At 69.7% G+C, this 56,863-nt stretch carries 53 protein-coding genes and 5 tRNA genes (1 of these 58 cut by a window edge); 21 read left to right on the forward strand and 37 right to left on the reverse strand.

Translation table 11 applies throughout. From position 1 onward, the window contains the following. Positions 1-446 precede the first annotated feature (446 nt). The 6 genes from C503_RS0116730 to C503_RS47310 all read right to left on the reverse strand — a co-directional run bounded on the left by C503_RS0116730 (position 447) and on the right by C503_RS47310 (position 4,681). Positions 447-647: a helix-turn-helix domain-containing protein gene (locus C503_RS0116730; protein WP_018683367.1), complete on the reverse strand. Its 201-nt coding sequence runs from the start codon at positions 645-647 to the stop codon at positions 447-449. Positions 648-1,327: 680 nt separating this feature from the next. Further along, positions 1,328-2,590 carry a DUF3987 domain-containing protein gene (locus C503_RS0116735; protein ID WP_245572501.1) on the reverse strand — a complete coding sequence of 421 codons (1,263 nt, stop codon included), beginning with the start codon at positions 2,588-2,590 and terminating at the stop codon, positions 1,328-1,330. A gap of 221 nt (positions 2,591-2,811) precedes the next feature. Then, the gene (locus C503_RS0116740; protein WP_018683369.1) at positions 2,812-3,096 is read right to left on the reverse strand and encodes a hypothetical protein; all 285 of its coding nucleotides are present in this window, start codon (positions 3,094-3,096) and stop codon (positions 2,812-2,814) included. Between the two features lie 258 nt (positions 3,097-3,354). Further along, positions 3,355-3,726, reverse strand: a complete 372-nt coding sequence (locus C503_RS0116745; protein WP_156893273.1) for a hypothetical protein — start codon at positions 3,724-3,726, stop codon at positions 3,355-3,357. After that, the gene (locus C503_RS0116750) at positions 3,723-4,049 is read right to left on the reverse strand and encodes a hypothetical protein (RefSeq protein WP_018683371.1); all 327 of its coding nucleotides are present in this window, start codon (positions 4,047-4,049) and stop codon (positions 3,723-3,725) included. Before C503_RS0116750 ends, C503_RS0116745 begins: the two co-directional genes overlap by 4 nt. Before the next feature lie 122 nt (positions 4,050-4,171). Continuing rightward, positions 4,172-4,681 carry a helix-turn-helix domain-containing protein gene (locus C503_RS47310; protein WP_018683372.1) on the reverse strand — a complete coding sequence of 170 codons (510 nt, stop codon included), beginning with the start codon at positions 4,679-4,681 and terminating at the stop codon, positions 4,172-4,174. Between the two features lie 165 nt (positions 4,682-4,846). On the opposite strand from C503_RS47310, the gene C503_RS44610 reads away from it, so the two are divergent. From C503_RS44610 to C503_RS45980, 3 genes are all read left to right on the forward strand, one after another. Further along, positions 4,847-5,617 carry a GntR family transcriptional regulator gene (locus tag C503_RS44610; RefSeq protein WP_084477164.1) on the forward strand — a complete coding sequence of 257 codons (771 nt, stop codon included), beginning with the start codon at positions 4,847-4,849 and terminating at the stop codon, positions 5,615-5,617. Positions 5,618-5,658: 41 nt separating this feature from the next. Beyond that, complete coding sequence (locus C503_RS44615; RefSeq protein WP_245572502.1) at positions 5,659-6,420, forward strand: protein phosphatase 2C domain-containing protein; 762 nt, start codon at positions 5,659-5,661, stop codon at positions 6,418-6,420. Between the two features lie 191 nt (positions 6,421-6,611). Further along, positions 6,612-6,680: transfer RNA gene (locus C503_RS45980), tRNA-OTHER, on the forward strand. 66 nt (positions 6,681-6,746) lie between these two features. Here C503_RS45980 and C503_RS39645 read toward each other — a convergent pair. From C503_RS39645 to C503_RS0116790, 8 genes are all read right to left on the reverse strand, one after another. After that, a complete protein-coding gene (locus C503_RS39645) occupies positions 6,747-7,847 on the reverse strand; it encodes a DUF2786 domain-containing protein (RefSeq protein WP_033400702.1) in 1,101 nt (366 codons plus the stop codon). A 165-nt stretch (positions 7,848-8,012) separates the two neighbouring features. Then, positions 8,013-8,150 carry a hypothetical protein gene (locus C503_RS45985; RefSeq protein ID WP_018683374.1) on the reverse strand — a complete coding sequence of 46 codons (138 nt, stop codon included), beginning with the start codon at positions 8,148-8,150 and terminating at the stop codon, positions 8,013-8,015. 41 nt (positions 8,151-8,191) lie between these two features. Next, positions 8,192-9,607, reverse strand: a complete 1,416-nt coding sequence (locus C503_RS0116770) for an aminopeptidase P family protein (protein ID WP_018683375.1) — start codon at positions 9,605-9,607, stop codon at positions 8,192-8,194. Positions 9,608-9,719: 112 nt separating this feature from the next. Continuing rightward, positions 9,720-9,881: a DUF397 domain-containing protein gene (locus C503_RS44620; RefSeq protein ID WP_156893274.1), complete on the reverse strand. Its 162-nt coding sequence runs from the start codon at positions 9,879-9,881 to the stop codon at positions 9,720-9,722. An 87-nt stretch (positions 9,882-9,968) separates the two neighbouring features. Continuing rightward, positions 9,969-10,058, reverse strand: a tRNA-Ser gene (locus C503_RS0116775). Positions 10,059-10,176: 118 nt separating this feature from the next. Then, entirely contained in the window at positions 10,177-10,389 is a 213-nt protein-coding gene (locus C503_RS0116780; protein ID WP_018683376.1) for a CsbD family protein, read from the reverse strand. Positions 10,390-10,465: 76 nt separating this feature from the next. After that, entirely contained in the window at positions 10,466-10,909 is a 444-nt protein-coding gene (locus C503_RS0116785; protein WP_084477174.1) for a nucleoside deaminase, read from the reverse strand. A gap of 11 nt (positions 10,910-10,920) precedes the next feature. After that, complete coding sequence (locus tag C503_RS0116790) at positions 10,921-11,406, reverse strand: tRNA adenosine deaminase-associated protein (RefSeq protein WP_018683378.1); 486 nt, start codon at positions 11,404-11,406, stop codon at positions 10,921-10,923. Between the two features lie 77 nt (positions 11,407-11,483). Between C503_RS0116790 and C503_RS0116795 the strand changes: the two genes are divergently transcribed. The 3 genes from C503_RS0116795 to C503_RS0116805 all read left to right on the forward strand — a co-directional run bounded on the left by C503_RS0116795 (position 11,484) and on the right by C503_RS0116805 (position 15,822). Continuing rightward, positions 11,484-12,719: a M20 metallopeptidase family protein gene (locus C503_RS0116795; protein WP_018683379.1), complete on the forward strand. Its 1,236-nt coding sequence runs from the start codon at positions 11,484-11,486 to the stop codon at positions 12,717-12,719. A gap of 30 nt (positions 12,720-12,749) precedes the next feature. Then, a complete protein-coding gene (locus tag C503_RS0116800; protein ID WP_018683380.1) occupies positions 12,750-13,727 on the forward strand; it encodes a prephenate dehydrogenase in 978 nt (325 codons plus the stop codon). 88 nt (positions 13,728-13,815) lie between these two features. Further along, the gene (locus C503_RS0116805) at positions 13,816-15,822 is read left to right on the forward strand and encodes a hypothetical protein (protein ID WP_018683381.1); all 2,007 of its coding nucleotides are present in this window, start codon (positions 13,816-13,818) and stop codon (positions 15,820-15,822) included. Between the two features lie 24 nt (positions 15,823-15,846). On the opposite strand, the gene C503_RS0116810 is transcribed toward C503_RS0116805, so the two are convergent. The 4 genes from C503_RS0116810 to C503_RS0116825 form a co-directional block, all read right to left on the reverse strand. Next, the gene (locus C503_RS0116810) at positions 15,847-16,479 is read right to left on the reverse strand and encodes a putative glycolipid-binding domain-containing protein (RefSeq protein ID WP_018683382.1); all 633 of its coding nucleotides are present in this window, start codon (positions 16,477-16,479) and stop codon (positions 15,847-15,849) included. Beyond that, positions 16,469-16,723, reverse strand: a complete 255-nt coding sequence (locus C503_RS0116815; RefSeq protein ID WP_018683383.1) for an antitoxin — start codon at positions 16,721-16,723, stop codon at positions 16,469-16,471. The genes C503_RS0116810 and C503_RS0116815 overlap by 11 nt, the downstream gene beginning before the upstream one ends. Positions 16,724-16,827: 104 nt before the next feature. After that, complete coding sequence (locus tag C503_RS39650; RefSeq protein WP_063710806.1) at positions 16,828-18,753, reverse strand: FUSC family protein; 1,926 nt, start codon at positions 18,751-18,753, stop codon at positions 16,828-16,830. 91 nt (positions 18,754-18,844) lie between these two features. Then, positions 18,845-20,089, reverse strand: coding sequence for a thioester domain-containing protein (locus C503_RS0116825; protein ID WP_018683385.1), 1,245 nt, complete (start codon positions 20,087-20,089; stop codon positions 18,845-18,847). Positions 20,090-20,383: 294 nt separating this feature from the next. On the opposite strand from C503_RS0116825, the gene C503_RS0116830 reads away from it, so the two are divergent. Beyond that, on the forward strand, positions 20,384-21,166 hold the full coding sequence (locus C503_RS0116830; protein WP_156893275.1) for a DUF8017 domain-containing protein: 783 nt from the start codon (positions 20,384-20,386) through the stop codon (positions 21,164-21,166). A gap of 25 nt (positions 21,167-21,191) precedes the next feature. On the opposite strand, the gene C503_RS0116835 is transcribed toward C503_RS0116830, so the two are convergent. After that, complete coding sequence (locus C503_RS0116835) at positions 21,192-22,862, reverse strand: DUF885 domain-containing protein (RefSeq protein WP_018683387.1); 1,671 nt, start codon at positions 22,860-22,862, stop codon at positions 21,192-21,194. A gap of 103 nt (positions 22,863-22,965) precedes the next feature. Between C503_RS0116835 and C503_RS0116840 the strand changes: the two genes are divergently transcribed. After that, a complete protein-coding gene (locus tag C503_RS0116840) occupies positions 22,966-23,418 on the forward strand; it encodes an SRPBCC family protein (protein WP_018683388.1) in 453 nt (150 codons plus the stop codon). Here C503_RS0116840 and C503_RS0116845 read toward each other — a convergent pair. Next, a complete protein-coding gene (locus C503_RS0116845; protein WP_018683389.1) occupies positions 23,412-23,906 on the reverse strand; it encodes a GbsR/MarR family transcriptional regulator in 495 nt (164 codons plus the stop codon). The two genes, C503_RS0116840 and C503_RS0116845, sit on opposite strands and share 7 nt — an antisense overlap. Before the next feature lie 82 nt (positions 23,907-23,988). Here C503_RS0116845 and C503_RS0116850 point away from each other — a divergent pair, with 82 nt between their 5' ends. Continuing rightward, the gene (locus tag C503_RS0116850; protein WP_018683390.1) at positions 23,989-24,882 is read left to right on the forward strand and encodes an ABC transporter ATP-binding protein; all 894 of its coding nucleotides are present in this window, start codon (positions 23,989-23,991) and stop codon (positions 24,880-24,882) included. Continuing rightward, a complete protein-coding gene (locus tag C503_RS0116855) occupies positions 24,882-26,483 on the forward strand; it encodes an ABC transporter permease (protein ID WP_018683391.1) in 1,602 nt (533 codons plus the stop codon). The genes C503_RS0116850 and C503_RS0116855 overlap by 1 nt, the downstream gene beginning before the upstream one ends. Positions 26,484-26,544: 61 nt before the next feature. Here C503_RS0116855 and C503_RS0116860 read toward each other — a convergent pair whose 3' ends face one another. Further along, positions 26,545-26,736 (reverse strand): hypothetical protein, encoded by a 192-nt coding sequence (locus C503_RS0116860; protein WP_018683392.1) that lies wholly within the window; start codon positions 26,734-26,736, stop codon positions 26,545-26,547. A 143-nt stretch (positions 26,737-26,879) separates the two neighbouring features. Here C503_RS0116860 and C503_RS0116865 point away from each other — a divergent pair, with 143 nt between their 5' ends. From C503_RS0116865 to C503_RS39660, 4 genes are all read left to right on the forward strand, one after another. Then, positions 26,880-28,121 carry an MFS transporter gene (locus C503_RS0116865; RefSeq protein WP_018683393.1) on the forward strand — a complete coding sequence of 414 codons (1,242 nt, stop codon included), beginning with the start codon at positions 26,880-26,882 and terminating at the stop codon, positions 28,119-28,121. A gap of 172 nt (positions 28,122-28,293) precedes the next feature. After that, entirely contained in the window at positions 28,294-28,515 is a 222-nt protein-coding gene (locus tag C503_RS0116870) for a hypothetical protein (protein WP_156893276.1), read from the forward strand. 87 nt (positions 28,516-28,602) lie between these two features. Next, positions 28,603-29,085: a hypothetical protein gene (locus C503_RS39655; RefSeq protein ID WP_156893277.1), complete on the forward strand. Its 483-nt coding sequence runs from the start codon at positions 28,603-28,605 to the stop codon at positions 29,083-29,085. 282 nt (positions 29,086-29,367) lie between these two features. Next, a complete protein-coding gene (locus C503_RS39660) occupies positions 29,368-31,308 on the forward strand; it encodes a beta-N-acetylhexosaminidase (RefSeq protein ID WP_018683396.1) in 1,941 nt (646 codons plus the stop codon). A 43-nt stretch (positions 31,309-31,351) separates the two neighbouring features. On the opposite strand, the gene C503_RS39665 is transcribed toward C503_RS39660, so the two are convergent. After that, positions 31,352-33,472, reverse strand: a complete 2,121-nt coding sequence (locus C503_RS39665; RefSeq protein ID WP_018683397.1) for a tetratricopeptide repeat protein — start codon at positions 33,470-33,472, stop codon at positions 31,352-31,354. A gap of 24 nt (positions 33,473-33,496) precedes the next feature. On the opposite strand from C503_RS39665, the gene C503_RS0116890 reads away from it, so the two are divergent. After that, positions 33,497-34,495: an isopenicillin N synthase family dioxygenase gene (locus C503_RS0116890; protein ID WP_245572503.1), complete on the forward strand. Its 999-nt coding sequence runs from the start codon at positions 33,497-33,499 to the stop codon at positions 34,493-34,495. A gap of 116 nt (positions 34,496-34,611) precedes the next feature. Here the strand turns inward: C503_RS0116890 and C503_RS0116895 are convergent. The 3 genes from C503_RS0116895 to C503_RS0116905 form a co-directional block, all read right to left on the reverse strand. Continuing rightward, positions 34,612-34,684: transfer RNA gene (locus C503_RS0116895), tRNA-Arg, on the reverse strand. A 35-nt stretch (positions 34,685-34,719) separates the two neighbouring features. Continuing rightward, positions 34,720-34,809, reverse strand: a tRNA-Ser gene (locus tag C503_RS0116900). 68 nt (positions 34,810-34,877) lie between these two features. Beyond that, complete coding sequence (locus tag C503_RS0116905; RefSeq protein ID WP_018683399.1) at positions 34,878-36,596, reverse strand: phosphatidylglycerol lysyltransferase domain-containing protein; 1,719 nt, start codon at positions 36,594-36,596, stop codon at positions 34,878-34,880. A 113-nt stretch (positions 36,597-36,709) separates the two neighbouring features. On the opposite strand from C503_RS0116905, the gene C503_RS0116910 reads away from it, so the two are divergent. Beyond that, a complete protein-coding gene (locus C503_RS0116910; RefSeq protein WP_018683400.1) occupies positions 36,710-37,474 on the forward strand; it encodes a CoA transferase subunit A in 765 nt (254 codons plus the stop codon). Position 37,475: 1 nt separating this feature from the next. Next, a complete protein-coding gene (locus tag C503_RS0116915; RefSeq protein ID WP_018683401.1) occupies positions 37,476-38,138 on the forward strand; it encodes a 3-oxoacid CoA-transferase subunit B in 663 nt (220 codons plus the stop codon). Positions 38,139-38,373: 235 nt separating this feature from the next. On the opposite strand, the gene C503_RS39670 is transcribed toward C503_RS0116915, so the two are convergent. Both C503_RS39670 and C503_RS0116925 read right to left on the reverse strand, forming a co-directional pair. Next, positions 38,374-39,138: an ESX secretion-associated protein EspG gene (locus C503_RS39670; protein ID WP_018683402.1), complete on the reverse strand. Its 765-nt coding sequence runs from the start codon at positions 39,136-39,138 to the stop codon at positions 38,374-38,376. Continuing rightward, positions 39,135-39,809: a dienelactone hydrolase family protein gene (locus tag C503_RS0116925; RefSeq protein ID WP_018683403.1), complete on the reverse strand. Its 675-nt coding sequence runs from the start codon at positions 39,807-39,809 to the stop codon at positions 39,135-39,137. The genes C503_RS39670 and C503_RS0116925 overlap by 4 nt, the downstream gene beginning before the upstream one ends. A 159-nt stretch (positions 39,810-39,968) precedes the next feature. On the opposite strand from C503_RS0116925, the gene hisC reads away from it, so the two are divergent. Next, positions 39,969-41,036, forward strand: coding sequence for a histidinol-phosphate transaminase (gene hisC / locus C503_RS0116930; RefSeq protein WP_018683404.1), 1,068 nt, complete (start codon positions 39,969-39,971; stop codon positions 41,034-41,036). Here hisC and C503_RS0116935 read toward each other — a convergent pair whose 3' ends face one another. Together C503_RS0116935 and C503_RS0116940 are read right to left on the reverse strand one after the other, a co-directional pair. Then, complete coding sequence (locus C503_RS0116935) at positions 41,037-41,792, reverse strand: sulfite exporter TauE/SafE family protein (protein ID WP_026316390.1); 756 nt, start codon at positions 41,790-41,792, stop codon at positions 41,037-41,039. A gap of 66 nt (positions 41,793-41,858) precedes the next feature. Then, a complete protein-coding gene (locus tag C503_RS0116940; RefSeq protein ID WP_018683406.1) occupies positions 41,859-42,545 on the reverse strand; it encodes a GntR family transcriptional regulator in 687 nt (228 codons plus the stop codon). Positions 42,546-42,676: 131 nt separating this feature from the next. Between C503_RS0116940 and C503_RS0116945 the strand changes: the two genes are divergently transcribed. Together C503_RS0116945 and C503_RS45990 are read left to right on the forward strand one after the other, a co-directional pair. Continuing rightward, positions 42,677-43,924, forward strand: a complete 1,248-nt coding sequence (locus C503_RS0116945) for an MFS transporter (protein WP_018683407.1) — start codon at positions 42,677-42,679, stop codon at positions 43,922-43,924. Between the two features lie 37 nt (positions 43,925-43,961). Beyond that, positions 43,962-44,117 (forward strand): hypothetical protein, encoded by a 156-nt coding sequence (locus C503_RS45990; RefSeq protein ID WP_018683408.1) that lies wholly within the window; start codon positions 43,962-43,964, stop codon positions 44,115-44,117. A gap of 60 nt (positions 44,118-44,177) precedes the next feature. On the opposite strand, the gene C503_RS0116955 is transcribed toward C503_RS45990, so the two are convergent. From C503_RS0116955 to C503_RS0116965, 3 genes are all read right to left on the reverse strand, one after another. Beyond that, positions 44,178-45,413, reverse strand: a complete 1,236-nt coding sequence (locus tag C503_RS0116955; RefSeq protein WP_156893279.1) for an SdrD B-like domain-containing protein — start codon at positions 45,411-45,413, stop codon at positions 44,178-44,180. Positions 45,414-45,645: 232 nt separating this feature from the next. Beyond that, positions 45,646-46,554: a KPN_02809 family neutral zinc metallopeptidase gene (gene ypfJ, locus C503_RS0116960; RefSeq protein WP_026316393.1), complete on the reverse strand. Its 909-nt coding sequence runs from the start codon at positions 46,552-46,554 to the stop codon at positions 45,646-45,648. Positions 46,555-47,180: 626 nt separating this feature from the next. Then, a complete protein-coding gene (locus C503_RS0116965; protein WP_026316394.1) occupies positions 47,181-48,881 on the reverse strand; it encodes a bifunctional metallophosphatase/5'-nucleotidase in 1,701 nt (566 codons plus the stop codon). Between the two features lie 113 nt (positions 48,882-48,994). On the opposite strand from C503_RS0116965, the gene C503_RS0116970 reads away from it, so the two are divergent. Then, the gene (locus C503_RS0116970) at positions 48,995-49,465 is read left to right on the forward strand and encodes a MarR family transcriptional regulator (protein WP_018683412.1); all 471 of its coding nucleotides are present in this window, start codon (positions 48,995-48,997) and stop codon (positions 49,463-49,465) included. Positions 49,466-49,594: 129 nt separating this feature from the next. On the opposite strand, the gene C503_RS45995 is transcribed toward C503_RS0116970, so the two are convergent. From C503_RS45995 to C503_RS0116990, 5 genes are all read right to left on the reverse strand, one after another. After that, positions 49,595-49,681 (reverse strand) — tRNA-Ser (locus tag C503_RS45995). Between the two features lie 141 nt (positions 49,682-49,822). Then, positions 49,823-52,570: an ATP-binding protein gene (locus C503_RS0116975; protein WP_018683413.1), complete on the reverse strand. Its 2,748-nt coding sequence runs from the start codon at positions 52,568-52,570 to the stop codon at positions 49,823-49,825. A gap of 256 nt (positions 52,571-52,826) precedes the next feature. Continuing rightward, positions 52,827-54,272, reverse strand: a complete 1,446-nt coding sequence (gene wsfD / locus C503_RS39675) for a glycan biosynthesis hexose transferase WsfD (protein ID WP_018683414.1) — start codon at positions 54,270-54,272, stop codon at positions 52,827-52,829. 132 nt (positions 54,273-54,404) lie between these two features. Beyond that, positions 54,405-55,934 carry a M28 family metallopeptidase gene (locus tag C503_RS0116985; protein WP_084477176.1) on the reverse strand — a complete coding sequence of 510 codons (1,530 nt, stop codon included), beginning with the start codon at positions 55,932-55,934 and terminating at the stop codon, positions 54,405-54,407. 241 nt (positions 55,935-56,175) lie between these two features. Further along, on the reverse strand, positions 56,176-56,863 hold the 3' end of the coding sequence (locus tag C503_RS0116990) for a M28 family metallopeptidase (RefSeq protein WP_018683416.1). Its footprint extends 860 nt past the window's final position; only the last 688 of its 1,548 coding nucleotides appear in the window; the start codon falls outside the window, past its right edge; it ends in the stop codon at positions 56,176-56,178.

Consider the following 56,863-nt stretch of genomic DNA (forward strand, 5'->3'; position numbering starts at 1 on the left):
GGCGGGGAGGGACGCGGCAGTGGGGATGGGGGCGTGTTTCCGGGCTGGTGGGCTGTGTGGCCGGGGGGCGCTGTCTGCCTCCCTGGCCTCCCTGTCGGGGGTGTTTGTGCTGTTGAGGGTGGGGAGGCAGGGGCAGGGAGGCGGGTAGGGAGTTCTCCCTGTCTGCCTGGTGGCTCCCTGCTGGTCTCCCTGTCACGTCCCTGGGGGGTGCGGGGCGTTCGGCGGGCCGGTTGCGGTGGCGTGGGGAGGGAGCGGGCGGGGGAGCAAACCCCGGTTTTCGGGGGTTCGGCCAGCGGCGGGGGAGATGGTGTTGATCTTCCCCGGGTGGTGTTGTGCCTGGTGAGGGCGGGGAAGGTGGGTGGGGAAGCAGGAGGGGATTTTCCCCCCGGTTCGGGTGCTTCCCCACCTGCTTCCCCGTGTTCTTCCCCGCTGTGTGCGGGGTGGTGTCAGGCGGCTGGCTGGCGGCTGAGCCGTTGGGTGAAGGTGGTGAGGGCGTCGTGAGGGACGCGGCGGAGGCGTCCGATGCGGACGGTGTGGATGTCGCCGGTCTTGATGAGCGCGTACATGCGGGTGCGGCTGATGGACAGTTGCGCGGCGGCCGCTTCGACGGTGTGCAGGACGCGGGCGGCGGGGGTAGTGGTGTCCACTGTGGAGATTCCTTCCGGTCGGTGCGGGCGGGGGTGTCGAGCGGTCCGGCGGGTGGTGCGGCCCGGGGAACGCGGCGGGGTGCCGCTAGGTGCTAGGGCGCTGGTGGTGGCGGGTGCGGGCCGCTAGTGGGGGTGCTAGGTCTAGCGGGGCGGGCCGCTAGGTCTAGCGGCTCCTGCGCGCTCTCCCCGGCCCGGCACGCGGGGGGCGGGGTAGGGGTGGAGAGTGACAGGTCAGGGGCGGTGTCACGAGTCGTGACAGGTGCGTGACACCGGTCGTGACAGGGGACGTGACACTCGCGTGAGGGGTGCCGTGACAGTCGCGTGACAAGATCATCCGGGGTTCTCCTGGTTCTCTACGCGCAGCCGCGCGCGGGAAGCGGTCGGGCGGGGTGCCCAGGGCTTGTTCGGGGCGGTTTTCGCGGGCCGGCGGGAGGGGGTCCCGTGGGTCCCGTTGGCGGTGTTCGTGCTGGTCGGGGCGCGGGAGTCCGGTACGGGACCGGGGCGGGACTAGTCCCGTACCGGGGGCGGGGGTCCCGTGCGGGGTCCCGCGTGTCCGGTGGCGGGGCTGACGAACTTGACGAACTAACGAACTATGGGTGTGACCTGGGGTTTTGTCGGGGGGTTAGTTCGTCGTGACGAACTAAGGTGTTCGGGTTTGTGCTGGTGGCGGGCATAGTTCGTTAGTTCGTCAGGTTCGTCGTGGCGGTGTAGATCTCGGTTGGTCGTCCGGTGGTGCGTCGGGTGGTGCGGGTGACGCGACCGGCGTCGACCAGGCGGGCGAGAAGGGCGTCGGGGTCGATGCCGCGTCGTTTGGCGTTGCCCTGGTAGTGGTCGGTGGTCACGTCCCTCTTCGTGCGGCCCTGCGGCCCGGCGGCGGTGATGTAGGCGAGCAGGGCGGTCAGCGCGGTGTCGGGGCGCAGGATCGCTTGGGCGGAGGCGATGCTGTAGCGCACGAGTGCGGCGGCGGCGTGCAGGTGGTGGGTGGTGATGTGGGGGGTGCGGTCGAGTGCGGCGTAGGTGGCGGCGATGCGCAGGCAGTTGGGCACGGCCCGGGAAGTGAACTGGGCAAGCACGGGGTCACCGTCCCCGTCGGATCCGGGGCCGCCGAACTCCAGGTAGAACCGTTGCCAGGTCTGGATGGCGTCGGGGGCGATCTGGATGCGGTCCAGGCGTGAGCCTGCGGTGAGTCGGTCGGCCAGGGCGGCGCCGAACTGGAGCAGGAGGGTGTGGTCGACGGGTTCGGGGATGGGCAGGAACTTGGATTGGGCGACGGCGACGGGCAGGAAGCGGTTGTAGGTGCCGCCTGCCATGTCGGTGGCGGAGACTTTGGCGGAGAACTCCTGGGGGGTGATGTGGGCGACGATGCCGATGTGGGTGTCGCGGGCGGTGCGGGCGTCGACGTTCAGGGTGGACAGGTCCCCGCCTTCCCAGGCGGCGCGCAGGGTGGCGGACAGCGTGTTGCCCTCACGCTTCATGCGCGCCATGACCGACGCCCATTCGGATTCGAAGGCCAGTAGCCGTGTGTCGCCTGCCGGGAGCAGCCCGCCGGGCTTCCCCTTGCCTTTGGCCTTGGCTGTCGGTCGGTCGTCGTCGGTGGCGAACACGGCGGCCAGTCCCTCGCCGGAGGACAGCCCGGATTTGATGTTCTCGTTGACGAAGGCGGGGATGGCGTGGGCGAGCACGGCGCGGGCGACGTTGAACCCGGTGCCTTTTCGCCCGGTGCTGGTGTGGCCGATGACGATGGGCCAGGTGAGCAGGGGGTGGCGTTCGAACCCGCCGACGACCACGTGCGGTCCGGATCCCATCGCCGTGCCCGAGGCGGCCAGCAGGGTGGCCAGGACGTTGACGGGGTCGGCCTCGGTGAACGGGTCCAGGTGGGTGGCCACCTGGCCGAGGAAGGTGGTGAACACCGCCGGATCGGCCTGCGGGAGCCACTGCCGCATCTGTGCCACCTGACCGGCCATATCCATGGGGTCGGTGACGGAAGCGCTGAGCTCGCGCTCTGCGGTTGCGTCACCGGTGACGCAAGCGTCCTGGTCGCTTCCGTCACCACCGTGGACAGGGGCCGGGACGGGGTAGAGCCTGCGACCCGGCCCGGCCGGGGTGGTGGGGTCGGGTGGGTTCGGTCGGGGCGTGCTCACGGTTCCTCCGGGACGGGCGGGGGTCAGGCGGTGGCCGCGAGCACGCGGCGGGCAGTCAGGCGGGCATCGTTCAGCAGCTGCGGGAGCGCGAGGGTGCCCGCCTGTTCGGCCGCCAGCACCAGGGCGGTGACCTCCGGGACGCGGAACAGCGGGTCCGCGATGACCCCGGCGACGACGCGGGCGAGCCCGGCGGGCCCCAACCGGTGCCACTGGGCCTGGGTGTAGGGCAGCAGGTAGAGCACGGCCGCCACCGTGTCCACGGTGGGTGACCCGCCGTCCAGGGCGGTTCGGGGGCTGTTCGTACGCACGGCGGAAGTCCTTTCGCGGGCGCCCGCGAACCCGGGTTCGCGGGCGGGATGAACTGGGGAATGAGGTGTCACGTCCCCGCTCGTCCCCGCCGGGCGGGAGGCGGCTGGAACAGTGGGGGGGCGAGAAGGGCGCGTGCCCCCACTGCTACAGCCGCTTTTGTGCTCTCCGAGCCCGGCTGTAGTCGACGACGAGGCGGGTGTGCCCCCTCGGTTCCAGCCGGGCGGGAGACGGCTGGAACCGGAAGGGGCGGGGTGGGTTCAGCGGCGGAGGCGGTCTCGGGCGCGGGTGCCGTGCCACAGGTCGACCGCCAGTACCGCGCACATCGGGTCGCGGGTGTCACGGCCGCGTACGGCGTCGATACCGAGTCGGTCCACCGCGTCCAGCACCAACGCCGCGATCGCGGGCACGTCCGCGCCCGGATCGACCGGGACACCGGACAACTCCAGCGCGATGGCCGCCTCGCGACAGGACAGCACCACCGGAGCCTGTCCCTCACCGGCCAGCACGACCCGATCCCGGCCCAGACAAGACACCACGACCTGCCCCCGGTCCCGGGCGGACGGACGCCCCACTAGCCCCCTGGCCGCTAGTGGGGCGGCAGCGGCCGGACGGTCCAGGGTGCGGGTCATCGCGCACCCACCAGGTGCAACCGGGCCGCACGCGCGGGCTGAGGGGCGGGGTCGCCGTAGAGGCGGTCCACCAGGGCGAACAGGCGTTCGGCGATGTCGGCTGGCGGGGCGCCGTGTCCGCCGTTGACGATCGCGCACCGGGCATCGGCGATCTCGGTACCCGCGACCGCGACCAGGCACTCGCACACGATCCGATGGGTGTACCCGGGATCGGTCTCGAACGGCTCCAGACCCCGGTCCCAGTCCCCTCCGTCCCGGATGGTCTCCCACAACAACGCCACCACATCCAACCTCGACAACGACACCGTCAAGGCCACCGTCACCGTCGCCGGATCCCGCGCACCCTCCCGAGGTCCCGAGATGAACTCCACCGGCCCGGAAACACTGCCCCGACCGGTACGGATCTCTCCCCGGGCCATCGCACCCGAAGCGTGCGGGTAACGGATCATCGGGTCACCCCCGTGGTGGTCGTGGCGGTGTAGGCGTCGCTGAGTTCCCGCGTCGCGGGGTGACGGCGGCAGGCGTACATCTCGCTGCCGTCCGGGGACTGGCCCACCGCGAAGTGCTCGACGTCGAACCCGCCGGACTGCACGTAGCTCAGGCCGCACAGCACGCACGCCTGCCCGTGCACCTGCGACTCGGTCAGCCCCTCGAACACCAGCGGCCCCCCGGCGGCTTGTGGGGCGGTAGTGGCCGGGCGGCCCGGAATGCGGGTCACGTCCCCCTCGTCAACAGCGGAAACCGACTCGCCCGCCACCACAAACGCCTGGTAGGCGTCCTCACCACACGCGTCGAGAAACACCGCCAGCGCTTCGGCCGTGATGCGTACCACCCTGCCGATCCGGACGGCATCTAGACGACCGTCACCGATAGCGCGGTAGATCGTGTGCGGCGACACGTCGAGCATCTCGGCCACTGCCTTGACCCGGTACAACGCGTTACGCTGGTACTGCATCGTGACTCCCAAGGTTCGATGCGTCGCCCCGCCCGGTGTTGCACCACCGGGCGGGGTTTGCCACTTCACGGCTCCAGTACTTCAGTACTGAGGTACTGGAGTAGACGCTAGCGCACGCGAGAGACGAGCGCAATACCTCAGTACTGAGGTGAGTAGAGTGGGCGCATGAGCATCAACCCTGCCGACCCGCGCACCCCAGCGGAGCAGATTGCAGATCAACTGCGTGACCAGATCGGCACGGGGGCATTGCCGCCAGGGGCGCGCCTTCCCTCCGAGCGTCAGCTGGCAGAGCGCTATGGCGTGAGCACCACTACAGCGGTCCGAGCGATCGAGCGCCTTAGAGACGAGGGCCTGGTGGTAAGCCGCCCGGGGGCAGGGAGGTTCGTGAGAGTGCCCCGGCAGCTGGTCCGTGTGGGATCAGACAGGTATGCACGTTGGCGTCGTGACGCCGGGAAGGCGCCGTTTCAAGCCGAGATGGAAGACGCGGGAATCGAGTGGCGGCAGGAGATCTTGGAGCTTGCCGAGGTACCAGCCGATGACGTGGTCGCGCATTGGCTGAATGTTGAGCCAGGAACCCCCGTTTGGGTACGTCGGCGACGAACCTGGGCCGAGGGAGAACCGACCCAGTTGGCCGATTCATTCTATCGTCTGGAAGTCGTTTCCGGGACCGCGATCCAACAGGAGAACACCGGGCCAGGCGGGGGGCATGCGCGGTTGGAAGAACAAGGCTACCGGATTTCGCGTTTTCGCGAGGAAATCAGAGTTCGGATGCCTTCGGCGCAGGAGTCACATGATCTTCACCTTGCTGGCGGCACGCCAGTTGCGGAGCTACACAGGATCACCTATAGCGAATCGGGAGAGGTAGTAGAGTTCTTTCGATCTGTTATGGCTGGCGACAGACACATTTTCGGATACGAATTCGAGGCACCCGAATGACCTTTTTTGTATCATTCGCGACAGTCCCAACACCTGGCGGGTTGAACGAGGACTACGTTGCCGTCGGCCCTGACTGGGCACTGGTGCTCGACGGCGCCACGGCGCCGACCGGGATCGAAAGTGGCTGCATTCATAATGTGCCATGGCTGGTGGGCAATCTTGCAAGCTGCCTGGCTTCACGGTTGTGTACTGAGTCTTCCGACTTGGCCGATATCCTCGCATCCGCGATAGAGGAGACCACGTCACGCCATGCCGACACCTGCGATACCCGAAATCCCGCCAGCCCCTCGTCAACCGTGGCAATGGCGCGATACGATGGCTCCACGATTGAGTATCTGACTTTGGCGGATAGCCCCATCGTTGTAGGCGCACACAATGGGCGGGCTCATGCGATCGTAGATGACCGAACGGCACACTTGCCTAGCTACAAGCCCGAGGATGTACGTGCAGCGCGAAATAGTCCGGGCGGATTCTGGGTTGCCAGCACAGTTCCGGACGCCGCATACCAGGCGGTTGTTGGCACATTGCGAACAGCGGACGTGTCCAGGCTGGCAATCCTAAGTGATGGCAGCGCACGTTATGTTGACCGGTTTGGATTGTCCGACTGGTCCGGACTCTTGAATGTAATGGAAATGTCCGGCCCCGGCGAGTTGATTGAACGCGTGCGTGCAGCCGAGATGCTCGAAACCGAGGATGACCGGCGGACGCGCAAGCTACGCGGGAAAGTGCATGACGATGCCACCGCAGTGCTGTTGCTGCCAGTGGCGAAGGGCGCAGGCACGGCCCAACGTGTTCACGGCTAGGCCTGAGTCCCGAGGGGACGTGACCAGTTGCGGTGACACCGTCTACGCCAGAGGACACCACGCACTGTCGCGCGTTAGCACTCGGCTCCAAGGGCTCAATCGGGGGCTCAGTCCCGACCGGTTCAGCCTGTCTCACTTGTTGCTGGGGTAGCCCTGATCAGCCTGTTCGGCGATACAGGACAGCGTGGAACGTGGGATTCCAGAATTGGAAATCGTGTTGGGTGTTAAAACCCTCGCGGGTTCAAATCCCGCATCCTCCGCAAGGTGGCCAAACGCCTGTCGCTCGGTATTTCCGGCGGCGGGCGTTTCGCCTTTTCCAGAGGGTGTCAGCCAGCGACGCGGCGGTGTGGGTGCAGGTCGGCCAGGTCGGCGGCGGCGATGCCCGCGCCCCAGCCTGCCGGGTCGGTGGCGGTGGTGCGGCGGGTGCGGACGCCGGGGAAGAGAGTGGTGAAGGTGCTGTCGACTGCCTGTTGTCGGGCGGCGAGCACCGGGACTAACTCGGTCGACCGGGGGCGGACCTGGTCGCCTGCCTCGGTCAGGCGTTGGCGGACACGGTGGGCGTACGCGACCAGGAACGCGTGGCGGTAGGCACGGCCGGAGCCTGCGGCGTGGGTGAGTGCGCGGGTGGACTGGACCAGCAGCGAGGTGGCCAGCAGGTCGGTGATCTCCAGGTCGGTCTCGTGGCCGACCAGACCGACGCAGCCCAGGCGCGGGTAGAAGACCGTGCGGCAGCGGTTGGCGCTCGCGACGGCGTCGACCAGTTGGGCCTTGGGGGTCAGGTACGGGCCGCGCAGCCAGAGCCGCCGAGCCGCCGCCTCCTGCGGCTCGGCGGCCGTGACCACGGCCTGTTCGAAGGCGTAGCGGGACATCAGCTCCTGCGCCTTGGCCGACAGTGCCTCCGCCTCGGCCGGGAACGCGGTCGACTCCGCCTTTGCCAGCAGCCCGCGCACGCGGGCCAGCACCCGGCGGTCGACGCCCGCGGTGGCGGTGGCGGCCGCGGGGTCCGTCGGGCCGGGGACGAGCATGGGCAGCTGCGGCAGCGCCATCAGTTCGGCGATCAACGCCACGACCTGGTGCAGAGACTTCTCGATCGACCCCATGAGCAGCGGGCCTGCGGCCAACTCGGTCAGCTGGGTCCGCCACACGGGATGCAGCCGGGGCTCCGGATAACGGGCACACTGCGCGGCCACCGCCCGGGTAGCCAGCGCGGTCAGCGGGCGGGACACCGCGGTCACGACCTCGCCGGGCTGCCACCCGCGTTGCCACAGCAGCTCCACCGCCCGCCCCAACGCGGACTCGGCGGCAGCTGACGCGATCTCCGGCCCCAGCGCGGCGACCGAACGCGCTCGATCGAGGGCCGCGGCCATGTCGCCGAGTGCGGCGGCCTCGGTCAGCCGGGCGGCCAGCAGGGCCACGGAGTCAACCATGCGCGACAACCCCTCATCGATCATATGTTCGCATGGGGTCATAGTGCACGGCCGCGTCGGCAGCCGCGCGGCAACCCTGGTAGCAAACGTTTGCGGCCCCGGTCGGGTCCACAACGAGTCGAGCGGGTGGTGCACTCGGCACCACCCGCTCGACTCGTGACGACCTTAGTCCTCTTCGGCGGCCGCGTGATCGGGCCTACCCGGGTTCGGGTCGCGCGACAGGTCGATCAGCGGGTGCCGCTCCGCACCCTCCGGTGCCGCGTGCCTTCCGGTCCCCTCCGGACGCTCATCGGGCTCGGTCACGACGTTTCTCCTTCACTCCCCTGTGTACAGCGCGTCCGAGATTACCCCCGGTGCGCACGCACCCATGCGGCAATACCGTCCGCGGTGATCGGAAGCGCATCGGAGATGACCTCCGCGCCACTCTCGGTGACCACCAGATCGTCCTCGATGCGCACCCCGATACCGCGCAGCTCCGGCGGCACGGTCAGGTCGTTCGGGTGGAAGTACAGGCCGGGCTCGACGGTCAACGCCATGCCGACCTCCAGCGTGCCCTCGTGGTACGCCTCGGCACTCGCCCGCGCGCAGTCGTGCACATCCATGCCGAGGAAGTGCCCCACTCCGCAGACGATGTAACGCCGATGGTGCTGTCCGTCCATTTCGAGTGCTTTGTCGACGGAGCCGGGCAGCATCCCCCAGTCGTGCAGCCCCTCGGCGAGCACGCGCATGGCGGCGTTGTGGAAGGCGCTGTAGTCGCGGCCGGGCCGGATCTCGGCCATACCGGCGAGGTGCGCGTCGTAGACGAGGTCGTAGACGCGACGCTGCGCGGCGCTGAACTCGCCGGAGACGGGGAACGTGCGGGTGACGTCGGCGGTGTAGAGGGTGCTCACCTCGACGCCTGCGTCCAGGAGAAGAACACCGTCCTCCGGCACCTGGCCATCGCACCGAGTCCAATGCAGAACGGGCGCGTGCTCCCCAGCGGCGACAATCGAGGCATAGCCGGGACCGTTGCCGAGCGTGCGGGCGCGCCGGTCGAACGTGCCCTGGAGCCAACGCTCACCGCCGCCGCGCACGGCCTCGCCCAGTTCTCGCGCCACATCGGCAAACCCGAGCACGGTGGCATCGACAGCTGCACGGAGCTGTCCGATCTCCCAGTCGTCTTTGATCCGACGCAACTCGGCGAGCGTGCGCCGCAACTCGGAACTATGCGCACCGACGAGTGAGTCGAGGTAAGGGTCGACGCCCTTGGCGGCATGCACCTCGGGAAGCTGCCCGCGCAGCAGCCGAGGCAGGTCTTCGAGTGGACGACACTCGATGCCCAACGCCTCGGACCACTCGTCGAGACCGGGCGCGGCACCGATCCACAGCTCACCATCGCGCGCGTTCGCGAAGAAGTCGGCCTCGCCGGGACCCGCGGGCTTGCGGAGATGCAGGACGGCGTCGTGGCTGTGGCCGTCGGGGGTCATGACGAGGACGGCACCTTCGGCGTAACAGCCGGTCAACCAGGCGAAGTCACTGTCGGCACGGAACTCGTAGTCGGTGTCGTTGGACCGCACCGGCGCCCAACCCGCCGCCAACGCCAACCGCCGCCCCGGAAACGCCGCCGACAACCTGGCCCGGTGCGCGGCAGCCGCGTCGGCCGCCCCCTGCACGGCCCGCACCCGCCGATCCGCGGGCCCCCAGTCGTCACGCACGAACTCACGGAACCCTTCGGCTTCCACCAACTTCGACGGATCACGCCGAGCCGGGCGGTCGCTCATCCTGGACACCCTCTTTCACCTGGTAGGCACGTGCACCTGCCTACCGAGGGTATAGCCGGGAGAACGAAGAACGCCCCCGACGACAGGCCAGGGGCGTTCACTGTGTGTGGGATCAACCGCGCGCGAGCCGCTCACCCTTCACGGCAAGCACCAGCCGCCGCGCATCCACGGCGAGTTCGGGTCCATCCACATTCTTGGAGTCACGCACGGCGTCCAGCGTGCGGAACAGCTCTACACAATGGTCGGGACGAACACGCATGTGACCTGTCGTCATGGCTGGGCGAGATAGACGCGCGGGCCGCCCGGGAGGAAGCATCCCGGAAACAGAACACCCCTGGATGAGTTCATCCAGGGGTGTGCATGGCGGTGGCGGTGGGATTTGAACCCACGGACGGGGTGAACCGTCACGCGCTTTCGAGGCGCGCTCCTTCGGCCGCTCGGACACGCCACCGCGAGAGAGAGTACAGAGGTGGGGTGGGTGGGCCAAAACGGACCCCCTGATCATGGGCGAGCCCGCCTCCCAGGGGATAGGAGGCGGGCTCGGTGACAAGGAGCGGGTGCTCGCGAAGTCAGTGGTCGCCGCGGAGGCGGTCCTTTGCGTCGTGAACGGCGCCCGCGGCCTTGTCGCGGAGGTCGTGACCGGCTTCCTTGGCTTCGCCGTGGAGCTGGTCGGCCTTGCCGGAGTTCTCCAGGTCCTCGTTGCCGGTGGCGCGGCCGAGCTTCTCCTTGGCCTCGCCCGCGAGCTGTTCGGCCTTGTCCTTGACCTTGTCGAAGACGCTCATCGGCACTCCTCCCTCTCGTGTGCTCGAAGCAGGAGTGACCGGTGCGGCCCGACAATCAACGTGAATGTGACGCGCGTCACAAAGACCGGCGGTGGGTGAAGAACTCGTCCAGCAGGGCCGCGCATTCGGGTTCCAGGATGCCGCCGTAGACCTCGGGGCGGTGGGTCAGGCGGCGGTCCCGGACCACGTCCCACAATGAGCCAACAGCGCCGGTCTTCGGCTCCCACGCACCGAACACGATGCGGGCGACTCGGGACAAAACCGCTGCTCCGGCGCACATCGTGCACGGTTCGACGGTCACCGCGAGGGTGCAGCCGACCAGCCGCCAACCGTCACCCAGACGGGCGGCGGCGGCGCGCAGGGCCAGGATTTCCGCGTGTGCGGTGGGGTCGCCGAGGGCCTCGCGGGAGTTGTGCGCGGAGGCCAGTTCCGCACCGTCCGGACCGAACACGACGGCGCCGATCGGGACGTCCCCGGACTCCTCCGCGCGACGGGCCGCCGCCAGTGCGGCGCGGACCATCCCGTCCGGGTTCACTGCAGGATCGTGTCCAGGTGCTTGGTGAACTCGGCCGCGAAGCCGAGCCGCTGGGCGATCATCTGCAGCTGCTCGTCCGGGTACAGGTCGGTCTCGTCGATGATCACCTGCAGCTCCGGCGCGGGCAGCCCGAGATCGGCGAGGATGTCCAGCGACCCCTCCGGCCACAGCTCCTCGTCGTCCTCCGGCGGGTCGACGCGCAGCACGTCCAGCGCGTCGGCGGCGATGTCGTAGTCGAGCGCGGCGGCCGCGTCCGACAGCAGCAGCGAGACCCCACCCGGGCTCGGCCGCAGCAGCAGGAAGAACTCGTCGTCGATGGCCAACAATCCGAATACCGCGCCCGTCGAACGGGTCTTGCGCAGCTCGGTGATCGCCGCGTCGAGCTCCCGCAGCGCGGTGACGTCCATGGGCGCGCACCGCCATTTGCCGTCCTCGCGGACGACCGCAACCCCGAAGCCCGGTACCGGCTCCTGTCCCGACATGCACACACCGTATTCCGCCGTGAGGTCACCCGGAAGAAGCAGTCCCCCATACCGACGCGTGATGACACTATCGAGAAATGACGACACAGGCGCTGCCCACCTCCACGCTGGCGGGTGATCCCCGGCTCAGCGGTCTCCTTGACGCCGCACACAGTCTCCAACCGAAGACTGTCGCGTTGCGCAGGCAGCTGCACAGACACCCCGAGCAGGGGCTGGCGGTGCCCCGGTCACAGGCAGCCGTGCTGGACGCGCTGGACGGCCTCGACCTGCGCCTACACAAGGGCACCGCGGTGGGCTCGGTCGTCGGCGTACTGGAGGGCGCGCGCCCCGGCCCCGCCGTCCTGCTGCGCGGCGACATGGACGCGCTCCCGCTCCAGGAGGACACCGGTCTGGAGTTCGCGTCCGAGGTCGACGGGACCATGCACGCCTGCGGGCACGACACGCACGTGGCGATGCTGGCCTCCGCCGCCCGGCTGCTCGCGGGCAGGCGCGACGAGCTGGCCGGGTCCGTGGTGTTCATGTTCCAGCCCGGCGAGGAAGGCCACTACGGCGCCAAGTTCATGCTGGACGAGGGCGTGCTGGACGCCGCGGGCCAGCCGGTCGAACGGGCGCTGGCGCTGCACATCACCTCCAAGGAGGCCTCCGGCGTGCTGCGCTGCAGGCCGGGCCCGATGATGGCGAGCGCGAACTCCTTCACCGCGCGGGTCACCGGCCGCGGCGGGCACGCCTCGACCCCCGCCGACGCGCTCGACCCGGTGCCCGCCGCGGCGGCCATGGTGGGCGCGCTGCAGACCGCGGTCACCCGGCGGATCAGCGTGTTCGAGCCGGTGGTGGTCACCATCGCGCGGATCACCGCGGGCACCACGTCCAACATCATCCCGGAGACGGCCGAGCTGGAGGGCACGCTGCGGGCGGTGTCCGAGGCCTCGCGCAAGACGATGCTGGCCGAGATCCCCCGGATCTGCGAGCACGTCGCGGCCGCGCACGGCTGCACGGTCGAGTTCACCGTGGACGCGGGCTACCCGGTGACGATCAACGACGACGACGTGGCCGCCCGGCTGCACGACATCGCCACCGCCGCGTTCGGCGCCAACCACATCGGCCTGATGCCGAACCCGCTGATGGGCGCCGAGGACTGGTCCTATGTGCTGCAACGCGTCCCCGGCGTGATGGCCTTCCTGGGCGCCTGCCCGCCCGGCCTTGATCCGGCCGACGCGCCGCCGAACCATTCCAACCGGGTCCAGTTCGACGAGTCGGCGCTGCCCTACGGCGTGGCCACCTACGCCGCCTTCGCGCTGGACGCGCTGCGCTGATCGGGTGATCGATAGGGCACTATCAGAACCATGCGATCGGTGTGCGTGGTGGGGCTCGGGCTCATCGGCGGTTCCGTGCTGCGCGCGGCGGCCGCGGCTGGCCGGACGGTGTTCGGCACCGCGGGCGCGGAGGAGGACGTGCACGGCGCGTTGGCCGACGGGTTCACCGTGGTGGACGTGGATTCCGCGCTGCGCCGGGCCGCGGCCGAGGACGCGTTAGTGGTGATCGCGGTGCCACTGACGGCGGTGGACGCGGTGCTGCGCAAGATCAGCGACCTGGCGCCGGAGTGCGCGCTCACCGACGTGGTCAGCGTGAAGGGCCCGGTGGCCGACGCGGTCGCCCGATACGCGCCGAACACCCGGTTCGCGGGTGGGCACCCGATGGCAGGCAAGTCGGAGTCCGGCTGGCAGGCGAGCACGGCCCGGCTGTTCGCGGACGCGGCCTGGGTGGTCACCGCCGACGAGGACACCGAGCTGCCCGCCTGGCGCGAGGCCGCCCAGCTGGCCCTGGACTGCGGTGCCGCGGTGGTGCCGACGACCTCGTCCGAGCACGACGCGGCGGTGGCCCGGATCTCGCACCTGCCGCACGTGCTGGCCGCGGTGCTGGCGGCGTGCGGCGCGGACGGCGGCCCGCTCGCGATGGCGCTGGCCGCGGGCTCGTTCGCGGACGGCACCCGGGTCGCGAGCAGCCGCCCGGAGCTGGTGCTGGCGATGTGCGAGGGGAACCGGTCGGCGCTGCTGGCCGCGGTGGACGACGCGCTGGGCAAGCTCGGCGCGGCGCGCGGCGCTCTCGCGTCGACCGGCGCGCTCGGCGCCACTGTGCGCGCGGGGCACGTGGGCCGCGCGGCCTACGAGACGCATCGGGCGGCCGCGAACGCGCGCGCGATGGTCGACCTGACCGGCGCGGACCCGTTCGAGGAGCTGCGGCTCATCGGTGCCCAGGGCGGGCGGATCGTCGGTTTCGACGGTGACATGGCCGTCGCCGCACTGCCCGTACTACCCGACTGACCTGGTGCGAACCCGAAATTCGGCCTGCCAGGTATCGGCTCGCTAACGAAGTTGTGAGTCAGGTCTCAACCACCCTTACCTTGAGCGCGTGGATCTCCCCGAGCCGTTACCGGGCCCGGCGCGCCCGAACCGGGCCCGCCGCGCGGTGGCGATCGCGGCGGGGCTGGCGGTGCTCGTCGGGGCCATCCTGGTGTTGCGCACACCGCCGGACGAGTCCAAGCCGACCAGCGCCCCACCCCCGCCCCCGCAGACGACGGTCAAGCAGTACGCGGCGGACAACGTGGTGGTGCCGACGCCCGGTCCGCGGCCGCAGCCGCCGGGCAAGATCGCCGTGCAGCCGGGCGCGCAGCGGCTCCAGCTGCGGTGGGGGGCGAAGGCCACCAACGTGCCGGAGCCGCAGGGCGCCGTCGGATACGAGGTGTCCTGGGGGCGGGCGGGGTCCACCGAGTTCACCCGGCTGGTGGCCCAGCCGTCGATCCAGCTCGACGCGCTGACCGACGGCACCCCCTACGACGTCGCCGTCCGCACGGTCGACTCCTACGGCCAGCGCTCCGAACCCGCCCACACCACCGCCACGCCCGGCGCCGCGCCGGACGCGCAGCCCTACACGTTCGCGGATCACTTCACCTCCCGGGTGATCCCCGATCCGGTCAACTGGCGGATGGCGAGCAACGACTGCGCGCGGGCGACCCGGGGCGAGGGCGAGGACGGCACCCACCTGGTGGTCAGCGGACAGTGCAGCAACGACCCGGCCGTGTTGCGGGCCCGTCCCCCGTTCCGGCTACGCGATACCCCGGTCGATGGCGAGCTGGGCCGGTTGGTGATCGAGACCGACCATCCGAGCATGGGCGGTGAGCTGCAGCTTGACCTGGTCCCGGGGGCCGCGGACGAGATCGCCGGGTCGCCCAACGGGCCGCCACTGCCGGGTGAGCCGGGGCGGGCGGTCGACGATGTGGCGATGCCGCCTGGCGCGATCCGGATCCGGCTCGCCGCCGAGCCGGAGCAGACCCGGGTACAGGTCGTGGTCGCGCCGGGTACGCCCCGGCTGGGCGCGGCGGTGCCGATCGACCAGTCCGCGCCGTGCGCGGAGATCGGCATGTCGGTGCGCTGGGAGGTCGTGTTCCGGGTGGACGGCGTCCGGGTGCTGCGCGACGGGGTCGTGGTCGGCGGCGGCGACGTGGCGCCCGCGTGGCGGGAGGCGACCGCGCTGTTCGGGTTCGTCGGCAACGCCAACGGCCTGTACGCCGGGGTGAGCATGATCGGCTTCGTCGGCGCGCCGACCACGGCACCGGTGCTCGTGGTCCCCCCGCCGGTGGACCCCGGACGGGTGGTGGTCGCCCCGCAGGCCGACCTGGCGACCTCGGCAGGCGGAACCCGGCTGACCGGCAACCAGGGTGCCCAGATCCGGCTGGCGCTCATCCCGCAGAACGCCCCGGGCGAGCCCGCCGACGACACCTACACGGTCGAGATCGGCGGCGCGTCCTTCCCGGCCCGACCCGCCGTGGTGGGCCAGCCGATGATCCGGGGCGTGCACTACCCGATCGTGGTGGACGTGCCCGCGGACTCGCTGGTGTTCGGGCCGGACGGCAGGACGCTGGTGCTGCGCGTGCACGGCCCGCAGCACGAGAAACGCGCGGCCACCCGGGTGGTCAGCGCCTCGGTCGAACTGATCGCGCCGGAGGGCGCCACGTCTCCGCAGTCCGGGGCGGGCACCGAGGCACCGCTACCGCGCCCGCGCCCCGCTTTGGCCCGTCCAGCAGCCACCTTCTACGACGCCGCGGGCAACCCCATCGGCGAGAACACCGAGGTCGCGCGGGGCAGGCTGGTGCTGGAGGTGCGCACCGACGGCGCCGCCGGGCAGCGCGTCAACGGCCGTCTCGCCGGGCTGGCAGGCGTCGAGGTGCGGCTGGACGGCAACCGGATCGCCGGGATCCCGACCACGGTCGACGGCCCCGGCGCGGGCGGGGTGTGGCGGCTGGCGCTGAGCACCACCGGTCTGCCCCCCGGCAAGCACACCACCGAGATCAAGCTGATCAGCGTGGACGGCACCGTCGCCTTCGCCGTCCACTACGCGTCGTTCCAGGTCGCGGGCTAGACGCCGTCCTTGCAAGGACAGCGCCTAGACGCGACTGGCGATGCCGGGGTAGTCGATGACGACGCCCTCGGTGTCGACGGTCAGCTCGGTGGTGAACTCGCCCTGGGTGAAGGCGATCACCGCGCCGGACTCGTTCACCGACACCGTCCGGTAGGTCTGCCGCACCAGCTGGATCTCCAGGTCGGGCAGGGACACCAGGACGACTGGCAGCTCGTGCTCGCCGACCTCCCGGTGCAGGCCGAACCGTCGGATCGGCAGTGAGGCCAGGGTGACCACGCCCGCGACACCAAGGGTGACCGAACCCTCGAAGTCGTCACGCTGGGAGGTGTCGCCGCGGTCGAGCAGCCAGGGCCCGTCCTCGGTGCGGCTCAGTGAGATCTGCCGTTCCTGGGCAGCCGTGGTGGTGCGCAGCAGCAGCCTGCAGGCTTGTTCACCGCGGTCGAGGTAGACGTCGAAGGAGGCGCTGAACGGCTCCGCCTGCACAGCCGGGTCACCGACCGCGATGAGCCTGCCGGACGCGCGCAGGCGGCCGTCGGCGAGCAGCAACCGGACGGACTCCAGCGTGGTGGGCCGGGCGCCCTGCCAGGTGTAAACCGCCGGGTTGCGCAGTCGGGTGCCGCCGTCCGCGACCCGGTCGGTCGTAGCGTCAGTGCTCACGCTGGTCGCCCTTGTGCTGCTCCGCGCCACCCTCCGGCTGCGCGGCGGGCTTGTCCCCGGGCTGCGCGGGCTTGTCCGGGATGAGGTCCTGGATCTTGTCGACGACCGCGTCGACCTGCGACTCGTGGCCGAACTTGCCCTTGACGAACTCGCCCGCTTTCTCGACACCCTCTTCGATCTTGTCCCCGTGCTGCTGGAGCAGGCCTTCCGCCTTGTTCCTCAGCTCGTTGAAGTCGATGCCCACTGGTGCTCCTCACGCGCGATCCGGCTCGTCCGGGACCTCCGGCCCCGGCTGGGCCAGGGTTCGAAGGTTACCCAACCGATCCAGTACTTCCCACTGCCAAAGTTTCAAGATACCCACCGCGACGTGGGCCCGGTGCGGCCACGGCGCGGGGCACGGACGGGCTGCGGACCGCGCAGGGTGGCGTTCACCGAGGTCAGCTCGGCCACCACGCGGGCAAGGCGCTCCGACTCGGGCAGTGTGATCCGCTTCGGCGGACGGCTCCCCCGCACGGCTTTCGCGGCCTCTCTCACCGCCGCCGCTAGGGGTTTGATCTCCGATTCATCAACGGGCTCGGCACCGCGGTCGATCGCGACGGCCACCCCGGTGATCGCGTCGGTGAGCCCCTCCAGCCCGACGATCACCGGCCACCAGGCGGCGGCCCGGCGCCCGGCGGCGAACGGCTCGACCAGGGACTGCTGGAACGCGGTGCGCACGTCGGACAGGGCCCGGTAAGTGTCGCGACGCAGCGACGACCGCTCGCCGGTGCGGCCAGAGAGAGTGTGTTCGAGGAAGTCGGCCACGGTGTCGAGCGCGCCCGCCAGACCTTCGCCGACCCGTGGGCGCCGCGCGCCCGGCCAGAGCAGGTAGCCGAAGACGAGCACGATCGCGCACCCCAGCGCGGTGTCGAGCAGACGCGCGGTCACCAGCGTCCAATCACCGGCCGCGGCCAGGTCGAGCTGAACCAGGACCAACGGCGTGACGAACGTGCTGAACATCCCGTAGTTGCGCACCTGGCCCAGCGGCAACCCGGCCGCGACGCAGGCCATCAAGGCCACCAGCACCCAGCCGGCCGGGTCGATCGCCAGCACACCCGCGCCAAGCAACACCCCCGCCGCGGTGCCCAGGCCGCGCAGGACGGCGCGGCCGAACACCGAGCCGAAGTCGGGCTTGAGCACGATCGCCACGGTCAACTCGACCCAATAGGCATGTTCCAGCTCCAGCACCTGTCCGGCGGTGACGGCCAAGCCCATGCACAGCATCAGCCGCATGACCAGCGGCCAGGTGCGGCGACCTACAAGCTCGGCCAGCCGTTCGCGCAGGCAGGCGCGTTCGTCGGCGGGCCGCAGATCACGGTCGTGGTCACCACGACGGAACTCGGCCACGGCGCGGAGGCCCGCGAGCAGCTGGGTCAGGGCCCGCGAGTCGGCGGTCAGGTCCGGCGGGTCCATCAAGGGTTCGCGCACGCGGATGCGATAGGCGGCGTCGAACAGGTAGCGCGCGACCTCGGGCGGCGCCTGCCGCTTGGCGTTGACCAGCGCCACCGCCGCCTCGATCACCGGGGTGGTCTCGTTGAGCAGGACGAACAGGCGGCGGTAGGAGCGATCACGGCCCGCGAGCCGGGACCGGGCGCCGAGCAGGGCGTCGTAGGCGGCGTTGAGGGCCTTGGTCAGGTCACGACGGACGTGCCGGGCGTCCGTGGTCCCGGACGCGGCGAGCATGACGCCGAGTTGCTCATACACCTCGGCCACCGCCGCCCGCTCCAGAGCAGCACCGCGCACCGGCCAGGCCGCGAGCGACAGGAACACCGCGAAGGCCGCACCGACAGCGAAACAGCCGACCGCCAACCAGAAGTCGTTGTCCTGCCCTGAACCCACCACTGCGAACACCAGCAGCTGCAAGCCCGCGAGAGACGCGGTGCTGCCAATCGCACTGATCACCGCAGACACACCCGCGATCGGTACCAACAACCAGGCGCCCTGCCCGCTGAGCAGATTGCCGACCAGATAACCGGAGATACCCGCGAGAGCCGCCCACCCTGTCCGCTGCGCGCGGTACCGGTAAGGGCCCTCGGTATCGGTAAAGACCACGCACAAAGCACCGATCGACACCAAGAGGCCCAATTCGATCCGACCGGCGACCATTCCTATCGCCGCCGGCAGGGCTATCGAGACAGCCGCACGCCCCGCCCGCTTCCATGGCAACGCCACCGGCTGCTGGCTGAGTAGCCCACGCAGCCAGTGCGGCGCGGCAAGGTCGTCCCGTGTGCTCACATGCCGACGTTAAATGCCGATCCCCTCCCGGTCACTGCCCGGGAGGGGATCGGCGGTAGAGCTATCGGGCGCTCAGCCCGTCAGGTTCTGCTCAGGCGGAGCGGCGGCGGTAGCGAACGTAGAGGAGCGCGCCGCCACCGGCGGCCAGCAGGCCGACCGCGATCAGAACCGGGGTCAGGATCGACGCACCGGTGTTGGGCAGGTTGTTGGACGCCTGCGCCACCGGCACGACCGTGGTGGTCGGCGCCGTGGTCGGCGCGACGGTGGTCGTCGGCGGGACCGTGGTGGTCGTGGTCGGCGGGGCCGTGGTGGTCGACGGAGGGGTCACATCCCAGTTGGCCGCGGCCTTGGCGGACACGTCGACCGGCTGGGTGCCCGCGACGATCAGCGGCTGCGCGGGCTTGCCGTCGTCGCCCTTGGCGGTGAACAGGCGGCCGATCTCGACCGGCGGGGCACTGGCCGACACGGTGAACGACGTGGACCCCTTGGCGGTGCCCTTGGCGACCTTGAGGTAGACCTTGCCGCCCTTTTCGATGTTCTTGACGGTCAGCGGCTTGCCATCGGCGTCGACGAAGGTGACGCCCTGCGGCAGCTGGCCCTCCAGCTTGGTGATCGTGCCGTTGGTGGTGACGGTGAACGGACCGATCAGGTCACCCACGGCACCGCTGAGGCTGCTCGGGCTGATCGCCAGCTGAGGCGCCTTGGGCTCGCCGACGCCGGTGTTGGTGCCCTCGCCGATCAGGTAGTCGTAGAGGGCGACGATGTCGGCGTCGGAATCAGCGTGGTTCTCCCGCTTGGTCGGGTGCGCCTCGTCCAGGTTGTAGTTGTCGCTGAAGTGCCAGAGCGCGGCCTGGGTCGCGGCGATGGCCTCGTCCCGCTCGATCCCGTCGTCCGTGGAGACGTACTTGGGGTCGGCCTTCTTCACCGCCTCGTTGATGGCTTCCAGCGAAGTGGTCGGGAAGCCGTGCTGGAGCACCCAGTTGATCTTGCTGGAGTTCTTGTGGAACGGCGAGCCATCGACCGGGTACTTGTCCCAGTCACCCTCGGTGTAGGTGTTCTTGAAGGTGGCGTTGATGTCCGCGCCGACGCAGTAGACCTTGAGGGCCGTGCCGTCGGCGAGCTTCAGGGTGAGCAGGTAGGGCGTGGGGGCCCAGGCGTGGTCGCCCCGGGTCAGCGCCAGAACCGGGCCGGTGTCCTCCTTGGGCGTGCCCCCCACGAGCGTGCCCTTGACAGGCGTGGTGTCCGCGGCCGATGCGGGCAGTGCCGCGATCGTGGCCGCGACCGACGCGACGGCTACCGCCGCGCCCGCACGGGCAAGGTTCCAACGACTCGCCATGACTCTCCTCTGTGGTCCCGACGTCGAGCGCGAAATGTGCGTACGCGGCGCGGAGCCCCCAGCGGCCCGCCGCCACCGACCAGCAGAAAGATCGACTCACCCGTTCGAGCACTACCTGCCACGTCAGCGTGCGCGGACTCTACTAAGAGAGAAAAACCATCCCTCAAGTGGGTTAGGGTTTGAGTCCAAAGTGTTGCAAATTCATGTTTTTCGGGAGCGATCCACTCCGGACAGTAATCGGAAATCCGACGTTGAGTCGATGACAACCGCCCGGTTGGCGCTATCGTCAGCCGCGTGACGGGCTGGCAGGACGAGCCGGAGTGGCTGCGGAAGGACCCCGGGCCTGAACGCGCGGCCCGATTAGTCCCTGTGGCGAGCATCACAATCATTGCCCTGGTGGTGGTCGCCGTCGTCACGATCGCCCTGCTCAACAAGGGTGGCGACACCACGGGCACGCCCTCGGTCGCGGGCGCCACCCCATTACCGACGAGCGGTTCCCCCACCTCCGGCGCGCCGACTACACCGACCGCGCCAGGCACCATCGACAACCCGGGCGCCCATCTGGCCTACCCGGTCCCGGACGGCTGGTCCGCCACGCCGTCGACCAAGGTGGAGATCGACGGCGTCGAGTTCACCGGCGCCGCCGTTTACGGCCGCTACCAGTGCGAAGGCAGCCGCTACACGCGTGCGTTCGTGGTCAGCGCGGCGGTGCAGAAGCCATCGGACGCCGAGCTGACGGCGGAGAAGGCGGCGCGGTCGTTCGCCACGCCGTTCGCCACGAAGTACTACCCCGGCGCCACCGTGGGCGAGCCGACCATGCGCGCCACCCAGGTGGACGGCAAGCAGGCAGTGGTACTGACCGCGCCGGTTCAGCCCAAGCAGCAAAAGCCACAATGTGAAGCGAACTCGGGAGAGATCGCGATCCTGGCCGTCGACCTGGACAACGCGACGCCGACAACACCTCGCGGGTTCGCCCTGTTAGTCGTGAGTTCGGACCTTGGCGGCGGTCCGGCAGAGCCGAAGGCCCTACCAGCCGCCGCCATCGACGCTCTCCTCGACGGCGCCCACGTCAAATAGGCAGGGCCGCGAATAGGCAGCGCCGCTATCCCTGCCAGGCCTCGACGACCTCGGCCAACACGGTGAGCGGGAGCGGGCCGCCGCCGAGGACCAGGTCGTGGAAGGCGCGGATGTCGAAACGGTCGCCAAGGCGGGCCTCCGCCGCCGCGCGCACGCGCTGGATCTCCAGCCTGCCGACCATGTACGAGAGGGCCTGGCCCGGGTAGGCGATGTAGCGGTCGACCTCGTTGCCGATCTCCAGGTCCGACAGCGGGGTGTTGGCCCGCAGGTAGTCGACCGCCTGGGCGCGGCTCCAGCCCTTGGCGTGCAGCCCGGTGTCGACCACGAGCCTGCCCGCGCGCATCGAGTCCAGGCCGAGCATGCCGAAGCGGGACACGTCGTCGGAGTACAGGCCCATCTCCTCGGCGAGCCGCTCGGTGTACAGGCCCCAGCCCTCGGAGTAGGCGTTGACGTCGGCCAGCCTGCGCACCAGCGGCAGCTCGGTCAGCTCCATGGCGATGGTGAGCTGGAAGTGGTGCCCCGGCACGGCCTCGTGGAAGGCGGTGGCCTCGGCCAGGAAGCGATCCCGCTCGTGCGCGCGGTCGGTGTTGGCGAAGTAGACGCCGGAGCGCAGGCCGTCGAGCGATGGCGGCATGTAGTAGGCGGCGGGCGCGCCGGGCGCCTCGGCGGCGGGCACCGGCTCGACCCGGCAGCGCTGGCCGGGCAGCCTGCCGAAGAACCTCGGCGCGGCCTCCTCGGCCCGCTCCACCGCCGCGCGGGCGTGTTCGATCATCTCCTCGGCATCGCGCCAGCGCAGCCGCGGGTCGCTGGTCAGGTGGTGGAAGATCTCCGCCTGGTCGCTGGTGCCGAACACCCGGGAGCCCAGCTCGGCGTACTCGTCGCGGAGGCTCTCGATCACGTCGAGGCCGGTCTGGTGCAGCTCCTCCGGGCTGAGCTCGGTGGTGGTGTGCACCCGGGAGAGCGCGGCGTACGCGGCGTCGCCGCCGGGCAGCGCGCACAGGCCAGGACGGTCCTCGGGGCGGCCGTGCTCGGCGATCTCGTCGACCAGCGCGGCCCGGTAGCCCGCCAGCGCGGGGCGCACGACCTCGGTCACGATCCGGGCGCGTTCCTCGGTGAACGCCGCCACGTCCAGCTCGCCCGCGGGCTGCTGGGCGAGCAGCGGGTCCGCGGCCGGGTCGGTGCCCAGGTAGCGGTCGAGGTGCGCGATCGCGGCGTCCACGCCCCGGCGCACCGGCACCCGGCCCGCGGCCACACCCGCCCGGTGCCGGTCGGCGACCTGCTCCAAGTGTTCGGGTACGGCACGCAGCCGGGTCAGGAACGCGTCCGCGCGGTCGGCGTCCGGCAGCACGATCATGGGCAGGTAGGTGAGCAGCGAGGCGGCGGGGCCGACGAAGATGTCGGTGACCGTGTACTCGGGCATCCGCGCGTCGATCCGGTCGACCAGCGCGCCCGCCTGCTGGGCGATGACCTTGGCGGTGACCACGTCGCCCGTCCCGGCCGCGACCAGGGCGTCGGCCCGGGCCGCGATGTCCACCGCGGCGGCCCGGGTGACCTGCTCGGCCGCCTCGGTGACGTCGGCCAGCCGATCATCGTGGCCGGGCACGCCGAGCAGGGTGGCGCCCAGCGGCTCGGCGGACAGCTGCAGGGTCAGCAGTTCGTCGGCGAGCGACGGCACGCGGTCTTCCCCTGTGGTCATGCCTGCCTCATTCCGGGTCGCGGGTGGACTCTGGCGAGGCTACGCCCAAACCGGGGTGGAACCATGACAGCCATCCACAGCCCGCGAGCCCCGGAGGCCACCAGTGGTCCAACGCCAGCGCACCTTCGCCTTCGAGATCACCGCGAGCAGCAGCGCCTCGGCGACCCGGCTGTTCGCGATGGTCAGCGATGGCAGCCGGTGGGTGGAGTGGGCCCGCCCGGTGATCTCCGACGCGTACCTGGAGCGCGAGGGCGACCCCGCGCCGGGTGGGGTGGGCGCGGTGCGGGTCCTGGTCCGCAAGCCGCTGGTCCTGCGCGAGGAGACCGTGGAGTTCGAGCAGGACCGCAGGCACGTCTACCGCCTGCGGTCTTCTTCACCGGTGAAGGACTACCAGGGCGAGATCCGGTTCATCCCGCGCGACGGCGGCGGTACCGACCTGGTGTGGCGGTGCAGCTTCGTGGAGCGCGTGCCCGGTACCGGTCCGGTGTTCCGCGCCGGTCTGCGCACATTGGTCCAGGACCTGGCCAAGCGGCTGGTCCAGGCCGCCGATCACTGAGTCTCGGCGGCGTACCGCGCCTCCTCGGCCTGCCAGCGCTGCAGCAGGCCGTCGACCTCGCCGAGCAGGAACAGGAAGAACCGCTGGGAGCGCAGCAGGCGCTGCCCGGCCGGGGTGTCCCGGCCGACCGTCTCGGCGCCCTCGGCCGCGGCCTCGGCCCAGAGCACGAGCATCTTGTCCCGCTTGGTGATCGCCTCGAACCAGGCGTCCTGGGACACCGCGTAGTGGTCCCGCCGGTTGCCGGGATCGCGGCCCTTGTTGATCATCCCGACCTGGTCGAGGTAGCGCACCGCCCCGGAGATGGCGGCGGGGCTGACCTGCAGCACCACCGCCAGCTCGGTGGCGGTCAGCTTGCCCGTGTCGGTCGCCATCAGGGCGCTGAACACCCGCGCGGGCATCCTCGGCACTCCCGCCTCGGACATAAGCAGCGCGAACCGCTCCACGTAGTGCGCCACCCGGTCGTCGGCCTCGTCTGGTCTCTGCGCCACCTGCCACCCTTCCGATCTACCTCACAATATTAGCCCGACTAGAACGTTCACAAAATTGTGAAGCAAGAGTACGTTCTGAACCATGACAACCGCAATCTCGGTGTCCGGCCTGGTCAAGACCTTCGGCCGGACCCGTGCGCTGGACGGTCTCGACCTGACGGTGCGGACCGGGGAGGTCCACGGCTTCCTCGGCCCCAACGGGGCGGGCAAGTCCACCACCATCCGGGTGCTGCTCGGGCTGATGCGCGCCGACTCCGGCAGCGCCACCCTGCTCGGCGGCGACCCCTGGCGGGACGCGACGGCACTGCACCGCCGCCTCGCCTACGTGCCCGGCGACGTCTCGCTGTGGCCCACCCTCTCCGGCGGCGAGGTGATCGACCTGCTCGGCAGGCTGCGCGGCGGCCTGGACCAGCGGCGGCGGGCCGACCTGCTGGAACGCTTCGACCTCGACCCACGCAAGAAAGGCCGCACCTACTCCAAGGGCAACCGGCAGAAGGTCGCCCTGGTCGCCGCGCTGGCCTCGGACGTGGAACTGCTGATCATGGACGAGCCCACCTCCGGACTGGACCCGTTGATGGAGTCGGTGTTCCAGGAATGCGTGCGCGAGGAACGCGAGCGCGGGCGGACAGTGCTGCTGTCCAGCCACATCCTCGCCGAGGTGGAGACCCTCTGCGACCGCGTCAGCATCATCCGCACGGGCCGCACGGTGGAGACCGGCACGCTCGCCGAGCTGCGCCACCTGACCCGCACGAGCATTGCGGCCGAACTGGCCGGACCGCCTAATGGGATCACGGACCTGTCTGGCGTGCACGACCTGAAGGTCGAGGGCAACCGGGTGCGCTTCGACGTCGACACGCGTGAACTCGACTCGGCGCTCCGCGCGTTGAGCCAGTCCGGGGTCCGGTCTTTGACCAGCCAGCCGCCGACGCTGGAGGAGCTGTTCCTGCGGCATTACCAGGAAGAGGCGGCGTCGTGATGACCGGTATCACCGGCACCGGTCCACTTGTCCGACTCGCTCTTCGCCGGGACCGGATCATCCTGCCCATCTGGATCGTGCTGCTCGGCGTGATCCCGGGTTCCACGGCCAAGGCGTACGAGCAGCTCTACCCGACGATGGCCGACCGGATCACACTCAATGCGGGTTCGGCGACCAATGCGTCCGCTGCGGTCCTCTATGGCCCTGCCTACGACCTGACGACCACCGGCGGCTGGATTGCCTGGCGCTACGGGTCTTTCCTCGCGTTGTTCGTCGCGCTCATGGCCATCTTCACTGTCACGCGGCACACGCGGGCGGAAGAGGACAGTGGACGGTTGGAGTTGTTGGGCTCCGCCGTAGTAGGTAGGTATGCCGCGCTCACGTCAGGTTTGTTGGTGGCGGGCGGCGCGAGTGTCGCGGTTGGTCTGCTGTCGACCCTGGTGATGCTGGGCAACGGTCTACCGGTGGCGGGATCTGTCACGTTCGGTCTGGGAGCGGCGGCCACCGGTCTGGTGTTCACCGCTATCTCGGGGGTGACAGCGCAGCTGACCGAGTACTCGCGATCCGCCAATGGTTTCGCTACCGCCGCGTTGGGCGTGGCGTTCCTACTGCGCGCGCTCGGCGACTCGACACCGTCAGCGCACTGGGTGTCCTGGTTGTCCCCACTGGCCTGGCCACAGCAGGCAAAGCCGTTCGTGGCGGACAAGTGGTGGGTGTTCCCCATGGCAGTGGTCATTGCCGCCGCCATCGCGACCATCGCCTTCCGACTGGTCCCCCGGCGCGACCTCGGCGCGGGCCTCTTCCCGGCGAAACCCGGACCGGCCGCCGCGCCCGGCTCACTTGCCTCACCGCTGGGACTGGCGTGGCGCCTGCACCGCGGCTCGCTGCTCGGCTGGACCGCGGGCATGGTGGTGCTGGGCGTGGTGTTCGGCTCACTCGCCGACGGCATCGGCGGCCTGGTCGGCGACAGCCAGCAGGTGCGGGACATCCTCGCCCGGATGGGCGGCACGCAGGGCCTGGTCGATGCCTACCTGTCCGCGATCATCGGCCTGTTCGGCATGCTCGCGGGCGTCTACGCGGTGCAGGCCACGCTGCGCATGCGGTCCGAGGAGACCGGTGGTCGTGCCGAGCCCGTACTGGCCACCGGTGTGAGCCGGACCGGCTGGGTGGCCAGTCACCTGGTGTTCACGGTGCTCGGTCCGGCCGTGCTGCTGGCCGTGGCCGGATTGGCCGCGGGCCTGGGCAACGCCATGCACGCGGGCGACCTCGGACACCAACTGGGGCACATGCTCGACGCGGCCGTCGTGGAACTGCCTGCCGTGTGGGTGCTGACAGGCGTGGCCGCGCTGCTGTTCGGGTTGCTGCCGCAGGTGTCCGTGCCCGCGTCGTGGGCGGTGATGGGGGTCTTCCTGGTGATCGCCCTTTACGGGCCGGTGCTCGGGCTCGCGCAGGCCATCCTGGACATCTCGCCGTTCGTGCACGTGCCCAAGCTGCAGGCGGGCACGCCCTTCACGGCCACGCCGCTGTTCTGGCTGACCGGTGTTGCCGCGCTCGGCGTGGCCGCCGGGTTGGCGGGGTTCCGCCGCCGCGACCTGGGGTGATACTGGGGGTGACGGAGGCCCGGGCGACCAGGGGGCGTCCGGGCCTCCTCGGCTAACGGCTTCAGACGCGACCGGAGTCCGCCTCCACCGGCAGTCCAGCCAGCTCCCGGACGATGCGCTGGGCCAGCTCCAGCCCGGCGGCCTGGCCCTCCCGGTAGGGCTCGGCGGTGGCCAGCTCGCGGGCGTCCCGCTCGGCCTCGGCGAGCTTGGCGAGCAGGGCGATGACCTCGACCGTGTCGAGTGGTTCGGACATGGGTTCCTTCTCTCCTGGGTGACCTCCTGCCAGGTACCCCCGAAAGTCGGTCTTGCCCCACCCGGGTCGCCTATTAACCCTTTAGGGACATCTCGCCTATAGTTCGCATGGCTAAGCGTCGGCGATCTCGGGGGGACGGCGGAATGGCGAGCGGACCGGGGGCGGGCTCGCTGCCCCGCGAGGTATGGGTGATCGTCGCCGCGAACTTCGTCATCGCGGTCGGGTTCGGCCTGGTCGCGCCCGCGCTGCCGGGCTTCGCGCGGAGCTTCGACGTCGGCGTGGCGGCGGCGTCCGTGGTGGTCAGCGCGTTCGCGTTCAGCCGACTGGTGTTCGCCCCGCTCAGTGGCAGGCTCGTCACCCGACTCGGTGAGCGCCGGGTGTACCTGATCGGCCTGGGCATCGTCGCGGTCACCACGGGTGGCTGCGCGCTGGCAGGCGCGTACTGGCACCTGGTGGCCCTGCGCGCGGTGGGCGGCATTGGGTCCACGATGTTCACCGTCTCCGGCATCGCGCTGCTGATCCACCTCACCCCGCAGCACCTGCGCGGCCGCGCGTCCGGCCTGTGGGGCACCAGCTTCCTGCTTGGCACAGTGGCGGGCCCGCTGGTCGGCGGTGGCCTGGTCAAGATCTCGTTCCGGGCCCCGTTCCTGGTCTACGCGGTGGCCCTGGTGGTCGCGATCGGCCTGGTATGGCTGCTGCTGCGCCGGTCGACATTGATCACCACGACCGGTTCGGACGGGACCGCCGTCGCGCCGCTGCGCGATGCCTTGCGGGACAGCGGCTACCGGGCGGCGCTGGTGTCCAATTTCAGCACCGGCTGGGCCGTGTACGGGGTGCGGGTCTCGCTGGTGCCGCTGTTCGTGACCGAGGTCCTGCACCGCAAACCGGAGTTCGCGGGCACGGCGCTGGCGGTGTTCGCCGCGGGCAATGTGCTGATGCTGCTGGTTTCCGGCCGGTTGTCCGATCGGTGGGGACGCAAACCCCTGATCCTGATGGGATTAGGGGTGTCCTCGGCAGGCACGATCTGGTTCGGTCTGGCCGGGACGGTGCCGGAGTTCCTGGTCGCCACCGTCGTGGCCGGACTGGGCACGGGGTTGCTGACCCCGCCGCAGCAGGCCGCGGTGGCCGATGTCATCGGCACTGCCCGAGGTGGACAGGTGCTGGCGGTGTTTCAGATGGCCGCGGACGTCGGCGCCATCGTGGGGCCGCTGGCCGCGGGCCTGCTGGCCGACCGGCTGACCTTCGGCTGGGCGTTCGCGGTGACCGGCGGGTTGGCGGCGGTAGCGGCGCTGGTGTGGCTGCCCGCGCGGGAAACCCTGCCCGCGCGGCGGGAGCGGTCCCATCCGACCACCCAGGAGAGGGTTGCCTCCGAGGCGCAAAACTAACCGATCGGGGGACATTTGTGCTCACCGCCCGTCGATGGATTGCTCCGTTGGAGCGGATTCCACTCGGCCAGGTGGCCAATGTTCGACGCCCGGCTGCGCTCTGGTGTGTGAAATGAGAGCCTGTGGGGTATCCAGCCAAGCGGGTTGGCAACGGCTGATGCGGAGTGATCCGATGGCTACCGCACTGTGGATAGTGACCGCGGTGCTCGCCGGGGCGTTCATCGTCTGGCGGCTGCGCCGCGCCAACACGACCCTGAATACGATCCTCCGCGAGGAACGGGAGCGCACTGGACCGGCGGAGTTCGACGACGAGTTCGAGGAGATCCCCGCGCCGCGCGCCGCGGCCCGGACCGGCGAGCCGCACCGGGCGGGGCGCGAGCGCAGGTCCGACTGAGCGCAGGCTGACCGAGCACAAGAGCCCGAACCGGGCCTGTGGACAACTTCCGGCACGGTACCCGGCCGACCACCTAGCGTGGCCGCCATGGGATTCAACCTGGAGTACACGAGCAAGCGCCACGACATCAGCTACGCCCTGACCGTCACCGCGAACGACGACGGTGACCTGGGCCTCGACCTGGCGGGACACGACCATACGGGCACCCTCGTCGCGGAGGGGGCGCTGAGCCTGCCACCCGGCGGGGCCGCCGAGACCGCCCGGCTGCTGCGCGAGGCCCTGGACGCGATCTCGCACTTCGAGGGCAGGCGGGCGCGCAGGTTCACCGGCAACGCCAACCAACGCTGGACCGCCGAGCAGGACGGCGCGCTGCGCGAGGCGTGGCTGGCCCGACCGGCGAGCGCCCCGGCAGGCGAGGTCATCCGCGCGCTGGCAGGCGAACGACTGCGCAGCCCGGCCGCCATCCGGGCCCGACTACCGCGCGTGGGTTGCGATCCGGACGTGGCGGGCAGGCTGCTCACCGCGGCGACGGCCGAGCTGGTGGGCGGTGATGCGGTGATCGCCTCCTGATCGTTTGCCCGTCGCGTCCGTACCCACGGGCGCGGCGGGATCCGGCTCGCCCGCCGAGAATATTACTAATACTGTGACGGATTCCCGCGCACACCGGCCGCCACTCGCGCTTTCCTCGTGTGCTCCAATGAATTCCCAGTTCACCGGAGGAGAATGGGAAATACTTGACGACCACGAAAGTGGTCCACCACAACTGAAAACCTGGGCCAACCGCGTGATTGACGGGGCACGGCCAATCTTCCTATGGTCTGGACCATATTGTCCGACTTGCCGGGAGGGCCCATGCGCCGGACCTTACGCACGGTCGCGATCATTAGCGCGCTGCTGACGGCGGCGGCCACCTTCACCATTCCGTCGGCGGCCGCGCCCGTGACGGCGGCAGCGAACGCGTTGCCAGGGGTGGAGCGGCTGTTGCCGCGCCCGGTATCCGGGACCACCAGCGGTCGGACACCGTTCACGCTCGCCGAGGACGCGCGCGTGATCGCCCGCGGTGCCGCCCGCCCGGTCGCCGACTACCTGGCCGCGCTGCTGCGTCCGGCCACCGGCTACCGACTGCCGGTCAGCTCGCACCCGCCGCGGCGCGGTGACATCGTGCTCGACCTCGGCCCCGGCAAGGCACCTGCCGGGCACGCGGACGAGGGGTACCGGTTGGTCACCGACGGGGACCGGGCCACGATCTCCGCCGACACGCCCGCGGGACTGTTCCTCGGCGTGCAGACGCTGCGCCAGCTGCTGCCCGCCTGGGTGGAGAGTCCCACCCGGGTAGACGGTCCGTGGCGGGTCCAGGCGGTGACGGTCGCCGACTACCCGAGGTTCGCCTACCGCGGCGTCATGCTGGACGTCGCGCGCAGCTACCTGACCGTGCCCGAGATCGAGCGGTACCTGGACGACGCGGTGCGGTTCAAGATCAACATCTTGCACCTGCACCTGACCGACGACCAGGCCTGGCGACTGGCCATCGACCAGCCCGCGGCGAACCCGTCCGGGCTGGACTACGGCGCGCTCATCCGGGTCGGCTCGCTCGGCGGTTCCGACCAGCTCGGCAACGGCACCCCGCTGGGCACCGGTCCGGCGATCCGCGGCTACTACACCCAGGGCGACTACGCGGACATCGTGGCCTACGCGAAGTCCCGGTTCGTCACGGTGGTGCCGGAGATCGACACGCCCGGCCACACCAACGCCGCGCTGGCCTCGATCCCGCGGTTGAACCCGGACGGCGTCGCCAAGCCGATGAACAACACGGCGAACGTCGGGTACTCGACGCTGGACACCACCTCCCCGGTGACCTACGAGTTCCTGCGCACCGTGCTGACCCAGGTCGCCGCCCTGACCCCGGGCCCATACCTGCACATCGGCGGCGACGAGGCCGCGGCCACCGGGCACCAGAACTACGTGGACTACGTGCAGCGGGTGCTGCCGCTGGTGGCCGAGCTGGGCAAGACCCCGATGGGCTGGAACGAGATCGCGGCCGCCGACCTGCCGCCGGGCGCGGTCGTGCAGTTCTGGCGCGCCGCCTCGCTGGAACAGGTCCTGCACCAGGTCTCCCGCGGTGCCAAGGTCGTGATGTCCCCGGCAGGCACCTCGTACCTCGACCAGAAGTACGATGCGGCCACGCCCATCGGCCTCAACTGGGCCTGCCGCGACGCCTGCGACTTCGACCGCTACTACGACTGGGAGCCGGTCCGCGACGGCCTCGCCGAGTCGGACGTCCTGGGTGTCTGCGGTCCACTGTGGTCGGAGACGATCCGCGGCCTGTCCCAGGCCCAGTGGCTGACCTACCCGCGCCTGGTCTCGCTCGCCGAGATCGCCTGGAGCCCGCGCGCGGCCAAGAACCTGGCCGACTTCACCGACAGGCTGGCCCACCTGGGCAGCAGGCTGACCATCGCGGGCGTCAATTTCCGCCCGAGCCCGGCCGTGCACTGGACCACGGAGATCACCGCCCGGTCCGGGCGCGCCCGCGTGCTCAAGGGTGAGATCGGCACCTTCACCGCCCCGTCCGCCACTACCCCCACCGCCCGAATCGACTTCGGCGACGGCACCACCGCCACCGGGACGGTCGCGGCCGACCGGCTCGCGGGTCCACTCAACGCACCCGGTCTGTGGCGGATCACGACTCCCGAACACCGCTACGCCCATTCGGGCACCTATCGGGGCACGGTCACGGTGACAACCCCGACCGGCGACACCTCAACGGATTTCACCGTCCACGTCGACAAACACTGACTGTGACAGCCCCCGCCGCCCGGCGGGGGCTGTTCAAGATCGCCTAACGACGTCGGTACGGCCAGGAGTCGGACGAGGCGTCGCCCAACTTCCGCTCCAACCGCGCCACGTCCTTCACTCGTTGCTGGGCACGGTAGATCTCCAGCGACTCGCGCCATGCCGCGATCGCCTCAGCCGTCCTTCCCAGTTCGCACAGTGTGTTTCCGAGACGGTCCGCCGTGTCGGGTACGTGCAGCAGGTCGTCCAGGTCCCGGTATTGGGCAAGGGCATCGCGGTAGCGGGTGAGTGCCTCGTCCCAGCGGGCTCGGTGGTGCGCGATGTAGCCGAGGGTGTCGAGCGCGTCCGCCGCGCAGGGCGGGTACCGATTGCCGTTGACCTTCAGGGCCAGGCGGCAGTGGACATCGGCCAGGGCGAAGTCGCCGCGACGGGCCAGGCACCACCCGATCGCGGAGTACGTGTCGGCCTTCCACACCGGATCATCCACCGCCTCGAAGTGCGCGAGCGCGTCGACGGCGTGCTTCAGCGCGGAATCGACGTCATCGCGCAGCTCGTGGAACACGGAGATCATCCGGTGGGTGTGCCCCTGGGCCACCTCGTCGCCGATCTTCGCGGCCAAGTCGAGAGCCAGCTCAAGGTGTTCCCCCGCCTCATCCATGTCACCGACCCGCAGGTGGGCGTCGCCGAGGTAGCGGTGAATGAGGGCGCGCGCGGCGGGTGCGGCAGTGTCGCCGACGCCCGCCAGGGTGACTGTCCATTGGAGAAGGTTCTCGACGACCATGCCGCTCCTGTTGTGGAACGCGTTCAACGCCACGGCCACCTGCCAGAGCGCGTCGAGCCGGACGCAGGGTGCCGCATACATCTCCACTGTCCACAAGCACCGCTGCTCATCCGCGAACCAGGCCAGTACCACGGTGTGCGACTCGAACCGCCCCGGGCGCACCCCGGCAACCAGCCGACCCGGGTCGACGGCCACGCCGAATGGTTCCAGCAGGCGGTACCCGGCCAGGGCGGTGTGCACGTAGAAGTCGAGCACCCGGCGCATCGCGGGCTGCCACTCCGGCATGGTGATCTCCGCAGTGCCCCGCTCACGAGCGAAGTCGAAGACCAGGTCGTGCATCCGATACCGGTCTCCGCGCGTGCGGGTCAGCAGAGAGGAACGCACCAGCCCACCGAGCGCGACCCGAGCGTCGTGGTCGCTCGCCCCGAGCAGAGCGGCCACCGCCGAGAGGCTGACCTCGGAGCTGGACAGGAGGCCGAGCAGGCCGAACAACCGGGCCTGGTCGGGAGCGAGCGCGCGGTAGGACAGGTCGAGCACCGCGTTCATGCCGGTATCGCGAAGCTCGTCGGCCAACTCCGCCAACCGCAGCTGCGGCTCGCTCACGGCACGCCCCGCCACCACGCTCAACGCCAGCGGGAATCCACCACAAGTCTCCGCCAACCGCCGCGCGGCGTCCGGCTCGGCCGTCACCCGGCGGGAACCCACACGCATGTTGAGCAATGCATCGGATTCGTCGTCGGACAGGACGTCCAACAACACCGGCCGCGCACCGCAGGTACTGACCAGTTCACCTAACGCTAATCGGCTAGTGATGAGTACCGCGCAGCTGTCCGAGCCAGGTAGCAGCGGTAGGACCTGGTCTACGGAGGCAGCGTTGTCCAACACCACCAGCACACGCCGGTCCGCGAGCAAGCTCCGGTACAGGGGAGCCTGCGCGTGATCCTCCCCCGGCAGGAACGCGGGCGACACGCCCAGCGCGGTCAGGAACCCGCGCAGGGCGACCGCGACATCCATGGGTTTGCCCCGCGCGTCGAACCCGAGCAGGTCGACGTGTAGCTGCCCGTCCGGGAACCGGTCGACGTTCCGGTGCGCCCACCGGGCCGCAAGCCAGCTCTTGCCGATTCCCCCGGCCCCGCTCACCACCGCGATCGGCATGGCACCCGCGGTCTCGGCCAGAGCCTGGTCCAGCGCGGCCAGCTCGTTCTCGCGCCCATGGAACGGATTGGGCGGCAGGGGCAGCTGCCGGGGCCGCGCCCACCCGCCGGGCAGGTGCACGTGCACCGAGTCCGCCTGCACCACCGACCCGACGACCACCCCGTCGACCCGGTTCCCGGCGTCCACCACCGCCCCACTGTCCACGGTGTGGGCGTGGTTGTCGAACCCCACCCCGGGGTCCTACCGTGGGTGACCGTGGTCACCCAGAGTCTGCCGCTGCTGGACCTCACCCGGTTCCGCACCGACCGCGCCCGGTTCCTGACCGATCTCCGCCACGCGGCCCACGAGATCGGCTTCTTCTATGTGACCGGCCACGGCGTCCCGGAATCGCTGATGTCGGAGATGTTCACCGCCGCCCGCCGTTTCTTCGCCCTCCCCCTGGCCGACCGGCTCGCCATCGAGAACATCCACTCCCCCCAATTCCGCGGCTACACCCGAACCGGCCAGGAACACACCGGCGGCACCCCCGACTGGCGCGAACAACTGGACGTCGGACCCGAACGCGTCCCCGTCCAGACCGGCCCCGATGACCCGGTCTGGCTACGCCTCATCGGCCCCAACCAGTGGCCTGCCGCCTTCCCGGACCTCCGCGCGACCACCCTCGCCTGGCAGGCCGAACTACTCCGCACCAGCCTCGAAATCCTCCGCGCCCTGGCCGCGTCCCTGAACCAACCCGAAACCTATTTCAACGAATGGTTCGACGACGAAGCCGCCCATCACTTGAAAATAGTCCACTACCCCGGCACAGCAGACTCCCTCCAAGGCGTCGGCGCGCACAAGGACTACGGCTACCTCGCCCTGCTCCAACAGGACACCATCGGCGGCCTCCAGGTCCAATCCCCCACCGGCACCTGGATCGACGCCACTCCCATCCCGGGCACCTTCGTGGTGAACATCGGCGAAATGCTCGAAATAGCCACCAACGGCTACCTCACCGCCACCCCCCACCGCGTCCAGACCCCGCCCCCGGGCACCGACCGAATCTCCATCCCGTTCTTCCTCTCCCCCCGCCTCGACGCGGTCATCACCCCACTCCACCTACCGGAGGAACTGGCCACCCACGCCAGAGGCATCACCCAGGACGAAGCCAACCCACTCCTCGCCACCTACGGCGAAAACGCCCTCATCGGCTGGCTCCGCTCCCACCCACCCGTAGCCCGACGCTGGTGGCCCGACCTCACGAACACCAGCTGACTCGGCTTCGAGTCGGGCGGCCTGCCCGCGGACGTGCGCGGATGCCGCGCCGTTCGTGTTCATGGGAGTTGAAGGAGAAATCCGCCGCGAGTGCTCTCGCGGCGGATTTCCCGGTGCGCGCCCGAAGGGATTCGAACCCCTAACCTTCTGATCCGTAGTCAGATGCTCTATCCGTTGAGCTACGGGCGCATGTTTAGTTGTCACCCGGCGGGCCGGATGTACAGCGGAGGCTCCGGGATTTGAACCCGGGAGGGGCTTTGAACCCCAACCGCATTAGCAGTGCGGCGCCATAGACCAGACTAGGCGAAGCCTCCCGGGGCCCCAGGCCGCTCGGGAGGTAAGAGTACACAGGCGGTCGCTGTGGAGGCAAAACGCCCCCCTGTTAGCGGCGGAGGGCACGCAAAAGTGCTGGTGGGCGGCCTCCGAAGCCTTCCGCCTCCATGGCGGCGAGGGCGACCCGGGGAAGGTCTCGGACGGCGGGGAACAGCAGGAAGCGGGGGTTCCAGCTGGGGCCGAACTTGGCGTTGAACCGGTAGAGGGTCTCGATCTGCCACCAGCGCGAACCCAGGCGCAGGGCGCGGGCCCAGAGGCGGGCGATGGGACCCGCGCCGATGCGGGCGCCGCGTTCCAGGGCGGCGCGGAAGGCGGCGAAGTTGAGGGAGACGCGGTCGACGCCCAGGGAGCGGCAGGTGGTGAGGAACTCGGCGATCATCAGTTCGTTGAGGCCGTTGTCGCCGATGGCGCGGTCGCGGCGCATGAGGTCGAGGGAGAGGCCCTCGGGGCCCCAGGGGACGAACTGGAGTAGGCCGCTGACCTCGCCCTCCCGTTCCGCGGTCACCACGACGCAGTCCGGGTCGTCGGGACCCGCGAGGCGGGAGAGGGCCATCGAGAAGCCGCGTTCGGTCTCGGTGCCGCGCCAGTGTTCGGCCAGGGTGGCGAGGGATTCGCGTTCGTCGTCCGGCAGGTCCACGGAGCGGCGGACGCGGACGCTGTAGCCCGCACGGTGGAGTTTGGCGACGGCCTGGCGGACGCCGCGCATGGCTCGGCCGTCCAGGCTGAAGGTGGGGACGTCCACGATGGCCTCGTCGCCGAGCTCGATGGCGTCCAGGCCGTAGCGCAGCCATACCGTGGCGCCGCGTTCGGAGCAGCCGATGACGGCCGGGACCCAGCCGTGGTCGCGGCACTCGGTCAGGAAGACCTCGATGGCGCCCGGCCAGGCCTCGATGTCGCCGAGCGGGTCGCCGGAGGCGAGGGCGACGCCCGCGAGGACGCGGAAGCCGACCGCCGCCTTGCCGGACGCGGAGAACACCACCGACTTGTCCCGGCGCAGCGCGAAGTAGCCAAGGGAGTCGTCGGCGCCGTGCTTGACCAGCAGTTCGCGCAGCCGTGCCTCGGCCTCGGCGTCCAGGCTGGGTTTCGGTTCGGCGGAGCGCAGCAGGTAGTAGCCGCCCAGCAGGAGGGCACCGATGCCGAAGACCAGGCCGATCGCGGCGGTCAGGTCGTCGAGCCAGAGTGTCGGCTGGACCGGGCCGGTGATGCCGACCAGGGCGAGCACCGAGTGCAGCAGCGAGTCGCCGACGCCAGGGTGACCGGACAGCCTGGCCGGGGCGGTCAGCAGCAGCACGGAGTTGGCCACGACCCCGGCGACCAGCAGCTGGATCGCGACCCGCAGGGCGCGCCACTTGCCGTGCACCGGGTCGGCCTTGGCCCGGAAGTGCTTGCGGGTGAGCACCAGCGCCCCGCACAGGATGAGCGCGGTCAGGCCCGACCCGATGCCGTGCCGCCAGCCAAGGTGCGCCACCGCGATCAGCCCGGTGACCACCACCGCGACCTGCCAGGCCCGGCGCTTGCGCCTGCGCAACGCGGTGGCCAGCATGATCAGCATCACGCCGCTGGCCAGCACCGCCACCCCGGCCGCGACTGTCGCCTCGGTGGGCAGGTCGAGCCAGCCGCTCACCGCGTCCCGCAGGTGCCTGCGGCCAGCGGGCAGCACGACGGACATCACCGCCAACAGTCCGACCAGCCGGGCCGACCAGGTCAGCAACCGGACCGTGGACTCATCGCTGGGCAGCCAGCGCCTGCTCTCCCCTACTTCGCGCACGGCACCAGTGTCCACGCCCGACCTAACGCGGCGATTCGTGGCGATTTCGAACACATCGATCCACCCGTTGTCCCCGCTAGAGTCGGCTGCGCCACACCCAGAAGGAGGGGCACATGGACAAAGTCGTCCCGAGCGCGGCCGAAGCGGTTGCCGACATCCCGGACAACGCGAGCCTGGCCGTCGGCGGGTTCGGCCTCTGCGGCATCCCGAGCGTGCTGATCCAGGCACTGCTCGCCAAGGGGGTGACCGGCCTGTCGGTGACGTCCAACAACTGCGGCGTCGACGACTGGGGCCTTGGCCTGCTGCTGCGTGAGAAGCGCATCGTCCGGATGACCAGCTCCTACGTGGGGGAGAACAAGGAGTTCGCCCGCCAGTACCTCTCCGGCGAGCTGGAGGTGGAGCTGACCCCGCAGGGCACGCTGGCCGAACGGCTGCGCGCGGGCGGCTCCGGCATCCCCGCCTTCTACACCCGCACCGGCGTCGGCACCCAGGTCGCCGACGGCGGCGTGCCGTGGCGCTACGACGACGCGGGCAACGTGGCGGTGGCCTCCCCGGCCAAGGAGGTCCGCCAGTTCGACGGCCTGGACTACGTCCTCGAACAGGCGATCGTGACCGACTTCGGGCTGGTCCGCGCGTGGAAGGGCGACCGGCACGGCAACCTCGTGTTCCGCGACTCCGCGCAGAACTTCAACCCGCTCTGCGCGATGGCGGGCAAGGTCAGCATCGCCGAGGTGGAGGAGCTGGTCGAACCGGGCGAGCTGGCCCCCGGCGAGATCCACCTGCCGGGCATCTTCGTGCAGCGCGTTGTCGCGCTCACCCCGGAGCAGGCCGCCGAGAAGCGCATCGAGCGCCGCACCGTCCGCACGAAGGAGGCCTGAGATGGCGTTGACCCGTGAGCAGATGGCCGCCCGCGCCGCCGCGGAGCTGACCGACGGCTCGTACGTGAACCTGGGCATCGGCCTGCCCACCCTGGTGCCGAACTACGTGCCGGACGACGTGGAGATCGTGCTGCAGTCCGAGAACGGCATTCTCGGCGTCGGCGCGTACCCGTGGGCGGGCGACGAGGACCCCGACCTGATCAACGCGGGCAAGGAGACGGTCACCGTCCGCCGCGGCGCGTCCTTCTTCGACTCCGCCCTGTCCTTCGGGATGATCCGCGGCGGCAAGGTCGACGCGGCCATCCTGGGCGCGATGCAGGTGTCGCGGGTCGGGGACATCGCGAACTGGATGATCCCCGGGAAGATGGTCAAGGGCATGGGCGGCGCCATGGACCTGGTGCACGGGGCCAAGCACGTGGTCGTGCTGATGGAGCACGTGGCGAAGGACGGCTCGTACAAGATCGTGGACGAGTGCTCGCTGCCGTACACGGGGCTGCGGGTGGCGCAGCGGATCATCACGGACCTGGCGGTGATCGACGTGACGTCGGCGGGGCTGGTGCTGCGGGAGCTGGCGCCGGGGGTCGGGGTGGATGAGGTTCGGCAGAAGACCGAGCCGGAGCTGACCGTGGGGGCGGACGTGGTGGAGATGGCTGTCGCTGGGTGAGGCTGGGTGAATGGGCGGCGCGGTGCTCGGGGACGGGTACCGCGCCGTTCGCGTTTTCCTGGGCGTTTTCTCTGGGCGGCCTTGATCGAATCCGACGGCCGCGCAAAAAAGCCCGCCGCTCCACTGGGGGAGCCCCCGCTGGCCATTCTACTCGGTGGGGGTGGTAAAGGATCTTGGAATGGTGGGCGTGGATCTTGGCTGTGGATAACTTCTGTCGCTGGGGTGGGTGAAAAAGTCAGCGGGTGGAGGCGACGAGGGTGTGTAGGCGTTGGGTGAGGCGGGGGGTGTCGGCGGGGGCGAGGGTGAGCCAGTCGGTGCCGTTGTGGTGGGTGGGGAGGGCCAGGTAGCGGCCCGCGGTGGTGTCGAACCAGTTGACGACGTCGGTGCGGGTTCGGCGGCCGAGGCGGTCGACGGTGTTGGCGGCTACCTGGCCGCCGCCGTGGCGGGAGTTTTCCACGAGGGTGGCGATGGTGCGCATGTCGCGGCCGCTGACGCCCGCTTGGTTCAGGATCGTTTCCAGGCCGCCGAAGCCGGTGTCGACGTAGGCGTCCACCGCGTTGTTGAAGACCGATTTGGGGAGGGTGACGGCGGTGCCGGGGCCGGGGTCGGCGGCCGGGAGCAGGGTGATGATCTCGCCGACTATCCCGCCGCCACCCAGGGGGCCGATGCGGACGCGGCCGCCGGTCTGGACGGCGAAGACGGCGCGGGTGCCGCGGCCCGCGCCGAGGACGCGGACGTGGCGACCGATGGAGAGCAGGCCGTCGACGCTGAACTCGTTGCGGGCCAGCAGGGTCAGGTGGTCTTCGAGGCGGCGGTCCAGGTCTCGGCCGTCGTGCAGGCCGCGGGCGGCGAGGGTCTGCACAACCTCGGTGCGCAGGCGGGCGCGGTCGTCGAGGGTGGTGCCGTGGACCGGGATCTCCAGCGGGTAGGGACGTTCAGCGAGGCCGAGTGACTCCCACACGAGATCGAACTCAAGCAGGGTCAGGGAGGCTACTTTCACCGCAGGTGCGCGTCGAACCAGTTGAGGGCGCGCTGCCAGGCCTCGGCGGCACCCGAGTCGGACCGGTAGCGGACGACGTCGGTGGCGACCTTGGCGGTGCCCGCTGCCTCGCGGAGTTTCGCCACCTGTTCCTGGCCGATGGCCGCCTCGCCCGCTTCCGGGTAGAGGCCCAGCCACGGCACCCGGAGGTCGCCTGCGACCTCGACGAGTGCGGGCAGGCCCGCGGACAGCGGCTCCAGGATTCCGCCACCGGACACGGTGACCGCCGCGCCGATGTCGCGGCTCGCGCCGACCACCAGGGCGACCGCGCCGCCCAGTTCGAAGCCCATCACGCCGATGCGGTCGGCCGTCAGCCCGTGCCGGGCCAGCCAGGCGAAGCCGATGTCGGTAGCGGCCAGCACGGACTCCCCGGACAGCTCGCTGAGCTTGTCGCGGGCCTCGTCGTGGCCCACCTCGGCCGAGCCCGCCTCACCCGCGTAGAGGTGCGGCACGACGACCAGCCAGCCCTCCTCGGCCAGCCCGGCCACCATCCTGGTCACCGTGTCGGTGATGCCGCGGGCCTCGTGCAGCACGACGAGGCCGCCGCGGGTGACCCCGTCGGGTTCGGCATAGGTGACGCGCAGCGCACGGCCGTCATCGAGCCGGAAGTCCTCTGTGCGGGTCTGGGCCATGACATACCCAACCATGCGGGGGTTAATAGCAGTCAACGTGATCACTCGCTCACCCGTCCGCAGGACAACAGGCATTTCCGTCGAGCGCGGTACGACCATCGGACGGTTGTGTCCGCTGGGTAGCATCGTAGTGCCGCCCCCTTGCGACGAGGAGCCCCGATGACCGTGCGTACCCGCGCCGACCTGGAATCGCTGCCCAGCTACGTGCCCGGCCGGAGCCTGCCGGGGGCGATCAAGCTGGCCAGCAACGAGGTGTCGTTGGGCCCGCTGCCCAGCGTGGTGACGGCGATCGCCGAGGCGGCGGCGCGGATCAACCGCTACCCGGACAGCGGGGCGGCCGAGCTGACCGCGGCGCTGGCGCGCAAGCTGGACGTGGCCGAGGATCAGGTGACCGTCGGCTGCGGGTCGGTGACGCTGTGCCAGCAGCTCATCCAGGCGACCTGCGCCGAGGGCGACGAGGTGCTGTTCCCGTGGCGCTCGTTCGAGGCGTACCCGATCGTCACCCAGGTGGTGGGGGCCGCGCAGACGCGGGTGCCGCTGACTGCCGGGCACGCGCTCGACGTGGACGCCATGATCGCGGCGGTGACGCCGAAGACGCGGCTGGTGTTCGTGTGCACGCCGAACAACCCCACCGGGACCGCGTTGACCCGGTCGGAGCTGGAGCGGTTCCTGGCCGCGGTGCCGGAGGACACGCTGGTGGTCATCGACGAGGCCTACCGGGAGTTCGTGTCGAACCCCGAGGTGCCGGACGGCGTGGCGGTCGCGAAGGAGCAGTGGGCGCGCGGGCGGGACAACGTGGCCGTGCTGCGCACGTTCTCCAAGGCGTACGGGCTGGCAGGCCTGCGGGTGGGCTACCTGGTGGCGCCCGCGCCGGTGATCGACGTGGTGCGCAAGGTCTTCATCCCGTTCGGCGTGAACGCGCTGGCGCAGGTGGCGGCGTTGGCTTCGCTGGCGGCGGAGGACGAGCTGCTCGCGCGCTGCCGGGAGATCGTGGCCGAGCGCGGCCGAGTGCGGGCGGAGCTGGTCGAGGCGGGCTACGAGGTGCCGGAGAGCGAGGCGAACTTCGTGTGGCTGCCGCTGGGCGAGCGGGCGATGGAGTTCAACGAGCACTGCCTGGCGCAGAAAGTCGTGGTGCGCGCGTTCGCGGGTGACGGCGTGCGGATCACGATCACCACGCCGGACGAGAACGATGTCTTCCTGGCGGCCGCGCGGTCGTTCCCGCGCTAGTCACTTCAGTAGCAGCTGGACGATCGCGGCGAGTCCGACCAGGACGATCACCCCGCGCAGGACCGCGGGGGACAGCTTGCGGCCGACCTTGGCCCCGAGCAGTCCCCCGACGGTCGCGCCCGCGGCGATGAGCACGACCGCGGGCCAGGCGACGTCGGCGATGAAGATGAACAGCACGCCCGAGGTCAGGTTGACGATGGTGGCCAGCACGTTCTTGATCGCGTTGGTGCGCTGCAGCGGCTCGTCCATCAGGATGCCCATGAACGCCAGCAGCAGGATGCCCTGCGCGGCGCCGAAGTAGCCGCCGTAGATGCCGGTGGCGAACACGGCGAGCAGCAGGCCGATGCCGCCGTGCGGGTGCCGTTCGCCGCTGCGCTCGGCGAGCTTGCGCGACAGCCACGGCTGGATGACCACCAAGACCAGGGCGAGCACGATGAGCACCGGCACGATCGCCTCGAACGCGCCGGGCGGGAGCACCAGCAGCAGGATCGCGCCGCAGACGCCGCCGAGCAGCGAGGCGGTGCCGAACCGCAGCAGCCGGGGCAGCTGGCCCTTCAGCTCGGCGCGATAGCCGATGGCGCCCGCGACCGAGCCGGGCACCAGGCCGAGCGAGTTGGACACATTGGCCACCACCGGCGGGTAGCCGACAGCCAGCAGCACGGGGAACGTGACCAGGGTGCCGGACCCCACCACGGTGTTGATCCCCCCGGCGAACACGCCCACCAGCAACACCGCGACGCCTTCCCAGAAGGTCACCGCGGGCATCCGATCATCGGCACACCTGGCACCCTAACCCGATCGGTGGACGTCGACCGGACGCGTTCAGGTCTTGTCGCGGAAAGCCGCCACCATCTCGGCCTCGGCGTCGGCGAGGTAGCGCTCCAGCAGCCGGGCGGCGCCCGCGACGTCGCCCGCGGCGGCCGCGGCGGAGATCTCGCCGTTGCGGTGCAGGTAGCCCTCGTGGAAGGTGCGCGGGTGGCCCATCTCCAGGAAGCCCAGCCGTAGTTCCGCGCTGAGCTGGCTCATCAGCTCGTCCAGCCGGGGGCTGCCCGCCGCGGCCACGATCTCGCGGTGGAAGTGCGTGTTGGCGGTGCCGACGGCGCGCCAGTCCTCTTCGGCGTGCGCCTTGCGGCCGAGCCGGACCTGTTCGGCCATCCGCGCCCAGTGCGGTTCGCCGGAGCGGGCCAACGCGGGCAGCTCGATCATGCGGCGGACCCGGTAGAGGTCGATGATGTCGTCGACGTCCAGGGTGCGCACGAAGACGCCGCGGTTGAGCTTGTGCTCCAGCAGCTTCTCGTGGGCGAGCAGGCGGAACGCCTCGCGCAGGGTGTTACGGGAGACCTCCAGCGGCTTGAGCATCTCTTCCTCGGCGATGCGGTCGCCGGGGCGCAGCCCGCCCTCCATGATCAGGTCACGGAGCGCGGCGGCGGCCGCCTCGGCGGCGGTGCTGCGCGCCTCGCGCCTGGTCGCCGCCAGCGTGCTCAGCCGGTCCCCGATCGCCGTGCTCACCCGGACCTCCCGGTGGATTGTTGAACGTTCCTACAAGTCACAGCTTAATCGTCCGATCGGGCCATTGTCATATTGTTCAACAATCCCCACACTGAACGACACTACAAGTGAACGAGTGAGCGGGGTGCGTGATGACGACAACGACACCGGAGGGGACCGGCGCGCTCGCCTGGTTCCGGGCACTGTCGGGCAAGGGGCGACGCGCGTTCGTCGGCGCCTTCCTCGGCTTCGGGCTCGACTCCTACGACTACTGGGTGCTGCCGCTCGGCCTGACCGCCATCGCGGCCACCTTCGGCCTGGACAGCGCCGAGACCGGCTGGCTGTCCACCGCGACGCTGGCCTGCTCGGCGGTCGGCGGGGTGGTCGCCGGGGTGCTGGCCGACCGGCTCGGCCGGGTGCGCACGCTGATGATCACCGTGCTGACCTACGCGCTGTTCACCGCGCTGTGCGGGCTGGCGCCGAACTACGAGACGCTGCTGGTCCTGCGCGCCCTGCAGGGCCTCGGCTTCGGCGGCGAGTGGGCCACCGGGGCGATCCTGGTGGCCGAGTACGTCTCCGCCCGCGACCGCGGCCGGGCGTCGGCGGTGATCCAGAGTTCGTGGGCGGTCGGCTGGGGCGCCGCCGTGATCGTCTACACGGTGCTGTTCCGGGTGGCCGACCAGGACGTGGCCTGGCGGCTGCTGTTCCTGACTGGCGCGCTGCCCGCGTTGCTGGTGTTCTTCCTGCGCCGCGGCATCGAGGACGCGCCCGCGTTCACCGAGCACCGGGCGAAGGCACGCGACTCGCTGCGCGCGATCTTCCGGCCCGACCTGCTGCACACCACCGTCTTCGCGTCCCTGCTGGCCACCGGCTGCCAGGGCGGCTACTACACGCTGGCGACCTGGCTGCCCAACTTCCTGGCGAAGAGCCGGGGGCTATCGGTCGTCGGCACCGGCGGCTACCTGGCGTTCCTGATCACCGGGGCCTTCCTCGGCTACCTCACCGGCGGTTTCTTCACCGACCGGCTCGGGCGCAAGCGGAGCATTCAGATATTCGCCGTGCTCAGCGCGGTGCTGCTCATTCTTTACACACAGCTACCGACGTCCGCCGGTGATTACGTGATGTATCTGGGTTTCCCGCTCGGGTTCTGCTCGTCGGCCATCTTCAGCGGGTTCGGCGCCTACCTGGCGGAGCTGTACCCGGGCCACGCGCGCGGCGCGGGACCGGCGTTCACCTACAACTTCGGGCGCGGCGTGGGCGCGTTCTTCCAGGCGGCCGTCGGCTACCTGGCACTGCACTACGGCGTCGGCGGCGCGATGGCGCTCGGCGCCCTGGCCTACGCGCTGGCGTTCGTGTCGCTGTTCTGGTTGCCCGAGACCCGCGGCCACGAGCTGCGCTGACCAATAGTCCACAGAGGAGTGATCCGGGGGTAGTGCCATGTCCGACCTGGCCATGATCGCGTTCGGCGTGCTGGTCGCGTGCCTCGGCGTGCTGTGGCTGCTCGGCCGCGCCGAGCTGTTCGGCAGGCTGGCGGTGACCGGCTTCGTGCTCGGCTCGCTGGCGACGTTGTCGCTGTTCGTGCTCGTCAGCTGAAACGAGGGCGGTGCCGGAGAACCGGCACCGCCCTCATATTCGTACTTGTACTACTGGAGATCAGTTGGTGCGACGGCGGCGGGTGAACAGCACCGCGGCACCGCCCGCCACCAGCGCGGCCAGACCGAACCCGAACAGGCCGCCCACGCTCGCACCGGTGTAGGCGAGGTCCTGCGACTGGGCGGTGGTGGTGGCCGGGGTGATCGAGCCCTGCGCGACCGGGTTCACCGCGGGCACGATGCCGCCCTGCGGCTCGGGGTTCGGAACCGGCGCCACCGGGGGCGTGACATTCGCCGAGGTGACCAGGCGGAGCGCGTCCTTCTCCTCGTCCTCGTCGTAGTCCTTGGCGATGACGAAGCACGCCAGGCCGACCGCGCTGTCCGCGGCCATCTCGTCGTTGATCTTGAATTCCCGGTCCCAGCTGCGGGTTTCCTTCGGCGCGAGGTTGGCGCCGTTGGGGTCACCGAGGGTGTCGATCCAGGTGGTGTCGTTGGAGATGCCGCAGATCGCGACCACGCCGTCAAGGTCCCGGGTGCCCGTGTTGGTCAGCTTGAGGGTCCAGTGCGCGGTGTCGCCCGTCGTGTAGCTGTCCTTGTCCAACGCGATGGCGCCGGAAAGCACGTCGACCAGGTTGCCCCGCTGCCCCTCGCGGACCGCGCGGATCGTCTTGGTGACGTTCCCGTTCGCGGAGATGGTGATGTTCTCGGCGTTGTCGCCGTTCTGGTCCAGGTGCAGCACGATGTAGTGCGGCGGGTTGGTGTACTTGACGCTGTAGTCGCCCGCTTCCAGGTCGGCGAACGAGAAGCGGCCGTCGGCCCCGGTGGTGGCTGACTTCGGGGGCTGTTCCGCGTCCTTGCGCGTGACGGTGACGGTGACGCCCGACAGCGCCTCGCCGTCGTCGAAGACCTCGTTGTCGTTGTCGTCACCGAAGATCTGGCCGGAGTAGCTGCCGACCGGCTGCGGGTCTTCCGCGGCGGGCGCGGGGTCGCCCGCGGCCTCGTTACCGGCGTTGGGCTGCTCGGCGGCCGGGCTGTCCACATCAGACTTGTCAGGGTCCTCGGCGGGGGCCGGGGTGCCGGTCTCCGGAGCCTGCTCGCCCTCCTTCTGGGCAGGCTCGGCCTGCTGTTCCGCTGGCTTCGGCGCGGGCTCGTCGGTCTTGGTCTCCGGCTTGGTCTCCGGCTGCTCGGCCGGAGCCGGGGACTCCGAAGTGGACGGTTCGACCTGCTGCTCGGCCGTCGCGACCGCGGTGGTGCCGGTGGCGTCCGTTTCCTCGGCCGAGGCGACAGTGGCGGTCATCGTCGCGCTCAGCGCGAACACAGCGGTGATAACGCCGAGACGCGAAACCGTCCGGCGCACGGTGGTGCGGCGCAATGTGTTTTCCCACTTCCCCAGTTCAAGACCGGCTGCGACGCCCCGACGGGTCCCCAGTAAACCCGCGTCGTCCGGTCACGCAATGGCGTTGATCCGGACTATAGCGGATCTACCCCCATTTCGCTCTATCGGGTGAAAGTGTGCCGCGGTGCGCCAATCAGCCCAGGTTGCGGGTGCCGAACGTGTCGCAGGTCGTGGGGTTGCCGCTGTTGATACCCGCGGTGAACCACTTCTCGCGCTGTTGCGAACTACCGTGCGAGAACTGGCTCTCGTCCACCCGGCCGTTGCCCAGGTTCTTCTGGATGTAGTCGTCGCCGATGCGGGCGGCCACATCCAAGGCGCGGTTCACGTCGTCCTGGGAGATGGACTTGATCAGCGGCTTCCCGCTGGACGTCGGCACCGTGGTGGCGTGGTTGGCCCAGACGCCCGCGTAGCAGTCGGCCTGCAGTTCCAGGCGCACGCCGTCCGAGGTGGGACCGGTGCCGGGACGGACCTTGTCCGAGGTGCCGAGCAGGTTCTGCACATGATGGCCGTACTCGTGGGCGAGCACATATGCCTCGGCGAAAGTGCCGCCCTGGGCACCGAACCGGGTCTGCAACTCCTTGAAAAACGAGAGATCGATGTACACGCGGCCATCGGCCGGGCAGTAGAACGGGCCGACGTCGGCGGTGGCACCACCGCAGCCGGTGTTGACCGAGCCGCTGAAGAAGGTGGTGGTCGCCGGTTCGTAGGTGCGGCCGGAGCGGGAGAACTGGTCGGTCCAGTAGCCCTGGATCGAGTTGATGATCGCGACCAGCGCGCAGTCGTCCTTGGTGTTGGCGTCCTTGCCGGTGCGGCATTCCTTGGACAGGTCCGAGCTGCTCAGCGACTGGCCGTCGCGGACGCCGCCGGTGCTCAGCGGCACGCTCGCGGGCAGGCCGCCCAGCTGGGAGAGCACGAAGTACACGATCAGACCGACCAGACCCAGACCACCGCCGCCCAACGCGACCCGGCCACCCACACCGCCGGAGCCGCGGGTGTCCTGGACCTGTGAGGTGTCGAGCGCTACGTCGTCGTCGAACTCCACGAGCACACTCCGCGTCCGGGCCTGCTTGGTCCTGTCCCGCAGGACTCTAGTGGGCGCGGGCGGGGAAGGGGGATGGGACGCGCCTGGGTGCGGACGCCTCTCGTCGGCGTCCGCACCCAGGGTCCGTCACGTCGCAGCGGCCCGCCGTTCCGGCGGGTGGCGTGGAACCCGGCCGGGCGGGTCAGGAGACGCGCCCGATGCGGGGGTCAACATCGTCGAGGTGCAGGACCGACGCGTGTCGCGCGCCGCGCACTCGAAGGGATCCGTCGAAAAACCGCCCTCGTCCACGACTGCTTCGATACTGTCGACTCAGCCGCGGGGGCGCGGTAGGCGGCAGACCACTGCGGGATTTGTCTGCATCGCCACGGCACCACCTGACCTTCCCCGGCGGGCTCGGTGACCAACTGGTTCGGCATTCCGTGGGTCACACCGTGCCGGCCGTCACACCCATCGTGCACCGGCCATCCCAAATGGACAACCCCGAGCACACTCCCCAAACCGGTGAACTTGTGTAACACGCCCCGTCCCACCGCGAAAGTGCTTGTTGGCTCGGCTTCGCCTCGCGGCGGGATCGCCTTTAGCCGGTCCCGCGTGGTGGCTGGGTTTGGGGTGGTTAGGCGGGTGGGCTACTGGGTGACTGCCACCCGGTCAGCCACCGGCGGCGCCAGATTCGGATGCCCAGTCAAGTAAGCAGAGAACGCATCCAGATCCACCGGCCCACCAGCCAAGTCGGAACCCTTAGCCAGTTCAGCAAACCCATCCCCACCCGCGGCAAGGAAGTTGTTCACCGACACCCGGTACTTCCCTGCCGGATCAACCGGCTGACCCGCGACAGTGATGTTGGAGACCCGATTGCCCTGCGCCGCGGACTGCGACCACGAGTAGTGCAAAGTGGACGAGATCTGCAGGAAGCGGGTCACGGTCGTGCCGTTGGGCTGTACCTGCCACTGCTGTTCCAGCACGGTCTTGAGCTGCGCCCCGCTCAACGTGATGGTCTGCATGATGTTGCTGAACGGCTGCACCGCGAACGCCTCGCCATAGGTGACCACGCCGTTGCCCTCACCCGCGGGTGACGAGGCGTAGGTCAGGTCGGTGCGGATGCCACCCGGGTTGGTCATGGCGATCTGCGCCTGGTTGCCCTGCGTGGCCGCCAGCTGCGCGTCGGCGATGACGTCACCCAGCGGGGTCTCCCCGGCGGCGGAGGCGGTCCGGGTCAGGTCCGCGGTGATGGTGCCGATCTGCCTGTTCGCGATCGGGCCGGACTTGGTCACCGACTCGTCCACCAGCGCCTGCACCGCCGGGTCCGGGGTGACGGTGCGGGTGACGACCTCGTTGTGCGCCACGGTCGCGGTGCGCACCACGTCCCGGGTCTTCTTGTCGATCTTCAGGTCGACCACGGAGAGCAACCGGCCGAAGGAGGCGCCCTGGATCACCGGACGCGGGTTGCCCGCCGGGTCGTTGATCACGCAGTTGTACTGCTGGTGGCTGTGCCCGGTGAAGAACACGTCCACCGACGGCGACGCGGCGGCCGCGATGTCCCTGGCCGGGCCGGGCAGCGTGCGGCAGTCGTCCGGGCCACCGCCCTCGGTGCTGTCCCCCTGGTGCAGCAGCACGACCTGGGTGCGGATGCCCGCCAGGTCCAGCAGCCGCGAGGTCTGGTTGATGGCGTGGACCTCGTCGCCGAACCTGAAGCCCTTGATCGCCTCGGGGGTGACCACCGACGGCAGGTCCTTGAGGGTGACCCCGATGATGCCGACCGGGATGCCGTCCACGAACTTGATCGTCACCGGCAGCACGGCGGGCAGGCCGTTGTCGAAAGTGATGTTGGCACCCAGGAACGGGAACTTGGCGCCGCGGAACGGGTTGTGGAACTGGCAACCGTCGGTCGGGTGGCAGCCGCCGAACTGCATGCGCAGCAGCTCCCGGTAGCCCTCGTCGAACTCGTGGTTGCCGATCACACTGGCGGACACGCCGACCTTGTTCATCATCTCGATGGTCGGCTCATCGTGGAACAACGCCGAGTTCAGCGGCGACGCGCCGACATTGTCCCCGGCGGAGAGCACCAGCGAGTTGCTCACCTGCCCGCGCAGCTGACTGATGTGCGTGGCCAGGTAGGCGGCCCCACCCGCGTCCACCGTGGTCCCGTTCGCCAACGTCACCCGACCGGACGACCCGGCAGGCGGCTGCAGGTTGCCGTGGAAGTCGTTGAACGCGATCAGCCGCAGGTCCGTCGTCCCCGCGGGCTTCGCCTCGGCGACCCCGGCGAACGCCGACACCGCCACCCCCACCGCGGCCACGGCAGCCGCGACACGCACCGATACCCTCATCAGTCCTCCGCACCGAAACGCCCGGGTCCCTGCGACCGGACGCAGGCAGTGGAGTCTGCACGCTCAAGATGGCTAAGACCAGGGCTGTCAGGTGAACGCCGTAACCTGGACGCGTGACATCACTGCGAGCCGAGCCCCGGTGGCTGGAACCGGACGAGATGCGCGCGTGGCGGGCCTACGTCATCGGCAGCGAACTCCTGCGCCAGCAGCTCAACCGGGAACTGCAGGACAACCACGGGCTGGCCCTGCCGGACTACGAGGTCCTGGTCCGATTGTCCGAATGCGAGGGGCTCCAGATGCGCATGAGCCAGCTCGCCGGACAGCTCGCCTCGTCGAAAAGCAGACTCTCCCACCAGATCTCCCGCCTGGAGAAGGCCGGTCTGGTCCGACGCACCGGGTGCGCGGAGGACGCCCGGGGGGTCATCGCGGAGCTGACACCCAAGGGGATGGACGTACTCCGAACGGCGGCGCCGGTGCATGTGCAGGGGGTGCGGGAGCATCTGGTGGATCTGATGACACCGGAGGAACAGCAGGTGATCACCGGGTTGTTCGAGCGGGTCATCGACCACCTGGACCTGAGCTGACCCCTGGGCTAGGGGCTGGAGGCGTCGCAGCGCGGCCGAGTACATCCGCCTGGAAACGTTCGCCAGTCGCCTGAAAGACGAAGGCGCCCCCATACCCTTGTCGGGCGCGGGGGCGCCTTTCGTTCCGCGCGGTAGCGGTGGGATTCGAACCCACGGAGGGGATCAACCCTCATGCGTTTTCAAGACGCACTCCTTAGGCCGCTCGGACACGCTACCCAGCCGGTGACCAGGGTATCCGAGTGCCGAGGTCGGCATGGCTACCGGCATCATCCACGGCGTATGGCCCGCTGACCTGCGGTAGATCCGGGCTGCGACGAGCAGTAGCAGTTCGCCTTGCCCGCGTCGCGACGAATCGCGTCACAGACCGAGCGTGGACTTCAGCACCGTTACGGCCACCCCGGCTCCGATCGACGTCGCGAGCCCGATGGCCCATGTACCCGCGCTCTTGCCCAAAGCCCGGAGCCTGCGTTCGGTCCTGGGCGCGTCTCCCTCCTCAGCAGCTGCGATGGCCTCGTCGACCGATTCCAGTGCGTCCTTCTGCTCACCGGTCGCCGACTTGGCCACCATCTCACCCCGTAACTGCTTGAGCTGCTTGAGCAGCACCACGGGGTCGACGGCGGTGGTCTCGTCCGCGTCGAACGACACGCTCGCGACTGTGGCGTTGTCGCCAATCACACCGGCTTTGACCTCGCCCTGGAACGTGAACTTGCTGCCGCCATTCGTCACAGCTGCTCCTTTGTGCTTCGAACCTATGTAGACGACCGAGTCGTTGATCTGCACGCCGAGCGAGGGAGGTACCGTAGGCGATTCTTCCTCGGTCACCTGGCGCCTCGGCAGCACGGGTGGTCCGTACTGTGGTCGACGCGCGTCACCGCAACCGGTCATCGCGTCAGGGAGGACGGGCGCTACGTACGCGGGATTCGCCTCGCCCATCGTGCCCACGCGGTTGTCCCACTCGTACAGCAGCCGTGCCTTCATCTTCACGGGCGACCAGTCCGCTGTGTACTCGCCCAAGTACGCCGTCAGCCACTTGTGTGCGGTCTCAAGTTCACCGGCTTCCAGGGCCGCGAAGGACGCCAGCCACGCCTTGCCCTCGCGGAACTCCGACCTCCTGGAGTAGCGCTGGCTGTCGGGAATCCGAGCCTCGATCAGCAACTGGTGGGCTTCCTTGGCGCGGCCGGTCGCGAGCAGGGCGATCGACTCGTAGGTCGCGAAGTTGATGTATCGCGGAGCGGAGCGGCGTGCGATCTTGGCCCTCTTCGCCGCCTCGTCCCACCGACCCTGGCACATCGCGAACGCGATCTTCGCCTGGTCCGCCTGCAGGGACAGATCAGGCTGCTTGTCCAGCCATCGGCACAGGTCCGCCAGCAACTGGTCGTCCGCCTCGACGGCGCAGTACGGGATCGCGGGTTCGATGAGGCGGAAGCAGTTCGAGCCCCGCACCCGCTTGCGTTCGAACGCCTGGCGCAAGTTCTCGACGGCGGTGCGGGTCTCACCGAGCGCGACCAAGCACATGGCGGGGTGCGTGAAGAACGAGAACCGGTGGTCCGAGCTGTCGTCCGCCACGTGCTTCACACGGCGCAGCGCCTCGTCCGCGATGTCGACGGGGGAGGTATCCCCGCGTGCGGCCCAGGCGATCTTCAGCCGCAGCATCCATGGGTAGAACGAGTCGAGCGTCTCCGTGGCCTTCTCCGCGTGGGTCAGGCCGCGTTCGAGATCGCCGTCGTCCTCGCGCACCTGGAACAGGCGGGCCAGGTGGTAGCGCAGGTGCACGTTCTCGTGCCCGGTGTCGAAGTACGCCGTAAGCAGCTCGATGCGCGCGTCAAGTTCCATCCGCGACTCCGGCACGACGTGCCGGTACTCGGTGCCGAACCGCCGTTCGATGTCCGCGACGACCGGCTGGATCACCTGGGCGAACTCGGCCTGTGCCCCGGCGAGGACGTAGTGCCGCTGGATGCCTGCCAGTGCGATGGCGAGCCGTGCCTGGTGGACGTGGTCGCCGGGGTTGCGAACCACGAGGCCCTTGGCGAACCAGGCACCCGCGCGCAGGTGCGCGGCCTTCCACGCGTCCTCATCGTCGTGCAGCCGGACCCGGTCGACCTCCCGGACCGCGGGATGCACCTGGTACTGCGTGACCCGCCGCCCCTGCGGTCCCCTCGTCCAGGACTCGACCAGGAACCGGCTGAACAGTTGGCGCGTGAGATCGTTGCTCTCGACGGGGGCGTCAATGCCTGTGACGGCTTGTACGAGGCCGGCCTCGGCCCAGTCCGCCAGCACCGACAGGTTCCGTAGCGCCGCTCGTGCCGCGTCCGGCATGCCCTGGACGGCCTTGGCGACGAGCCCGTGCTCGACCCCGCGGACGAGTTCGGTGTCCACGGGCGCGGTCAGCGGTTCCGGTGGTCCGAGCAGGTCCTCCAGCAGGTGGTCGTCGGCCAGCAGCGCGCTCAGCAGCCGCAGGGCGCGGGGATTACGGCCCAGCCGGTTGACGACCTCGGCGTGCCGGTCCGCGGGCAGCACGTCCGCCCGTTTGTCCTCGGCGATCTGGCTGAGCGCGATCTTCAGCGCGTCCTGCTCCGCAGGCGGGTCGAGCCGCTGGGTGAGGAAGGGCTCCGTCCACAACGGGTCGATCTTGCGGTTCGAGACGATGAGCAGGCAGCCGCCCCGCGGGGTGCGCGTGGCAAGGTCTTGCAGCTTGTCCGCGAAGAACCGGAACGGGTGGGCCTTGTCATCGAGGCCACGCTGGAACTCGTCGATGACGACGATCGACTTCCTGGCGAGCAACGTCCGCACCGCGGCGAAGAACCCGCGCGAGTCGCGGATCTGTTCCTTGAGCCTCGGGTCGCCGATCGCCTCGTCACACTCCTCGAGCTTGCCGAAGAGGTGGGCTTCGAGGTCGACTGGTGATTCCGGCACATCGATCGAGATCGCGATCCCCTTGAAGCGGCGGACCAAGTTCAGCAGTGGCCAGACCACCTGCCTAGTCTTGCCGGTGCCGGACTCGCCGGTGAGGATCAGGCCCCGGTTTTCCCCGGACTCCCAGGCACCCCACAGGCGTTCGGCGACCTGGCGTCTCAATGGACCGTTGAGGTCTTTGAAGCGCGACATGCTGCCAATTGTGCCTGCGGTCACAGCGCCGGGCGGCGTTTTCGGGAGACCTGTGTCGGTATCCGGCGGTGGCTCACTCGTCATGATCCCGCAAGTCCGACCCGGGGAGGGCTACGCGAAGTACCTGCTGGTGATCTACGCAGCCGCGGCAGGCGAGTCGCACCGTCGAGCACCTCGGGGCGCCCCTTGACTTCGGCGGCACCCTCGGGTACAGCGGACCATTCGGGGAAGATTTTCGTGTTGCGGAGGTCGGGTGTCACGTTGTAGCGGGGGTGGGGTTCTGTTCTTGTTGGTCCGCACTGGTTGCTGGATCTTCCTCGGGGATGGATGCGCGCGGGAGCAGGGAGATGATTCCGAACATCAGACCTAAGAGTGTTGCGAATAGGGCTGGGTTCTGGTGTTTCACGCCCTCGACTCCCTCTGCCAGGGATGCCAGCACCAACTCGCTCATTGCCACCCCCAGCAGCATCAGGATCAGGATGCCCAGGTCACCCCGATCCCGGCCCCGCAACGCCCGGATCCCCAGATACGCGATGAGCAGCCACAACGGGATCACGACATAGAATCCCAGTGGAGCAACCAACGCGGTCGGGCCGGAGAGGACAGGGACCCGATACTCCTTCTCCTCCCACCCCTGTCCCGCCTCCATGGGAAAGTTCCCCAGATTCGGCACCCGAGCGGCCAGCATGTTACTCGCCCCCACATCCAAGATCTGCCAAGTCCGCAGCGGATGCGTCGAGTAATACCTCAGGATATTGTGGTTCGAGATCTTGTCCCGATACTTCGGATAGTCCGGATCCTTCGTAGCAGGCCGCGCCGACCAAAACCCGGTACCGATGTACTCGGCAAAATGCGCGGGTAACCCGAGCGCGGCCAAGTCCCCATAAGTGTCATGCTTGCCATCGAGGATGCTATCGAAAATGGCATGGTAGGCATTGGCCTCGCGATAATCCTCGTTGGCAAGGTCACCGGTCCCCTGCAGGGCGGCCGTCCCCGCCCCCACCACGAAGATGACCATCACCGGCAGCGCCCACCGAGCCAACCCGCGACGTCGGTCCCACAGGATGAATGCCAGCATTGCCAGTACCAGCAGTGGAAGTACCAACAGCGTCTGCGACTTGGCATTGACCCCGATCACACCACCCGCCGCGACCAACGCCGCACCGAACCATCGAGCCAGACCGTCCCGGCGCAGCAGCAGCATGCCCGCACAAACCAGCAGGATGCCGACAAACACGGCACCCTCACTCAAAATCGACGTGAAGTACCCGAAGAACGCCGAGTCCAGCGCGACCAGTGCGATGAGGATGCCGGCTAGAACCCGGTAGATCGGCCGCGCGGGTAGCGAGTGGGTGATGACCGTCAGGCTGAGAGCGACCAGAACCGCGCAAATGGCGCCAACAAGCAATAAATGCAGGCCAGGCGCCATGCCCAGCACGCCGCCGACCCATATGGCGAAACGGTCGATCCAGAACTGGGAGCTGATGTAGTCGCTCGGGCACATGCTGCCGGTCGGGTAGAACAGGCGGACCGAGCCTTCGAGTACCGCGCTCGACTCCGATGTGCCCAGGCCCAGTTTGCAAATCAGGCGCCAGCCGTCGCCGTTGTCCGCGATGCCGATGGGGACCGGGAGCAACCAGCGGATGCCGATCGCGGTGAGCCAGAGGACGAAAGTTCCGGTGGGTACCCATCGCTTCCACACCGCACCGGAGGGTAGTGATCGCCGCACATATCGTCAAACAAGTGTTTGTTAGTGGCACACTACGTAATCCTCAATGACACAGGGTGCGGTCTCCTCGCCGGGAGACCGCACCCTGTGCGCTGAATGGACTAATCAGCTGGTCGATTCGTCACCGGTGGCGGCCGGGGCGAAGGCGCGGGATGCCTTGGCCGTCAAACGGGCCTGGGCGCGAGCCGCGCGGGGCGGGACGCCGTTGATTTCCTCGGTGGAGATGGCGTAGGACGCGACTGCCCAGGCGACGGCGTCGGCGTTGCGGTCCAGCGCGGTGCGGTCCAGGTTGCCCAGGTTGTCGCACTTGGCGTGGTAGCACTTGTCGTAGGCGACGCCGACCTGGCCGCCCCACTTGTCCGCCTGGGCCTGGGTCTTGATGCCCTCGGCGCCGGTCGCGACGCCGCCTGCGGGGATGCCGTTCTTGATGAACTCGCCGTAGTCCGAGCGGCCGTTGAACGGGGAGCCCTCGGTCGGGACGCCGATCGCGCCGAGGAACGTGGCCAGCTGGGCCTCGATCTGCGCCGAACCGTACGGGCCCGCGGTGCCGGTGCCGGTGGAGTTGTCACCGTCGTAGACGAAGTAGCCCGCGTTCGGCGAGGCGAGCATGTCGAAGTTCAGGTACAGCGCGATGTCCAGCTGGCGCTCGAACGGCAGCGACTGCACGTACTTCGTCGACCCGACCAGGCCCAGCTCCTCGGCGCTCCACCAGGCGAAGCGGACCGAGTTGTTGACCTTCGGGGAGCCGCCCAGCTGCAACGCCGTCTCCAGCAGCGCCGCGCTGCCCGAGCCGTTGTCGTTGATGCCGGGGCCCGCGACGACGCTGTCCAGGTGCGAGCCCGCCATGACCACGTTGTCCTTGCGGCCGGTCTTGGTCTGCGCGATCACGTTGTACGTGGTGCGCTCCTCGCGCAGCGCGCGCAGCTCGACCGACACCGTGGCGACACCGGAGGCCGCCAAGGCCTCACCGTCCGCCTTGGAGATGCCGCCGGTGGGCAGCTTGGCCGCGGCCGGGTCGCTGAGCGTGCCGGACAGCGGGCCGTCCACGTTGTTGTAGATGACCACCGCGATGGCCCCGGCCTCGGCGGCCGCGGACTGCTTCTGGGCGAACGGGCACCCGCCGCGCTGGACCAGGACCACCTTGCCGGTGACGGCGGTGTAGTCGGTCGCCTCGCAGCCCGGGGTGGCGTCCAGCGGGATTACCGCCAACGGCGCGGTCACGCCCCCGACCGGGGTGGACAGGCTGTAGGTCATGATCGAGATCGGCACGTCCTTGCCAGCCGCGGACAGCTTCTGCGCCAAGGTCTGCACGAAGGTGAAGGGGAACGACTGCCTGGTGACGTCGAACCCGGCCTCGACGAGCTTGCCCTCCACGTACTCGGCCGACTGGTCGAACCCCGGCGTCCCGGCCGCCCGGGTGCCGCCGGTGCGGTCGGCGAACCGCTGGAACGCTTGCAGGTGCCGGTTCGCGCCCGCCCCGGTCACCCGGGTGACCAGGTTCCTGGCGAGCGCGGGTCCGTCGGGGAGCTCGGCGGACGCGGTCGGCGCCGCCGAGGACGGGATGGCGGTGAACGCGACCGCGCCGGTGGCCGCGAGGATGGCGGCACCGAGGCGGAATGACTTGCTTCTTGGCATGCGGGTCCCCTCGTTCACGGGTCAGCACGACCGCAACGCGTGACCTCCCCGACGCGGTCCGTGTTCCGGCGTGATGGCCACCATCGCCTGCCGGTCCGGCCTGGTCAAGAGTCGGTCATTGCCACCCAAACCAGCTCGGCCGCCCGCGCGACCCCCATTCCTGCGGAAAGGCCCCGCGGCGTGGTCGCCACGGGGCCTTTCCTTAGGCTGAATGCCGCAGGCGCGGCACAGATAACGATTTCTACGCGGTCACGCCGTGCGCCACGGGCGCCGTCTTGACCCGGCTGGTCTGGGTCTTGATCAGCGTCTTGCGGGCCGCCGCCTTGGCCGCCTTCGCGGCCGCGTTCTTCGGCGGAACGCCGTTGATGTCCTCGGTGCTGATCGCGTAGGACGCGGTCACCCAGGCGATCGCGTCGGCGTTGCGGTCCAGCGCGACGCGGTCCAGGTTGCCCAGGTTGTCGCACTTGGAGTGGTAGCACTTGTCGTAGGCGACACCCGCCTGGCCACCCCACTTGTCCGCCTGGGCCTGGGTCTTGATGCCCTCGGCGCCGGTGAACAGGCCACCGGCCGGGATGCCCTGGGCGATGAACTCGCCGTAGTCGGAGCGGCCGTCGAAGTCGGTGCCCTCGGTGGGCACGCCGGTGGTGTTCAGGAAGCCTGCCAGCGCGGACTCGATCTGCGCGGAGCCGTACGGACCCTCACCGGAGCCGACGCCGTCGGAGTTGTCGCCGTCGTAGACGAAGTAGGCCGCGTTCGGCGAGGCGGTCATGTCGAAGTTCAGGTACAGCGCGATGTCCAGCTGCTGGTCGAAGCTCAGCGACTGCACGTACTTGGTGGACCCGACCAGGCCCAGCTCCTCGGCGCCCCACCAGGCGAAGCGGACCGAGTTGTTGACCTTGGGCGAGCCGCCCAGCTGCAGCGCGGTCTCC

The sequence above is a fragment of the Actinokineospora enzanensis DSM 44649 genome (genome assembly GCF_000374445.1).
Lineage (GTDB): Bacteria > Actinomycetota > Actinomycetes > Mycobacteriales > Pseudonocardiaceae > Actinokineospora > Actinokineospora enzanensis.

What these genes read in the sequence shown, in the direction of transcription:
- C503_RS0116735 (WP_245572501.1), bottom strand. Translation starts at nt 2,590, where the DNA reads ATGCGGCAGTGGCTCCCGCAGGCCGATCCGGCGGTGTTCACCACCTTC.
- C503_RS0116745 (WP_156893273.1), bottom strand. Translation starts at nt 3,726, where the DNA reads ATGACCCGCACCCTGGACCGTCCGGCCGCTGCCGCCCCACTAGCGGCC.
- C503_RS47310 (WP_018683372.1), bottom strand. Translation starts at nt 4,681, where the DNA reads ATGCAGTACCAGCGTAACGCGTTGTACCGGGTCAAGGCAGTGGCCGAG.
- C503_RS44610 (WP_084477164.1), top strand. Translation starts at nt 4,847, where the DNA reads ATGAGCATCAACCCTGCCGACCCGCGCACCCCAGCGGAGCAGATTGCA.
- C503_RS39645 (WP_033400702.1), bottom strand. Translation starts at nt 7,847, where the DNA reads ATGGTTGACTCCGTGGCCCTGCTGGCCGCCCGGCTGACCGAGGCCGCC.
- C503_RS0116770 (WP_018683375.1), bottom strand. Translation starts at nt 9,607, where the DNA reads ATGAGCGACCGCCCGGCTCGGCGTGATCCGTCGAAGTTGGTGGAAGCC.
- C503_RS44620 (WP_156893274.1), bottom strand. Translation starts at nt 9,881, where the DNA reads ATGACGACAGGTCACATGCGTGTTCGTCCCGACCATTGTGTAGAGCTG.
- C503_RS0116780 (WP_018683376.1), bottom strand. Translation starts at nt 10,389, where the DNA reads ATGAGCGTCTTCGACAAGGTCAAGGACAAGGCCGAACAGCTCGCGGGC.
- C503_RS0116785 (WP_084477174.1), bottom strand. Translation starts at nt 10,909, where the DNA reads ATGGTCCGCGCCGCACTGGCGGCGGCCCGTCGCGCGGAGGAGTCCGGG.
- C503_RS0116790 (WP_018683378.1), bottom strand. Translation starts at nt 11,406, where the DNA reads ATGTCGGGACAGGAGCCGGTACCGGGCTTCGGGGTTGCGGTCGTCCGC.
- C503_RS0116795 (WP_018683379.1), top strand. Translation starts at nt 11,484, where the DNA reads ATGACGACACAGGCGCTGCCCACCTCCACGCTGGCGGGTGATCCCCGG.
- C503_RS0116800 (WP_018683380.1), top strand. Translation starts at nt 12,750, where the DNA reads ATGCGATCGGTGTGCGTGGTGGGGCTCGGGCTCATCGGCGGTTCCGTG.
- C503_RS0116825 (WP_018683385.1), bottom strand. Translation starts at nt 20,089, where the DNA reads ATGGCGAGTCGTTGGAACCTTGCCCGTGCGGGCGCGGCGGTAGCCGTC.
- C503_RS0116835 (WP_018683387.1), bottom strand. Translation starts at nt 22,862, where the DNA reads ATGACCACAGGGGAAGACCGCGTGCCGTCGCTCGCCGACGAACTGCTG.
- C503_RS0116850 (WP_018683390.1), top strand. Translation starts at nt 23,989, where the DNA reads ATGACAACCGCAATCTCGGTGTCCGGCCTGGTCAAGACCTTCGGCCGG.
- C503_RS0116855 (WP_018683391.1), top strand. Translation starts at nt 24,882, where the DNA reads ATGACCGGTATCACCGGCACCGGTCCACTTGTCCGACTCGCTCTTCGC.
- C503_RS0116860 (WP_018683392.1), bottom strand. Translation starts at nt 26,736, where the DNA reads ATGTCCGAACCACTCGACACGGTCGAGGTCATCGCCCTGCTCGCCAAG.
- C503_RS0116865 (WP_018683393.1), top strand. Translation starts at nt 26,880, where the DNA reads ATGGCGAGCGGACCGGGGGCGGGCTCGCTGCCCCGCGAGGTATGGGTG.
- C503_RS0116870 (WP_156893276.1), top strand. Translation starts at nt 28,294, where the DNA reads ATGGCTACCGCACTGTGGATAGTGACCGCGGTGCTCGCCGGGGCGTTC.
- C503_RS39655 (WP_156893277.1), top strand. Translation starts at nt 28,603, where the DNA reads ATGGGATTCAACCTGGAGTACACGAGCAAGCGCCACGACATCAGCTAC.
- C503_RS39660 (WP_018683396.1), top strand. Translation starts at nt 29,368, where the DNA reads ATGCGCCGGACCTTACGCACGGTCGCGATCATTAGCGCGCTGCTGACG.
- C503_RS0116910 (WP_018683400.1), top strand. Translation starts at nt 36,710, where the DNA reads ATGGACAAAGTCGTCCCGAGCGCGGCCGAAGCGGTTGCCGACATCCCG.
- C503_RS0116915 (WP_018683401.1), top strand. Translation starts at nt 37,476, where the DNA reads ATGGCGTTGACCCGTGAGCAGATGGCCGCCCGCGCCGCCGCGGAGCTG.
- C503_RS0116925 (WP_018683403.1), bottom strand. Translation starts at nt 39,809, where the DNA reads ATGGCCCAGACCCGCACAGAGGACTTCCGGCTCGATGACGGCCGTGCG.
- hisC (WP_018683404.1), top strand. Translation starts at nt 39,969, where the DNA reads ATGACCGTGCGTACCCGCGCCGACCTGGAATCGCTGCCCAGCTACGTG.
- C503_RS0116945 (WP_018683407.1), top strand. Translation starts at nt 42,677, where the DNA reads ATGACGACAACGACACCGGAGGGGACCGGCGCGCTCGCCTGGTTCCGG.
- C503_RS45990 (WP_018683408.1), top strand. Translation starts at nt 43,962, where the DNA reads ATGTCCGACCTGGCCATGATCGCGTTCGGCGTGCTGGTCGCGTGCCTC.
- C503_RS0116955 (WP_156893279.1), bottom strand. Translation starts at nt 45,413, where the DNA reads ATGACCGCCACTGTCGCCTCGGCCGAGGAAACGGACGCCACCGGCACC.
- C503_RS0116965 (WP_026316394.1), bottom strand. Translation starts at nt 48,881, where the DNA reads ATGAGGGTATCGGTGCGTGTCGCGGCTGCCGTGGCCGCGGTGGGGGTG.
- C503_RS0116975 (WP_018683413.1), bottom strand. Translation starts at nt 52,570, where the DNA reads ATGTCGCGCTTCAAAGACCTCAACGGTCCATTGAGACGCCAGGTCGCC.
- C503_RS0116985 (WP_084477176.1), bottom strand. Translation starts at nt 55,934, where the DNA reads ATGCCAAGAAGCAAGTCATTCCGCCTCGGTGCCGCCATCCTCGCGGCC.